General features: G+C 68.8%; 54 protein-coding genes and 1 tRNA gene (2 of these 55 only partly in view). 42 read left to right on the top strand and 13 right to left on the bottom strand.

The window, feature by feature from the left end:
* The 7 genes in view from FVQ89_RS01640 to FVQ89_RS01610 are tightly spaced (at most 12 nt apart) and all read left to right on the top strand, a layout consistent with a single transcriptional unit that may run on beyond the window.
* On the top strand, window positions 1–556 hold the 3' portion of the coding sequence (locus FVQ89_RS01640; RefSeq protein WP_255513352.1) for an allantoinase PuuE. The gene continues 392 nt to the left of window position 1, outside the view; the window shows 556 of its 948 coding nt (coding positions 393–948); its start codon lies off the left edge, out of view; its stop codon occupies window positions 554–556.
* Entirely contained in the window at window positions 556–1,350 is a 795-nt protein-coding gene (locus FVQ89_RS01635; protein ID WP_147900184.1) for an ABC transporter ATP-binding protein, read from the top strand. The genes FVQ89_RS01640 and FVQ89_RS01635 overlap by 1 nt, the downstream gene beginning before the upstream one ends.
* The gene (locus FVQ89_RS01630; protein WP_147900183.1) at window positions 1,347–2,186 is read left to right on the top strand and encodes an ABC transporter permease; all 840 of its coding nucleotides are present in this window, start codon (window positions 1,347–1,349) and stop codon (window positions 2,184–2,186) included. Before FVQ89_RS01635 ends, FVQ89_RS01630 begins: the two co-directional genes overlap by 4 nt.
* Window positions 2,183–3,262, top strand: a complete 1,080-nt coding sequence (locus FVQ89_RS01625) for an ABC transporter substrate-binding protein (RefSeq protein ID WP_147900182.1) — start codon at window positions 2,183–2,185, stop codon at window positions 3,260–3,262. The genes FVQ89_RS01630 and FVQ89_RS01625 overlap by 4 nt, the downstream gene beginning before the upstream one ends.
* On the top strand, window positions 3,259–4,041 hold the full coding sequence (locus tag FVQ89_RS01620; RefSeq protein ID WP_147900181.1) for an HpcH/HpaI aldolase/citrate lyase family protein: 783 nt from the start codon (window positions 3,259–3,261) through the stop codon (window positions 4,039–4,041). The genes FVQ89_RS01625 and FVQ89_RS01620 overlap by 4 nt, the downstream gene beginning before the upstream one ends.
* Complete coding sequence (locus FVQ89_RS01615) at window positions 4,038–4,700, top strand: SDR family NAD(P)-dependent oxidoreductase (protein ID WP_147900180.1); 663 nt, start codon at window positions 4,038–4,040, stop codon at window positions 4,698–4,700. The genes FVQ89_RS01620 and FVQ89_RS01615 overlap by 4 nt, the downstream gene beginning before the upstream one ends.
* Before the next feature lie 12 nt (window positions 4,701–4,712).
* Window positions 4,713–5,720 carry a LacI family DNA-binding transcriptional regulator gene (locus FVQ89_RS01610; protein WP_147900179.1) on the top strand — a complete coding sequence of 336 codons (1,008 nt, stop codon included), beginning with the start codon at window positions 4,713–4,715 and terminating at the stop codon, window positions 5,718–5,720.
* Between the two features lie 5 nt (window positions 5,721–5,725).
* Here FVQ89_RS01610 and FVQ89_RS01605 read toward each other — a convergent pair whose 3' ends face one another.
* Window positions 5,726–6,571, bottom strand: a complete 846-nt coding sequence (locus FVQ89_RS01605; protein ID WP_147900178.1) for a S41 family peptidase — start codon at window positions 6,569–6,571, stop codon at window positions 5,726–5,728.
* A gap of 57 nt (window positions 6,572–6,628) precedes the next feature.
* Between FVQ89_RS01605 and FVQ89_RS01600 the strand changes: the two genes are divergently transcribed.
* Both FVQ89_RS01600 and FVQ89_RS01595 read left to right on the top strand, forming a co-directional pair.
* The gene (locus FVQ89_RS01600; protein WP_147900177.1) at window positions 6,629–7,156 is read left to right on the top strand and encodes a helix-turn-helix domain-containing protein; all 528 of its coding nucleotides are present in this window, start codon (window positions 6,629–6,631) and stop codon (window positions 7,154–7,156) included.
* A gap of 103 nt (window positions 7,157–7,259) precedes the next feature.
* Window positions 7,260–8,783 (top strand): SulP family inorganic anion transporter, encoded by a 1,524-nt coding sequence (locus FVQ89_RS01595; RefSeq protein WP_147900176.1) that lies wholly within the window; start codon window positions 7,260–7,262, stop codon window positions 8,781–8,783.
* A 15-nt stretch (window positions 8,784–8,798) separates the two neighbouring features.
* Here FVQ89_RS01595 and FVQ89_RS01590 read toward each other — a convergent pair whose 3' ends face one another.
* Both FVQ89_RS01590 and FVQ89_RS01585 read right to left on the bottom strand, forming a co-directional pair.
* Window positions 8,799–10,043 (bottom strand): type II toxin-antitoxin system HipA family toxin, encoded by a 1,245-nt coding sequence (locus FVQ89_RS01590; protein WP_147900175.1) that lies wholly within the window; start codon window positions 10,041–10,043, stop codon window positions 8,799–8,801.
* On the bottom strand, window positions 10,030–10,368 hold the full coding sequence (locus FVQ89_RS01585) for a helix-turn-helix transcriptional regulator (protein WP_222706024.1): 339 nt from the start codon (window positions 10,366–10,368) through the stop codon (window positions 10,030–10,032). Before FVQ89_RS01585 ends, FVQ89_RS01590 begins: the two co-directional genes overlap by 14 nt.
* A gap of 78 nt (window positions 10,369–10,446) precedes the next feature.
* Between FVQ89_RS01585 and FVQ89_RS01580 the strand changes: the two genes are divergently transcribed.
* The 6 genes from FVQ89_RS01580 (at window position 10,447) to FVQ89_RS01555 (ending at window position 15,698) form a co-directional block, all read left to right on the top strand.
* Complete coding sequence (locus FVQ89_RS01580) at window positions 10,447–11,571, top strand: glycerate kinase (protein WP_147900174.1); 1,125 nt, start codon at window positions 10,447–10,449, stop codon at window positions 11,569–11,571.
* A 109-nt stretch (window positions 11,572–11,680) separates the two neighbouring features.
* On the top strand, window positions 11,681–13,366 hold the full coding sequence (locus tag FVQ89_RS01575; RefSeq protein ID WP_147900173.1) for an MDR family MFS transporter: 1,686 nt from the start codon (window positions 11,681–11,683) through the stop codon (window positions 13,364–13,366).
* A 12-nt stretch (window positions 13,367–13,378) separates the two neighbouring features.
* On the top strand, window positions 13,379–13,840 hold the full coding sequence (locus FVQ89_RS01570; protein WP_187264851.1) for a MarR family winged helix-turn-helix transcriptional regulator: 462 nt from the start codon (window positions 13,379–13,381) through the stop codon (window positions 13,838–13,840).
* Window positions 13,841–13,884: 44 nt separating this feature from the next.
* Window positions 13,885–14,802 (top strand): sugar kinase, encoded by a 918-nt coding sequence (locus FVQ89_RS01565; RefSeq protein WP_255513349.1) that lies wholly within the window; start codon window positions 13,885–13,887, stop codon window positions 14,800–14,802.
* A complete protein-coding gene (locus FVQ89_RS01560) occupies window positions 14,802–15,404 on the top strand; it encodes a bifunctional 4-hydroxy-2-oxoglutarate aldolase/2-dehydro-3-deoxy-phosphogluconate aldolase (protein ID WP_147900171.1) in 603 nt (200 codons plus the stop codon). Before FVQ89_RS01565 ends, FVQ89_RS01560 begins: the two co-directional genes overlap by 1 nt.
* A gap of 69 nt (window positions 15,405–15,473) precedes the next feature.
* Window positions 15,474–15,698 carry a PLDc N-terminal domain-containing protein gene (locus FVQ89_RS01555; RefSeq protein ID WP_147900170.1) on the top strand — a complete coding sequence of 75 codons (225 nt, stop codon included), beginning with the start codon at window positions 15,474–15,476 and terminating at the stop codon, window positions 15,696–15,698.
* 6 nt (window positions 15,699–15,704) lie between these two features.
* Here the strand turns inward: FVQ89_RS01555 and FVQ89_RS01550 are convergent, their stop codons facing one another.
* Window positions 15,705–18,626 (bottom strand): glycoside hydrolase family 38 C-terminal domain-containing protein, encoded by a 2,922-nt coding sequence (locus FVQ89_RS01550; protein ID WP_187264850.1) that lies wholly within the window; start codon window positions 18,624–18,626, stop codon window positions 15,705–15,707.
* 70 nt (window positions 18,627–18,696) lie between these two features.
* Between FVQ89_RS01550 and FVQ89_RS01545 the strand changes: the two genes are divergently transcribed.
* From FVQ89_RS01545 to FVQ89_RS01510, 8 genes are all read left to right on the top strand, one after another.
* Window positions 18,697–19,731 (top strand): LacI family DNA-binding transcriptional regulator, encoded by a 1,035-nt coding sequence (locus FVQ89_RS01545; RefSeq protein ID WP_255513348.1) that lies wholly within the window; start codon window positions 18,697–18,699, stop codon window positions 19,729–19,731.
* 105 nt (window positions 19,732–19,836) lie between these two features.
* On the top strand, window positions 19,837–21,159 hold the full coding sequence (locus FVQ89_RS01540) for an ABC transporter substrate-binding protein (protein ID WP_147900167.1): 1,323 nt from the start codon (window positions 19,837–19,839) through the stop codon (window positions 21,157–21,159).
* Window positions 21,159–22,106 (top strand): carbohydrate ABC transporter permease, encoded by a 948-nt coding sequence (locus FVQ89_RS01535; protein ID WP_147900166.1) that lies wholly within the window; start codon window positions 21,159–21,161, stop codon window positions 22,104–22,106. Before FVQ89_RS01540 ends, FVQ89_RS01535 begins: the two co-directional genes overlap by 1 nt.
* On the top strand, window positions 22,103–22,948 hold the full coding sequence (locus FVQ89_RS01530; protein ID WP_147900165.1) for a carbohydrate ABC transporter permease: 846 nt from the start codon (window positions 22,103–22,105) through the stop codon (window positions 22,946–22,948). Before FVQ89_RS01535 ends, FVQ89_RS01530 begins: the two co-directional genes overlap by 4 nt.
* Complete coding sequence (locus tag FVQ89_RS01525; protein ID WP_147900164.1) at window positions 22,945–25,398, top strand: glycoside hydrolase family 2 protein; 2,454 nt, start codon at window positions 22,945–22,947, stop codon at window positions 25,396–25,398. Before FVQ89_RS01530 ends, FVQ89_RS01525 begins: the two co-directional genes overlap by 4 nt.
* A 44-nt stretch (window positions 25,399–25,442) precedes the next feature.
* Window positions 25,443–26,366 (top strand): 1,4-beta-xylanase, encoded by a 924-nt coding sequence (locus tag FVQ89_RS01520; protein ID WP_147901438.1) that lies wholly within the window; start codon window positions 25,443–25,445, stop codon window positions 26,364–26,366.
* On the top strand, window positions 26,366–27,301 hold the full coding sequence (locus FVQ89_RS01515) for a BadF/BadG/BcrA/BcrD ATPase family protein (RefSeq protein WP_147900163.1): 936 nt from the start codon (window positions 26,366–26,368) through the stop codon (window positions 27,299–27,301). Before FVQ89_RS01520 ends, FVQ89_RS01515 begins: the two co-directional genes overlap by 1 nt.
* 10 nt (window positions 27,302–27,311) lie before the next feature.
* On the top strand, window positions 27,312–28,151 hold the full coding sequence (locus FVQ89_RS01510; RefSeq protein WP_147900162.1) for an NAD(P)-dependent oxidoreductase: 840 nt from the start codon (window positions 27,312–27,314) through the stop codon (window positions 28,149–28,151).
* Window positions 28,152–28,187: 36 nt separating this feature from the next.
* On the opposite strand, the gene FVQ89_RS01505 is transcribed toward FVQ89_RS01510, so the two are convergent.
* Complete coding sequence (locus tag FVQ89_RS01505; RefSeq protein WP_147900161.1) at window positions 28,188–28,694, bottom strand: hypothetical protein; 507 nt, start codon at window positions 28,692–28,694, stop codon at window positions 28,188–28,190.
* 96 nt (window positions 28,695–28,790) lie between these two features.
* Here FVQ89_RS01505 and FVQ89_RS14350 point away from each other — a divergent pair, with 96 nt between their 5' ends.
* The 5 genes from FVQ89_RS14350 (at window position 28,791) to FVQ89_RS01485 (ending at window position 33,494) form a co-directional block, all read left to right on the top strand.
* Window positions 28,791–28,931 (top strand): hypothetical protein, encoded by a 141-nt coding sequence (locus FVQ89_RS14350; protein ID WP_187264849.1) that lies wholly within the window; start codon window positions 28,791–28,793, stop codon window positions 28,929–28,931.
* An 88-nt stretch (window positions 28,932–29,019) separates the two neighbouring features.
* Window positions 29,020–29,092, top strand: a tRNA-Arg gene (locus tag FVQ89_RS01500).
* 792 nt (window positions 29,093–29,884) lie between these two features.
* A complete protein-coding gene (locus FVQ89_RS01495) occupies window positions 29,885–31,558 on the top strand; it encodes an AIPR family protein (RefSeq protein ID WP_147900160.1) in 1,674 nt (557 codons plus the stop codon).
* A gap of 698 nt (window positions 31,559–32,256) precedes the next feature.
* Window positions 32,257–32,916, top strand: a complete 660-nt coding sequence (locus FVQ89_RS01490; RefSeq protein ID WP_147900159.1) for a DUF5343 domain-containing protein — start codon at window positions 32,257–32,259, stop codon at window positions 32,914–32,916.
* Window positions 32,913–33,494 carry a Swt1 family HEPN domain-containing protein gene (locus tag FVQ89_RS01485; RefSeq protein ID WP_147900158.1) on the top strand — a complete coding sequence of 194 codons (582 nt, stop codon included), beginning with the start codon at window positions 32,913–32,915 and terminating at the stop codon, window positions 33,492–33,494. The genes FVQ89_RS01490 and FVQ89_RS01485 overlap by 4 nt, the downstream gene beginning before the upstream one ends.
* A 414-nt stretch (window positions 33,495–33,908) precedes the next feature.
* Here FVQ89_RS01485 and FVQ89_RS01480 read toward each other — a convergent pair whose 3' ends face one another.
* The gene (locus FVQ89_RS01480) at window positions 33,909–34,370 is read right to left on the bottom strand and encodes a MarR family winged helix-turn-helix transcriptional regulator (RefSeq protein ID WP_147900157.1); all 462 of its coding nucleotides are present in this window, start codon (window positions 34,368–34,370) and stop codon (window positions 33,909–33,911) included.
* A gap of 110 nt (window positions 34,371–34,480) precedes the next feature.
* On the opposite strand from FVQ89_RS01480, the gene FVQ89_RS01475 reads away from it, so the two are divergent.
* On the top strand, window positions 34,481–35,512 hold the full coding sequence (locus tag FVQ89_RS01475; protein ID WP_187264848.1) for an LLM class flavin-dependent oxidoreductase: 1,032 nt from the start codon (window positions 34,481–34,483) through the stop codon (window positions 35,510–35,512).
* A gap of 102 nt (window positions 35,513–35,614) precedes the next feature.
* Here the strand turns inward: FVQ89_RS01475 and FVQ89_RS01470 are convergent, their stop codons facing one another.
* A complete protein-coding gene (locus FVQ89_RS01470; RefSeq protein ID WP_147900155.1) occupies window positions 35,615–36,286 on the bottom strand; it encodes a DUF3800 domain-containing protein in 672 nt (223 codons plus the stop codon).
* Window positions 36,287–36,438: 152 nt separating this feature from the next.
* Window positions 36,439–36,792, bottom strand: a complete 354-nt coding sequence (locus FVQ89_RS01465) for a DUF1801 domain-containing protein (protein WP_222706023.1) — start codon at window positions 36,790–36,792, stop codon at window positions 36,439–36,441.
* A 46-nt stretch (window positions 36,793–36,838) separates the two neighbouring features.
* Here FVQ89_RS01465 and FVQ89_RS01460 point away from each other — a divergent pair, with 46 nt between their 5' ends.
* The 6 genes from FVQ89_RS01460 to FVQ89_RS01435 all read left to right on the top strand — a co-directional run bounded on the left by FVQ89_RS01460 (window position 36,839) and on the right by FVQ89_RS01435 (window position 43,388).
* On the top strand, window positions 36,839–37,357 hold the full coding sequence (locus FVQ89_RS01460) for a PadR family transcriptional regulator (RefSeq protein ID WP_147900153.1): 519 nt from the start codon (window positions 36,839–36,841) through the stop codon (window positions 37,355–37,357).
* Window positions 37,358–37,361: 4 nt separating this feature from the next.
* Complete coding sequence (locus FVQ89_RS01455; protein WP_147900152.1) at window positions 37,362–39,038, top strand: AarF/ABC1/UbiB kinase family protein; 1,677 nt, start codon at window positions 37,362–37,364, stop codon at window positions 39,036–39,038.
* A gap of 67 nt (window positions 39,039–39,105) precedes the next feature.
* On the top strand, window positions 39,106–40,293 hold the full coding sequence (locus tag FVQ89_RS01450) for a Gfo/Idh/MocA family protein (protein ID WP_147900151.1): 1,188 nt from the start codon (window positions 39,106–39,108) through the stop codon (window positions 40,291–40,293).
* A complete protein-coding gene (locus FVQ89_RS01445) occupies window positions 40,290–41,006 on the top strand; it encodes a ThuA domain-containing protein (RefSeq protein ID WP_147900150.1) in 717 nt (238 codons plus the stop codon). The genes FVQ89_RS01450 and FVQ89_RS01445 overlap by 4 nt, the downstream gene beginning before the upstream one ends.
* The gene (locus FVQ89_RS01440; RefSeq protein WP_147900149.1) at window positions 41,003–42,103 is read left to right on the top strand and encodes a Gfo/Idh/MocA family protein; all 1,101 of its coding nucleotides are present in this window, start codon (window positions 41,003–41,005) and stop codon (window positions 42,101–42,103) included. The genes FVQ89_RS01445 and FVQ89_RS01440 overlap by 4 nt, the downstream gene beginning before the upstream one ends.
* A 28-nt stretch (window positions 42,104–42,131) precedes the next feature.
* Window positions 42,132–43,388, top strand: coding sequence for a DUF2254 domain-containing protein (locus FVQ89_RS01435; RefSeq protein WP_147900148.1), 1,257 nt, complete (start codon window positions 42,132–42,134; stop codon window positions 43,386–43,388).
* A 3-nt stretch (window positions 43,389–43,391) separates the two neighbouring features.
* On the opposite strand, the gene FVQ89_RS01430 is transcribed toward FVQ89_RS01435, so the two are convergent.
* A complete protein-coding gene (locus FVQ89_RS01430; protein ID WP_147900147.1) occupies window positions 43,392–44,873 on the bottom strand; it encodes a DEAD/DEAH box helicase in 1,482 nt (493 codons plus the stop codon).
* A 299-nt stretch (window positions 44,874–45,172) separates the two neighbouring features.
* Here FVQ89_RS01430 and FVQ89_RS01425 point away from each other — a divergent pair, with 299 nt between their 5' ends.
* Window positions 45,173–46,279 (top strand): acyl-CoA desaturase, encoded by a 1,107-nt coding sequence (locus FVQ89_RS01425; protein WP_147900146.1) that lies wholly within the window; start codon window positions 45,173–45,175, stop codon window positions 46,277–46,279.
* Between the two features lie 36 nt (window positions 46,280–46,315).
* Here the strand turns inward: FVQ89_RS01425 and FVQ89_RS01420 are convergent, their stop codons facing one another.
* Both FVQ89_RS01420 and FVQ89_RS01415 read right to left on the bottom strand, forming a co-directional pair.
* On the bottom strand, window positions 46,316–46,543 hold the full coding sequence (locus FVQ89_RS01420; RefSeq protein WP_147900145.1) for a hypothetical protein: 228 nt from the start codon (window positions 46,541–46,543) through the stop codon (window positions 46,316–46,318).
* 17 nt (window positions 46,544–46,560) lie between these two features.
* Entirely contained in the window at window positions 46,561–47,328 is a 768-nt protein-coding gene (locus FVQ89_RS01415) for a sulfite exporter TauE/SafE family protein (RefSeq protein ID WP_255513346.1), read from the bottom strand.
* Between the two features lie 65 nt (window positions 47,329–47,393).
* Between FVQ89_RS01415 and FVQ89_RS01410 the strand changes: the two genes are divergently transcribed.
* The 6 genes from FVQ89_RS01410 to FVQ89_RS01385 all read left to right on the top strand — a co-directional run bounded on the left by FVQ89_RS01410 (window position 47,394) and on the right by FVQ89_RS01385 (window position 53,906).
* Window positions 47,394–48,599: an aminotransferase class V-fold PLP-dependent enzyme gene (locus tag FVQ89_RS01410; protein ID WP_147900144.1), complete on the top strand. Its 1,206-nt coding sequence runs from the start codon at window positions 47,394–47,396 to the stop codon at window positions 48,597–48,599.
* Between the two features lie 120 nt (window positions 48,600–48,719).
* A complete protein-coding gene (locus FVQ89_RS01405; RefSeq protein ID WP_147900143.1) occupies window positions 48,720–50,012 on the top strand; it encodes an ABC transporter substrate-binding protein in 1,293 nt (430 codons plus the stop codon).
* 25 nt (window positions 50,013–50,037) lie between these two features.
* Complete coding sequence (locus FVQ89_RS01400; RefSeq protein WP_147900142.1) at window positions 50,038–51,030, top strand: carbohydrate ABC transporter permease; 993 nt, start codon at window positions 50,038–50,040, stop codon at window positions 51,028–51,030.
* Window positions 51,020–51,904 carry a carbohydrate ABC transporter permease gene (locus FVQ89_RS01395; RefSeq protein ID WP_222706022.1) on the top strand — a complete coding sequence of 295 codons (885 nt, stop codon included), beginning with the start codon at window positions 51,020–51,022 and terminating at the stop codon, window positions 51,902–51,904. The genes FVQ89_RS01400 and FVQ89_RS01395 overlap by 11 nt, the downstream gene beginning before the upstream one ends.
* A gap of 9 nt (window positions 51,905–51,913) precedes the next feature.
* Window positions 51,914–53,026, top strand: a complete 1,113-nt coding sequence (locus FVQ89_RS01390) for a Gfo/Idh/MocA family protein (RefSeq protein ID WP_147900141.1) — start codon at window positions 51,914–51,916, stop codon at window positions 53,024–53,026.
* On the top strand, window positions 53,019–53,906 hold the full coding sequence (locus FVQ89_RS01385; RefSeq protein ID WP_147900140.1) for a PmoA family protein: 888 nt from the start codon (window positions 53,019–53,021) through the stop codon (window positions 53,904–53,906). Before FVQ89_RS01390 ends, FVQ89_RS01385 begins: the two co-directional genes overlap by 8 nt.
* A gap of 7 nt (window positions 53,907–53,913) precedes the next feature.
* Here the strand turns inward: FVQ89_RS01385 and FVQ89_RS01380 are convergent, their stop codons facing one another.
* Window positions 53,914–54,924, bottom strand: a complete 1,011-nt coding sequence (locus FVQ89_RS01380) for a LacI family DNA-binding transcriptional regulator (RefSeq protein WP_147900139.1) — start codon at window positions 54,922–54,924, stop codon at window positions 53,914–53,916.
* A gap of 20 nt (window positions 54,925–54,944) precedes the next feature.
* Window positions 54,945–56,281: the 3' portion of an FAD-dependent oxidoreductase gene (locus tag FVQ89_RS01375; protein ID WP_147900138.1), read on the bottom strand. Its footprint extends 46 nt past the window's final position; only the last 1,337 of its 1,383 coding nucleotides appear in the window; its start codon lies off the right edge, out of view; its stop codon occupies window positions 54,945–54,947.

Raw genomic sequence — 56,281 nt, 5'->3', positions numbered from 1 at the left:
CGGACTGCGCTGGATCGAGCCGACCTCGCTGACACGCGAGCAGGAGCGCGAGCAGATCGCGGAGGCCGTGCGCATCATCGAGGCCACGACCGGATCCCGGCCCGTCGGCTGGTACTCGCGCTACGCGCCGTCGGTCAACACGCGGGAACTCCTCGTCGAGCACGGCGGGTTCCTCTACGACTCGGACGCCTACAACGACGATCTGCCGTACTGGGTGGAGGTGACGGGCACCCGCCATCTCGTCGTCCCCTACACCCATACCTACAACGACGGACGGTTCGCCTTCACGCCGGGCTACAGCGAGCCCGGCGACTTCTTCGAGAACTGCCGTCGGGGCATCCAATACCTGATCGAGGAGGGTGAGACCCACCCGAAGATGATCTCGATCGGTCTCCACGCGCGCCTCGTCGGGCAGGCGGGCCGCGCGTCGGCGCTCGCCGATCTCATCGACTGGTGCAACTCGACCGGTGCCGTCTGGTTCGCCCGACGCAGTGACATCGCAGAGCACTGGTCGTCTCTCCATTCCGACGCCCCGACCCTGGGAGGTGGTTCCTGATGCGCGTCGATATCGACGGGATCAGCAAGTCGTACACGGATCCTGCGGGCAACCCGCTGCACGTCGTGGGCGGGCTCACCGCCTCGATCGAACAGGGGGAGTTCGTCTGCATCATCGGGCCGAGCGGCTGCGGGAAGTCGACGCTCCTCGGCATGCTCGGTGGCCTCCTGCCACCGGACGAGGGCGCGATCCGGTTCTCGGGCACCCGCACCGCGACCGGCGAGATGACCTCGATCGTGTGGCAGGACCACGCACTCATCCCCTGGCGCTCGATCATCGACAACGTCGCCTTCGGGCTCGAACTGCGCGGCATGGGCCGACGGGAGCGCAAGGAGATCGCACAGAGCCACCTCGAGACGATGGGCATCGGCGCGTTCGCGAACGCCCGACCCCAGCAGCTCTCGGGCGGCATGAGGCAGCGAGCGGGCATCGCCCGAGCGCTCGCGAGCGATCCCGAGGTGCTGCTCATGGACGAGCCGTTCGCGGCCGTCGACGCTCAGACGCGCACCCTCCTGCAGGAGGAGCTCCTCGCCGTGTGGGAGAGGCACCGCAAGACGGTCGTGTTCATCACGCACGGCATCGAGGAGGCGCTTCTGCTCGCGGATCGCGTGCTCGTCCTCAGCGGCCGCCCGACGCACGTCGTCGAGGACCTCCGGGTGCCGTTCCCCCGACCGCGCACGGCCGACATCGCCCAGACCCCGGAATTCGGCGAACTCAAGCAGCACCTCTGGGAGCGACTCCGCGACGCGACTCGTGCCGCGGAGTGGGCCGAGGTGGAAGGAGCAGGATCATGAGCGTCTCGACCTCCACGTCGACCGTCGTCGAATACACCCCCGATCGGCGAGCGCAGCGCGGTCCCGGCCGTGTGTTCCAGGCGCTGTCGAGCCCGTGGGGCAGCCTCGTGCCCGTCGTCGTCCTGCTCGCACTGTGGCAACTGGGGTCGGTGGTCGGCTGGATCGACAAGACCTTCTTCCCGCCGCCGGTCGACTGCTTCACAGCGCTCGTCAACCTGATCACCCACGGAGACCTGCTGGTCAACATCGGCATCACGATTCAGCGGGTGCTGTTCGGATTCGCGCTCGGCGTCGTCCCTGCGGTCGTCGTCGGCATCACGATGGGTCTGTTGCCGTGGGCGCGGGTCGTGGTCGACCCGATCATCTCGATCCTCTACCCCATCCCCGCTGTCGCCCTGCTGCCGCTCCTGCTCGTGATCTTCGGTACCGGCAGCACTCCGATCGTCGTGCTGGCAGGGATCATCTCGTTCTTCCCGACCGCCGTGAACTCCATGGCAGGCGTGCTGCAGAACGACCGGCGTCTCACGCAGATGGCGCGCAACCTCGGATCTTCTCGGGGGCAACTGCTCGGGAAGGTCGTTCTTCCCGGGGCGCTGCCCTCCATTTTTGCCGGCATCCGTCTCTCGGCCGGACTCGCCCTGCTCGGTGTCATCGCGGGCGAGTTCCTGGCCGGTTCCGACGGGATCGGCTCACTCACGTGGCAGTACTGGCAGGTGTATCAGATCACCAACATGTACGCGACGCTCGCCGTGATCGCGGCGATGGGCTTCACCTTGACCACCGTGACGCTGCGCATCCAGCGGCGTTACTTCAACTGGACGGAAGGAAATTCATGAGATTCACCAAAACGCTCGCTGCACTTACCGTCGCGGGAGTTCTTGTCACCACGGCGGCGTGTGCCTCAGACACATCGCCGAGCGCTGAGTCGGGCGGCGTCGACCAGGTGACTGTCAACGCCCTCAAGATCGTCGGCATGGGGCCGGTGTTCATCGCGGAGGACAAGGGCTTCTTCGCGGAACAGAACATCGAGAACACCTACACCGACGCCGACATCTACGCGCAGATGGCCGTGCAGAGCCAAGGCAACCTCGACGTCAACATCCCGGGTCTCGGCGGGGCGTTCTTCAACGCCATCAATCAGGACCTGAAGCTCGCCGCCGTCGCCGACCGCAATCAGTACACGTGTACGGCCGACAGCATGCTCGTCGTGCGTTCCGACCTCTACGACTCGGGCGTCGACTCGGTGGCCGACCTCAAGGGCAAGAACGTCGCGATCCTTGCGCGCGGCTCGTCGACCGAGTACTGGCTGAGCGTCGCACTCGCCAAGGAGGGCCTGACGATCGACGACCTCGGTGCGCTCACCACGCTCGGGTTCCCCGACATCGCCAACGCACTGAAGACCGGCGCGGTCGACGCGGGCTTCCTCGCGCAGCCCATCGGATACGGTGTGCTCGCCGACGGGACGGCCAAGCGCCTGCTCGCGACCTACGAGATCGTCCCCGACGAGGAGCAGGGTCTCGTGACCATGTCGACCTCGTTCATCGAGGACCGTCCGGACGTCGCCAAGCGCTGGATGATCGCCTGGCTCCAGGGTGTCCGGTACTACCTCGACCCGGCCAACCGCGACGAGGTGGTGGACATCATCGCCGAGCACACGGGTGTGGATGCGTCGACCATCGACGCCCTCTACGGCACCGACCAGTGGCCGTACATGAACCCGAACGGCGAGGTGGACACCGAGACGGCGATGAACGAGGACGGCGCGTGGCTCGTGGACAACGGCATCGTGGAGTCGCTGCCCGAGGTCGACGCGTGGTACGACGACTCGGTCGTCACGGCGGCGCTCGCCGAGATCGGCGAGGTCGACAACACCCGTGACTGCGCCGATGTGACCAAGCTGGACGTCGGATGATCGGAACGACCAACAAGGTCGTCACCGCTCTGAAGGGGGGTGAGGTTGCCCTGGGCAGCCTCACCCTCCTCCAGGAGCCCGCGGTGGGCGAGATCCTCGGGCGCTGCGGGTACGACTTCCTCATCATCGACACCGAGCACGCGGCTGCCGACGAGCAGACCGTGCTCGCCATGGTCCGGGCAGCTCAGGCGGCCTCGGTGACGCCGCTCGTGCGGCTGCGGAACGCGGACCACAAGCAGATCCTCTGGGCGCTCGACACGGGCGCCGGAGGCATCGTCATTCCGACCGTCGAATCGGGCGATGCAGCGCGGGCCTTGGTCGAGGCGTCGTTCTACCCGCCCCGAGGCAAGCGAACGGTGTGCTCGGCGACCCGTGCAGCGGGTCACGGCACGGCGCGTGGCGACTTCTCGGAGTACCTCGATTGGGCCGCGGAGAACGTGGTGACGATCGCTCTCGTCGAGACGGTGCGCGGCATGGAGGCGCTCGACGACATCCTCGCGTCGGGCATCGACGTCGTGATGCTCGGGCGGGCCGACCTGTCGCTCGACATGGGGTTGGGCTATGCGCCGTGGCACCCGGATGTGATGGCCGCATCCGAGAAGGTCGTCGAGCGGGCTCTCGCCGCCGGGGTCGTGCCGGGGGTCCTCGCCTATTCGCCCGAGGAGGCCCGTTCGTGGATCGCCAAGGGTGTGCGCTTCGTGGCGTACTCGCAGCCCGAGATGATCCTGAGCGATACCTATCGCAGTGCGATCGAGGCGATCCGGGGAGACCGCGGATGACGTTGCTCGTGACCGGTGGTGCGAACGGGATCGGGGCAGCTGTTCGGGAGCGCGCGGCGGCCCGGGGCGAGCGCGTGATCAGCCTCGATCTCGAGGACGGTGTCGACGCATCCGACCCCGCCTCGGTGAAGGCCTTCCTCGACACGATGCCCGTGCCGGACCGCGTGGCGCACATCGCGGGCGTCGTCGGTCGGGGAGGTGTCGACGAGATCGATCTCGACGAGTGGAACCGGGTCATCCGGCTCAATCTGACGAGTGCGTACGTGGTGATGCACGAGGTCCTCCCCAAAATGGCGGCCGCAGGAGGCGGGTCGATCGTCCTGATGAGCAGCCTCAACGCGCGAGATGGCGGGACGACCATGTCGGGTGCGGCCTACGCTGCGGCGAAGGCCGGCGTCCTCGGCCTCATGCGTCATATCGCGGTGCAGTGGGGGGCGCAGGGCATCCGGGCGAACGCGATCGCGCCGGGGCCCGTCCGCACGCGGGTCCATGATCGGTTGACGCCGGAGCAGCGGGACGGCATCCTCGCGAAGATGGCGTACCCACGGGTCGCCGAACCTGAGGAAATTGCCGATATGATCCTGTTCCTGCTCTCGGATGTGTGCGCAGCCGTGACGGGGACGACGTTCGACGTCAACGGAGGCAGCCATCTCAACTGACGGGGAGTCCGCATGGCTCGGGTGACGCTACGCGATGTCGCCGCCGCGAGCGGTGTGCATTTGTCGACCGTGTCGCGGGTGATCCGTGGCGACACCACTCGTATCCGACCCGAGACGGTCGCTCGCGTGTGGAAGCATGCGGGCTCGCTCGGGTATCGGACCGACCTCTGGGCGGCGAGCCTGCGGAGCGGCCGGACGAACATCATCGGGATGCTGGTTCCGCGCATCACCGATGTCGTGTTGGCCACCGTGTTCGAGTCGCTCGAAGAGGAAGCCGCTCGCAACGACTACCTCGTGCTCGTCGCGAGCACGTGGGATGCGAGCGACAAGCGCCGTGCCGCCCTCGAGCGCTTCGTCGCCCGTCGGGTCGACGGCGTCGTGATCGCAGATGCGCAGGTGTCCGACTCCGATGTGCAGGAGATCGCGGACCGCGGCCTCCCGGTGCTGCTCGTCAGCCGCCGCACGGGCGAGCTGCCCTTCGTCAACGGCGACGACCGCGGTGGTGGAGCTCAGGCCGGCGAGCATCTCGCTCAGCTCGGGGCGCGGGATGTCGTCGTGATCGGTGGACCCGATTACGCGAGCACGTCACGTGATCGGGCCGGCGGGTTCGTCGACGCGTTCCGTCGGGCCGCCCCGGACGGCGAGGTCCGGGTGATCCCTGCGGGCTTCGATGTGGAGAGCGGATCCCGTGTCATGCAGGGGCTGGTGGAGGACGGCCGCCCCGATGGTGTTTTCGTCGTCAACGACTTCGCCGCGATCGGCGCGATGTCGACGATGGTGAATGCCGGTATCCGGCCCGGGCGCGACATCGCGGTGGTCGGATACAACGACATCCCCATCAGTTCGCGCCTGGCCACCCCCCTCAGCTCGGTGCGCGCAGACCTGCCCGCAATGGGGCGGGCGGCGTTTCACGCCATCCGGCAGCTCATCGACGGGCAGGCCGTGGAGAGCACCTTCGTCGCGACAGAGCTCGTCGTCCGGGAATCCAGCGCGGCGTTCGTCGCCCCTGTTGCAGGCTGAGCCGGCTACCGCGCCCAGGCGTGCTCCAGCGCGTCCGCCGCGGCCACCTCGAGATCCGGGATCACGCCGACGCCCTCCCAGGAGCGTCCCGTTCGCGGGCTCACCGTGTGGGCGACGGGAACGTGCACGGCCCACTCGGCGTCGAGGCGGCGCGCCTCGCGGGGGTTCGCCCCGCCGCGCGTCCGCTCTCCGATGACGCGCGCCCGCCCGAGGTCCTGCAGCACGAAGGCGAGCTCCTCGCCGCCCGAGAAGGTCGTCGGCGAGACGAGCACCGCGATCGGGCAGGTCGGTGGCAGACGCCGCGGGTGCTCCCACGGGGTCGTCCACGACTGGACGGTGAAGGTGCGGCCGACGATGTCGACCAGATGCTCCGGTTCCTCGCCGAGGAGCCCACCGCAGAGCACGGCGACCGCTTCGGGCGCGCCGCCACGACATCCGCGGAGGTCGACCACGAGGCGGTCCGCTCCCGCGACCAGCGCGATCGCCGCACGCAGCTCGGCACCGGAGTCGGCGGGGTGGCACAGGATCTCGCCGATGCGCAGCACGGTGTCGGTCGTGCGCCGGTCGATCCCGGCGATGCCGCCCGCCGTGGCGAGAGAGAGCCGTCGCCATGTCGCGCGCTCCGCCTCCGGGTCGTCGGACGCCACGGGCTCGTGGACGAGCCGCAGGTGCAGATCGCCGGTGCGCTCGTGCAGCCACGAGGTCACGGCGGCCGCGAGGTCGTCGCCCTGCTCGCTGAACGGCGTCGACCCGAGATCGGCGATCAGCGGGGCGATGCGCTCCGGCTCGAAGGTCAGCTCGAGGATGGCGAGGCGGGCGGTCTCGAGGAGCTCGCGGGTCGATGTCGTCATAGGGCCGAACGTAGAAGGGGGCTTGACCAAGCGTCAAAATCCCTTGACGCTTAGATCATGGACGCGCCCCCGATCGATGTCGACTCACCCCGGCAGGCCAAGGCGCTCGCGCATCCGATGCGCATGCAACTGCTTATGGAGCTTCCTGACGAGGGCGCCACGATCAGCGGTCTCGCCCAGTCGATGCAGACCAACAAGGGCAACGTCGCCCACCACCTCCGGGTGCTGCAGGAGGCCGGGCTGGTGCGCGTCGGGCGCACTCGCACGGTGCGCGGTGGCACCGAGCGTTACTTCGTCCGCACGATCCGGCGGATGCGGACGTCCGGCGGCGAGCAGGGGCAGCAGATCATCGCCACCCTGAGCGTGGCTGCCGCCGAGATGGCGGCCGACCGCCGCGATCCGCTTGTGCACCTCCGGCAGCTCCGCCTGAGTGCGTCGCAGGCCGAGGCTCTCTCGGCTCACCTGGAGCACATGGTCGACGGCCTGGAGCCTGCGCCGGCCGGGGCTCCGGATCACGGGGTGCTCGTCGCCGTGTACCGCCGCCCGCCGACCGTGGGGCCTGCCGTCGGCGGAGGCGCCCCGTAGGGTGGAGCGGGGCCGCAGCGCCCCGAAGGCCTCTCCGGCGCTCCGCCGCGCCGGATCCGCACCTCCGGTCCGCACCAGGGCCCGACTCCCGAGGAGGCGACCCGTGGCGGTCACCACACCCGCACGCCCGCGCGACGACGGCTACCGCGCCGACCCGTCGGTGCTCACCGCTCTGCGCTCGCCGCGCCTGCTCACCCGCGAGGTGCTCGCCGGCCTCGTGGTGGCGCTCGCGCTCATCCCGGAGGCGATCTCGTTCTCGATCATCGCCGGGGTCGACCCGCGCGTCGGCCTGTTCTCGTCGTTCGTGATGGCGGTCGCCATCGCGTTCGTCGGCGGCCGGCCCGCGATGATCAGCGCGGCGACCGGGGCGATCGCGCTCGTCGTCGCACCGATCGCCCGCGAGTACGGCCTCGACTACCTGATCGCGACGGTGATCCTCGCGGGTCTCATCCAGGTGCTGCTCGGGGTGCTGGGCGTCGCCCGCCTCATGCGGTTCATCCCGCGCAGCGTCATGGTCGGCTTCGTGAACTCGCTCGCGATCCTGATCTTCTCGGCGCAGCTGCCGCACCTCATCGGGGTGCCGTGGCTCGTGTACCCGCTCGTGGCCGTCGGCATCGTCATCCTGGTGCTGATGCCGCGGATCACGAAGGCGATCCCCGCGCCGCTCGTGGCGATCGTGCTGCTCACCGGCGCGGTCGTCGTGTTCTCGGTCAGCGTGCCGACGGTCGGCGACCAGGGTGAGCTGCCTCGGAGCCTGCCCGAGCTGTTCATCCCGAACGTGCCGATCACCTGGGAGACGCTGACGATCATCGGGCCGTTCGCGCTCGCGATGGCGGTCGTGGGGCTCCTCGAGTCGCTCATGACCGCGAAGCTCGTCGACGACATCACCGACACCCGCTCGCGCAAGTCGCGCGAAGCGTGGGGGCAGGGCGTCGCCAACGTGCTCTCGGGTCTGTTCGGCGGCATGGGCGGATGCGCCATGATCGGCCAGACGATGATCAACGTGAAGGCTTCCGGCGCCCGCACGCGCATCTCGACGTTCCTCGCGGGGGTGTTCCTGCTCATCCTCGTGGTGGTGCTCGGCGACGTGGTCGCGATCATCCCGATGGCGGCACTCGTGGCGGTCATGGTCATGGTGTCGGTGGCGACATTCGACTGGCACAGCATCCGCCCGTCGACGCTCCGCCGGATGCCGAAGAGCGAGACGATCGTGATGGTCGCCACCGTCGCCGTCGTGGTCGCCACCCACAACCTCGCGATCGGCGTGATCGTGGGTGTGATCGTGGCGATGGTGCTGTTCGCCCGACGTGTCGCCCACTTCGCCACGGTGACCCGCGAGGATGCCCCCGACGACCAGGTGCCGACCGCGCACTACCGGGTCGACGGCGAGCTCTTCTTCGCATCGAGCAACGACCTCACCACGCAGTTCGACTACGCGGGCGACCCGGAGCGGGTGGTGATCGACATGTCGCGCTCGCACATCTGGGACGCCTCGACCGTCGCCGCCCTCGACGCGATCGTCACCAAGTACGAGAAGCACGGCACACGGGTCGTGCTCGAGGGGATGAACGAGGCGACCACCGAGTTCCACACCCGGCTGAGCGGACGACTCGGCGACGGGGTTTGAGCCGCTGCGCCCGACTCAGAACCCGTAGAACGCGAAGGGGTTCAGGATCTGGCGCCCCCAGAGGTGGTCGCGGTCGATCCGGCTCATCTCCGCGAAATCGACTGCCGAATCCCAGCTTGTCCGGATCGCATCGACGATGCGCTCCACACGAGCGCGGGCATCGCGTGCCTCCAGGCCGTAGACCCGGGCGCACCCGACGAGCGCGGCGAACTGCGACACCTTGACGACGCCGTCGTGGTCGAATGCCATCGCCTGCGTTGCCATCTCCCCGCTCCGGTTGCCGGGCGCGAGGTCGTATGCGGGGGTGAGGGCGAGTGCGCCGCCGTCCCAGAAGGCGGCGTGGTTGCGCGCGTGATCGTCGCTGTTTCCGATCGCGATGTTGAAGGCGATCCTCTCGAACACCTCGGGTCCCGGGTCGATGAAACCGCTGCCGCCGAGCGTGCGGAAGCGGTCGAGGATGCCCGGATATGTGGCGTAGCGTGCGAGGTTCTCGTCCAGTTCGACCATGGTCAGTCCCGACACGACATGACGTCGGCCGCCGTCGCCCGTGCGGTCGAATCGTCGCACGAGGAGCGCGTCGCGGCCCGCGATGCGCTCCACGCGGATCTCCGGCACGCGGATGCCCGCGGACCCCGCCAGGTGCATGCACGCGGCTTCTGCGCGCACCACGGAGAAGACGGTGTCGCTCTGTGCCGACAGCTTGACGATCCACTCGAAGCCATCGTCATCCCGGGCGAGCACCTTCGGGCGGGCGCCTCCGATCGTCGTGCCGTGTTCGAGCGCGGCGGCGGCAGCCGAGTCGATAGGGAGCCCGTCCGCGAGGCGCGACGCGGCGTCGACGAGTTCGGGGAGCGCAGCAGTGTCGGCGCGGGGCACGTACTCGCGGGGGCTGGCCTGGAAGTCGAGCGCGCCGAACCGGTTGCTGCCCGAGAGCAGCAGGTACCCCAGTTCGTCGATGTCCCCGTCCGAGATGCGGTGGGTGTAGTGGATCACATTGCGTCCCCAGGCGTCGGGGCTCGCGTCGCGGAGTGCGCCCGGCAGCGTCAGCCCGTCGATCGGCTCGATGGTTCCGGCACCCAGCGGAAGCTCGGGCGCGTAGAGGCTGATCGCGTTGGAGCGCTCGCGGTAGCTCTCGGCATACGCGAAAGCGATGCGGCCATCGTCCATGGTGCGTGCGATGCCGGCGACGACCGGGCTGGTGTCGCCGGGGAGCCAGGTCCAGACGTACACCTCACCTGGGCGCAGTTCAGAAACGGTCATCGAGTTGCTCGTCTCGGTGCCGCACGCGCTCGGGGAGGAGGGCCAACGTGGAGGCCCCTTCGCGTCGCAGTCGCGCGAGTTCGGCGCGACTCTCGGTGTTGAAGAGGGGGACGCCTACGAGGAATGCCACCTGGAACACGGTTCCGATCGACGTGCCCGGCGCACCTGTCTCGATCGCGCGGATGGTCGGCGGGGACGACAGTGCCCGGTCGGCGAGCTCCCCGACCGTCCAGCTTCGTTCGATGCGGGCGACACGGATCTGCTGGCCGAGCACGACGAGCGCATCGCGTGCGACCGGGGACATCACGATCTCTCTCTTGGGCACAGTGCATTATATACTTTCTATTATTCAATTTACCAGATGCTTTGTTTTCCCCTTCTCCAGCCGGATAGCATCGTGCGCATGCCCGACCGCTCCGTTGCGCGCATCGTGATCGCCCCCGACGGATTCAAGGGCACCGCCACCGCAGCCGACGCGGCCGAGGCCCTCGCCGCCGGCTGGCGCGAGAGGCGCCCCGGCGACGAGATCGTGCTGCGCCCGATGGCCGACGGCGGCGAGGGGACGGTGGCGGCGTTCGCGGCGGCCGTGCCCGGATCGACGCGGATGCCGGTGCAGGTGACGGGACCCGACGGTGCGGTCGTCGAGGCGTCCTGGCTGCTGCTGCCCCCGAGCGGCGGCGCACCGGGAGGCACTGGTGTGGTCGAGCTCGCGTCGACGTCGGGCATCGAACTGCTCGGCGACCGGCGGCTGCCGTGGGATGCCCACACGCGCGGATTCGGGGCGACGATCGCGGCGGCGCTCGATCACGGTGTGGACGCGCTCGTACTCGGCATCGGGTCGAGCGCGTCGACCGATGGGGGTGCGGGGATGCTCGCCGAGCTCGGGGCCGTCATCGCCGGCGCATCCGGCGCTCCCGTCGCGGATGGCGCGCGGGGCCTCGCCGACATCCGCGAGGTGCGGCTCGAGGGGCTCCGCCCGGTGCCGCGCGGGGGCGTGACAGTGCTCACGGATGTGCGCAATCCGCTCGTCGGCGCCACCGGAGCCGCCGCGGTCTACGGCCCTCAGAAGGGCCTCGGCCCCGACGAGATCGCGGAGGTCGATGCGGCGCTCGCCGCCTATGCGGGTCTGTTGCCTGCCGACCCCGAGACTCCTGGAGCGGGCGCAGCCGGGGGTGTGGGCTTCGCGCTCCTCGCGTGGGGTGCGCGGCTCGTCCCGGGGGCCGACGCGGTCGCCGATCTTGTGGGGCTCGTCGGGGCGCTCGCCGACGCGGATGCGGTGATCACCGGCGAGGGTTCCTTCGACGCGCAGACCGCGTCGGGCAAGGTGCCGTCGCTCGTGGCGACCGCCGCGCACGCTGCGGGCGCCCGGGCGATCCTCGTCGCGGGGCGGATCGCGGGCGGCGCCGATGCCTCAGGGTTCGTTCGGGCCGTGTCGCTCGCCGAGCTCGCGGGGAGTCCGGAAGCCGCGATGGGCGACCCGCTGCGCTGGCTGCGGGAAGCAGGACGGTCGCTCGCGGCCGATAGTTGACATTCGTCAACGACCGGCATATGGTTGACATCTATCAACCATTGACGTGAGTCAATCATCTGCGCGGACGCCGCACCGCGCCGCACGCTCCAGAAAGAACGTCATCCGTATGTCCGCATCCGCCCCCGCGCCCGCAATGAGCCGTCGCCGTGTGCTCGAGTCCCTCTCCGGGCTTTTGCTCGGCATGTTCGTCTCGATGCTCGCCAGCACGGTCGTCTCGACCTCGCTGCCGACGATCATCCACGACCTCGACGGCGACCAGACCGCCTTCACCTGGGTGGTCACGGCCACGCTCCTCACCACGGCGATCTCGACGCCCGTCTGGGGCAAGCTCGCCGACCTCATGAACCGCAAGCTGCTGTTCCAGATCGCCGTCGCGATCTTCGTGCTCGCGACAGCCGCCGCGGGGTTCTCGCAGAACACCGACACGCTCATCGCCTTCCGCGCGGTGCAGGGACTCGGCGCCGGCGGCCTGGCCGCACTCAGCCAGGTCATCATGGCCGACATCATCAGCCCGCGTGAACGCGGTCGCTACATGGGTCTCTTCGGTGCCGTCATGGCGGTCGCCACCGTCGGCGGTCCGCTGCTCGGCGGCGTCATCACCGACGCCTGGGGATGGCGCTGGAACTTCTACGTCGCGCTCCCCTTCGCGATCGCCGCGCTCGTCCTCGTGCAGCGCACCCTGCACCTCCCCGCGCGCCCGAAGGGCACCGCGACGATCGACTATCTCGGCATCGTGCTGCTCTCCACCGCCGTCTCGCTGCTGCTGATCTGGGTGACCCTCGCGGGCAGCTCCTTCGACTGGTGGAGCATCACGACCCTGCTCATGGTGGGCGGCGCGGTCGTCGCCACGGTGGCGTTCATCGTCGTCGAGCTGCGCACGCGCGAGCCGCTCATCCCGCTGTCGCTGTTCCGTGACCGCACCTTCACGCTCGCCGTGATCGCATCGATCGCGACCGGCATCGCGATGTTCGGGGCATCCGTGTTCCTCAGCCAGTACATGCAGCTCGCACGCGGTGCCACGCCCACCGAGGCCGGCATCATGACGATCCCCATGATCGCGGGGCTCCTCATCGCCTCCGTCGGTGGTGGTGCGCTCATCACCCGCACCGGACGATGGAAGCCGTTCGTCGTGCTGGGCGGCGCCCTGTTGATCGCGGGCTCGTACCTGTTGTCGACGATCCACTACGACACCGACTTCTCGCTGGTCTCGCTGTACATGGTGCTATTGGGTGCCGGCGTCGGTCTGACCATGCAGAACCTCGTGCTCGTCGTGCAGAACTCCACCGACCCGAGCCGCATCGGTGTCGCGAGCTCCGGAGTCACCTTCTTCCGCAGCCTCGGCGGCACCATCGGTGTCTCGGTGATGGGGGCGGCGCTCGCTGCGCGCGTGACGGATCTTGTGACCGAGCGCACCGACGACATCACGGCGGCGCTCCAGAGCCTCGGCGCCGACGCCCCGACGTGGGCCGCGCAGCTGCAGTCCGGAGCGCTTCCGAAGGTGTCGGAGATGCCCGAGGCGCTGCGGGTGGTCTTCGAGGACATCTACGCCAACGGCATCTCGCACTCCTTCCTCTTCGCGGTGCCGTTCGCAGTGCTGAGTCTCATCGCGATCGTGTTCCTGCCCAACAAGCCCCTCACCCGCATGACCACCTCCGAGCGGATCAGTGCCTCGGAGGCGGACCTCGCGACGGTGTCGGTTCCCGAGGGCATGGAGGTGCTCACGGCGACGGGCAGCATCCGTGTCGTCGAGGGTACGAAGAGCGCCGACGGCGATGCGGGGCAGAGCCGCTAGGTTCGGATCGCCATGACCGACGAGACAGCAGGATCCCGCGAAGCCGCGATGCGGAACCTCGAGGGTGCGTTCGGCGAGCTGATGACCGAGTTCCGTCGGGCGTACGCCCAGGCCGCCGAGCGCGTGAGCCCCGGGATGCTGCCCGGCACCTTCCGGGTGCTCGCGACGATCCATCGGCACGGCTCGGTCACCGTGTCAGGGCTCGCGGAGCGCCTCATCTCCGACAAGGGTCAGGTGAGCCGCACGGTGTCGGAACTCGAAGACCTCGGCCTCGTGATCCGCACGCCCGACCCGAACGACGGACGCATCAAGCTCATCGAGATCACTGACGAGGGGGCGGCTCGACTCGAGAGCGCCCGGATTCCGCACAACGGTCGGCTCGCTGAGGTGCTCGACGACTGGCCCGTGGAGACCATCGAGCGTCTGGCGGGGCTGCTGCATGCGCTCGCGGTGGGGGAGACGCCGGCGAGCTGACGTGCCCGCGCGACGTGGTCGCCGCGACCGGCATACTCGACTGCGTGAGCGGCGATGGTGTGGCGGCGGAGTCGGCAGCGCCCGAGTTGCTGGCGGTCGGCGAGACGATGGCGATGGTCGCTCCCCTCACGGGTGATCGTCTGGCGGATGCGGCTGCGTTCCGTCTCGACGTCGGCGGGGCCGAATCGAACGTGGCCGCCCACGTCGCCCGCCTCGGCCATCGCGCGGCCTGGTTCAGTCGGCTCGGCACCGATCCGCTCGGCGATCGCGTCCTCGCGCAGCTCGCCTCGCGCGGGGTCGACGTGTCGTCCGTGGAACGCGACCCGCACCACCCCACGGGGCTCTACCTGAAGGATCCGGGCCACGGGGTGCACTACTACCGGGCCGGGTCCGCCGCGTCGCACCTCGGCGCGGCCGATGCCGACCGGGTGAGCCTCGGCGGCATCCGCGTGCTGCACGTGAGCGGTATCACGGCGGCGATCTCGCCGAGCGCATCCGCGTTCCTTGATCGGCTGATCGACCGCGCGGGCGAGCTGGGCGTCGAGGTGAGCCTCGACGTGAACTACCGGCCCGCACTGTGGGACGTGGCGACCGCCGCACCGCGGCTGCGCGAGCTCGCGGCCCGCGCGACGATCGCGTTCGTCGGGCGCGACGAAGCCGAGACCCTGTGGGGCACGGCGACCGCCGACGACGTGCGCGGACTGCTCCCGGAGCCCCCCGAGCTTGTCGTGAAGGACGGCGATGTGGGCGCCACGCTCTTCGGGGCAGGCGGTTCGGTGTTCGTGCCGAGCGCCCGGATCGACGTGCTCGAGGCGGTGGGAGCGGGAGACGCCTTCGCCGGCGGGTACCTCGCGGCCCACCTCGACGGCGCGGATGCGGAGGCCCGGCTGAGTACCGGGCACGCGAGCGCCGCGCTCGTACTGACGACCACGGGCGACCTGCCCGACGAGGGGAACGACTGATGGACTTCGAGACGCTCTTTCAGCGTTCGCCCGTGATGGCGATTCTGCGCGGTATGGGGCCCGAGCGCTCGGCGGCGCTCGCCTCCACCGCCTGGGATCTCGGCATCGACTCGGTCGAGGTGCCGCTCCAGACCTCCGACGACGAGCGCTCGCTCGCCGAGGTGTGCCGCCTCGGCGCCCAACGCGGCACGAGCGTCGGCGCGGGCACGATCATCACGCCCGAGCAGGTGAAGCTCGCGAAGAGCCTCGGAGCGCAGTACCTCGTGTCTCCCGGTCTCGATCCGCGCGTGGTCGAGGCCGCTCACGCCGAAGGCCTGCCGATCCTGCCCGGCGTCGCCACCCCGAGCGACGTGCAACTGGCCGTGGCGCTGGGGCTCTCCTGGCTGAAGGCCTTCCCGGCGGCGTGGCTCGGCACCGAATGGTTCCGCCACATCCGCGGGCCGTTCCCGCAGGTGCGGTTCGTCGCGACGGGCGGGATCGACGCCTCCAACGCGATCGACTACCTGGATGCGGGCGCGCGCGTCGTCGCCGTCGGCTCCGCCCTGGAGGACCCGGCGCAGCTCGAAGCCCTCGCGACGGTGATCGGGTCGCGCGCTCGCTGACGGGCGCTAGGGTCGGGTGGAGGTCCTCCGAGGCGGGGATTGCTCGAACGTTCCCGGGATGGAGAAGTGATGAATCCGCTGATTCCCGGACCCGGGGACGTCGTCATGACGGTGCTGGCGATCGCCGCGTTCGTGGTGAGCTGTGTCGCGATAGTGTCGCTCAGTCGGACTCGGCAGCTGCCCGCCCGGCGGGTGCTGCTCTGGGCGCTCGTCATCCTCCTGCTGCCGGTGCTGGGCGCGGTCGCGTGGCTGGTGTCGAACGACCGGACGTCGCGGCAACACGGCGCCACCTGAGGCGCGTCAGGGTTCGAGCAGGATCGTCAGGATCTCGAAGGGGCTGAGGGTAAGGGCGGTCAGGTCCGCGGGGCCGGATGGGCGCTCCAGCAGATCGGTGAGCCGGGCGGTGGTGTGCGGGATGCGGGTCGTGAGGGCCGCGGTGGTCTTCCGGCCGAGCGACTCGTAGAGCCGCACCACGACGCCGTCTCCCGACTCCGCGCGCTTGACCGTCTCGATCACGACGCCCGGGTCGGAGGTCGACGCGAGGCTGTCGAAGCGCGCCCCGCCTCCGCCGCGCAGCGGGTTGTTGAGCCGGTACCCGTCGCGGATGACGGCGCCGAGGTCGCCGGGTTCGAAGGGCCGGAACGCGTAGGTGAACGCGTGGCTGCCGCGATCCGCGGTCGGATCGGGGAACCGGGGCGAGCGCAGCAGCGCGAGCGACACGAGTCCGTTCTTCGCGCGGTGGCCGTACTTGCTGTCGTTGAGCACGGCGAACCCCGCCTCGGCATCCGACACCGCGATCCACTTGTGCGCCGCGATCTCGAACTGCGCCCGCTCGGTGTCGTCCCGCTCGGTCGTCGGCCGGGCGATGTGGCCGAACTGGATGTCGCACAGCGCCTCATCGCCCATGTGCGCGGGCCGGAAGTGGGCGCGCAGCATCCGGTGGCGGGTGCGCCACTCGACCCGCGTCTCGAAGCGCACGAGCGGCGAGCCCGCTTCGAGCACGATCCGCTGCTCCACCTCCACGCCGGGTGCGGTGAGACGATGGGTGCGGACGGCGAGCGGGCCGTCGAGCTGCACCTCCGTGTGCACGAGACGCAGCTGGCGGCCGCGGCGCCGGGTGTAGCGCGCGTCGATGTCCCACGCGTCGAACGGCCACTGCCGCGGATCCCGGTGCAGCACGAGGCGGTTGAGGCCCGCCCCCGCGTGCTCGCGTCCTTCGGCGTCGACGCACGAGACGATCACGCCGTCGTCGTCGAACCGCAGCGTGAGGATGCCGTTCGAGAGGGTCGACGGGGTGTGCGCCAGCCCGAACGGCCCCGACGCCTCGCTGAGTTCGCCCGCTGAGTAGGGGGCGAGCGTCGCCCGATGCCAGCGGTCGCCCACCCGCACGTGCTCGTCGCGGGGGAACGAGGTGAGATTCATCGCGGTGGGACGGGTGCCGTGGGGGAGCGCGCCGGTGAGGTCTGCCGAGACCTCGCCGAGCCGTGCCTGGATGCGGGCGTGCGCCTCACGGGCCTCGCGGCTCACGCGCTCGGTGGACGAGCCGGGCAGAATGTCGTGGAACTGGTTCAGCAGCAGCTCCCGCCATACGGGTTCCAGCTCGGCGCGGGTGTCGCGTCCCGCAGCGACCGACAGCGCCTCGGCGTCGTGCAGCATCCGCTCCGACACCCGGTTGCCGCGCTTGATCGCGGCCTGGGTCGTGTAGGTGCCCTGGTGGGTCTCGAGGTACAGCTCACCCTCATGGGTGTGGCGGATGTCCCGCGTCTCCAGCTCGCGGAAGAACGAGGCCGCCGTGCTGTACTCCACCCGCGGCAGCCCGCGCAGATTCCGCTCGCGGCGCGTGACCTCGTGGTGGATCTCGCCGGGCCCGCCGCCGCCGTCGCCCGATCCGTAGACGAGCAGGGCGGTTCCGAGCTCGCGCTCCGGATACAGCGCGAGCCCCCGCAGCAGGCCGTCGGCCGCGCCGCGCGAGTTGTACTCGCCCTCCGGCGGCATGTGCACGAGCACCTCGGATCCGTCGATCCCGCGCCAGCGGAAGCTGCGGTGCGGGAACACGGTGACCTTGTTCCACGAGAGCTTGATGGTCATGAAGCGGTCCATGCCGCAGCCCCGGAGGATCTGCGGCAGGTTGCCGCTGTAGCCGAAGGTGTCGGGCAGCCAGCACATCCGCAGCTGCTCGTCGTCGAGGCCGAACTCCTCGCGAAGGAACCGCCTGCCCACGACCGCCTGGCGCACGAGCGATTCGCCGCCCGGCAGGTTGGTGTCGGGTTCCACCCAGAACGTCCCCTGCAGCTCGAGGCGGCCCTCGGCAACCGCGCGCCGCATCCGGTCGAAGAGCGCGGGCTGCTGCTCCTTCATCCAGGCGAGCTGCTGCACCTGGCTCGTGCCGTAAACGTATCCGGGGCGACGATCGATCGCGTTGAGCTGCCGCGTGTAGGTGCGGGCGGCCTTGCGGCGGGTCTCGCGAAGCGGCCACAGCCACGCCATGTCGAGGTGGCCGTGGCCCACGGCCCGGTAGACGAAGTCGGATGCGCTGGGCTCGGCGAGCGGCCCCGCGAGCGCCGCGCGGGCGGCGGCCGTGTCGCCCGAGCGGAATGCCCGCCAGGCCGCGTCGAGCGCCCCGGTGAGTTCGCGGGCGAGGGCGTCATCGTCAGTTGAACCCGCGAGCACCGCGAGGGTGAGGTAGTCGTAGTAGAGGGCGTGGTGCTCGGCGTCGCGGATCGCCAGGTGTGCTCCGTGGAACACGCCCCGGCCGACCGGAAGGATGATGAATCCGTTGTAGGCGACGTCGGCGTAGAGCTCGATCCGCGTGCCGGCGGCCAGCGGATCGCCGACCTCGCGGAAGCGTCCGCCCGCGTGCGGCAGGTCCGCCTGTTGGAACACGGTGCTCACCGCATCCACCGGCTCGCCGCCCGGATCGACCACGAGCCCCTCCCCGCGGATGCCGAGCATCACGACCGCTCCGTCGGCGCCCGCGGGCACCTCTCCCGTGATCCGCAGCCACGCGGATTCGAGGGTGCGTCCGAAGGTCGCGCCCCGGCGGATGGGCGTGAACGCGGTTCGGTCGAGCTCGGCGAACGGGATGGGCTCGGCGGAACGCACGACCTCCGCCTCGAGCTGCGCGACCGCGCCGTAGACATGTCTGCGGATGGCGCGCAGTCGACGGTAGTGGGTCGGCTGATCCACGCGGATGCCGAGCAGGAAACTCGCGAAGCCGGGCACGGTTCCCCCTTCCGAGCGCGCCCCGAGTCTAGCCAGGCGCGCTGCCCTCGACCGCGGATATGGTTCCCTCGTGAGCAGTTCGCGGCGGGGGTCGACGGGTCGGGTGACGATCAACGACATCGCCGAGCGCGCGGGCGTCTCGATCGGCGCCGTGTCGTTTGCTCTCAATGGGCGCAAGGGAGTCTCCGAGTCGACCCGTGCCCGCATCCTGATGGTCGCCGACGAACTCGGATGGGCGCCCTCGAACGCGGCTCGCTCGCTCGCCGAGGCGAGAACCGAGACCTTCGGGCTGGTGCTGGCGCGCGACCCGCGCAACCTCGGCGTCGAGTCGTTCTACATGGAGTTCTTCGCGGGCCTCGAGGTCGAGCTCTCGCGCAGGGGCTACAGCCTGCTGCTGCAGGTGGTCGCATCGCCCGCCGACGCGCTCGCAACGCTCCACAAGTGGCATCGCACGCGCCGCGTGGATGGCGTCATCCTCACCGACCTCACGGTCGGCGACGCCTGTGCGGCGTTCGTGCGCGAGTCGGGGATGCCCGCGGTCGTCGTCGGCGACCCGAGCGTCGCGCAGGGCCTCACGTGCGTGTGGACCGACGACGACTCCTCGATGAGGGAGGCCGTGCGTCATCTCGCCGAGCTGGGGCATCGCCGGATCGCGCGTGTGTCGGGTCTCGGCGGGCTGGCGCACACCAGCATCCGCGACAACGCCTTCGCCGACGAGACCCAGGCGCTCGGCATCTCGGGCGTCATGTTGCGCACCGACTACACGCCTATCGAGGGGGAGCGCGCGACGCGTGCCGCGCTCGGAGCGCCCGAGCCGCCGACGGCGATCATCTACGACAACGACGTCATGGCCGTCGCCGGCCTCACCGTGGCGATGGAGCTCGGGGTCGATGTGCCCTCGGATGTATCGATCATCGCGTGGGATGACTCGGTGCTGTGCGAGCATACGTTTCCGAAGCTGACGGCTCTCAGTCACGACGTCGTGGAGTTCGGCTCGCACGCGGCGCGACGCCTCTTCGACGTCGTGGAAGGCGGCTCTCCGGGATCCTTCCTGGATTCGACGCCGCGGCTCGTGGTGCGAGGTTCGACAAAATCTCCAAGATAAAGCGCTTTACTTAAAGCGCTTTAGTTCGTACGGTGTTCCCAACCCCATCGGAGTGGTACATAGCTGCGCCGGGCACCAGGGGTCCCAATACAAAGGAGTATTCGCATGTCACGACGCACAGCCTTCGGGCTCGTCGCGGGCGCGGCGACGGCGGCAATTCTGCTGACGTCCTGCGCCAGCGGTGGAGGAACCGATTCGAGCAGCAACTCGATCGACGGCGACGTCACCGGCGAGGTCACGTTCGTCACCTGGCGAACCGACCTCATCCAGGACGGCACCTTCGATGAGTACGCGGCCGCGTTCCACGAGAAGTACCCGGATGCCACGGTGAAGTTCGAAGGCATCACCGACTACGAGGGAGAGCTGAAGACCCGGCTCTCGACCACCAACTACGGCGACGTGCTCGGACTGCCCAACAGCGTTCAGCCCGACCAGTTCGCCGACTTCTTCGAGCCGCTCGGCCAGACCGACGACCTCGCCGACACCTACCGGTTCCTCTCGGCGAAGAGCTACGAGGGCGTCCAGTACGGACTCGCGCTCGGCGGCAACGCCAACGGTCTCGTCTACAACACCCAGGTGTTCGCGGACGCCGGGGTGACCGAGGTTCCGGCCACCGAGGATGCCTTCCTCGACGCGCTCGCTGCCATCAAGGCCAACACCGACGCGATCCCGCTGTACACGAACTACAAGGACGGCTGGCCGCTCAGCCAGTGGTCGGGCAACATCGGCGCGATCACGGGCGACGCGGACGCGCAGAACGCCATGACCGGCAACGACGCTCCGTGGACCGAGGGCACCGACATCTACGCGATCGACTCGCTGATCTATGACGCGGTGCACGACGGCTACACCGAAGAGGACCCGCTCACCACGAACTGGGAGCAGTCGAAGGTCGACTTCGCCACCGGCAAGATCGGCGTGATGGCACTCGGATCGTGGGCCATCTCGCAGATGCAGGGAGCCGCCACCGACAACGGGGTCGACCCGAGCGTCGTCGGCTACATGACCTTCCCCGCCACCACCTCGGACGGCACGCAGTACGCGGTCGTCGGCGGTGACTACAACCTGGCCATCAACAAGCACTCGAAGGTGAAGGCGGCCGCCAAGGCGTGGATCGACTTCCTCCTCGAGGACTCCGGGTTCACCGCCACGCAGGGCATGGTCTCGGCGCTGCTCGCCGACCCGCTCCCCGACAACCTGGCAGGGCTCACCGACAACGGCGTTGAGCTGCTCGAACTGAACCCCGCGCCTTCCGGCGAGGAGTCGTTGTTCGGCAACATCGCCGACACGGCCCAGATCGACATCTGGGGCAACATCTACCGGCAGAAGCTTGTCGACATCGCCCGCGGCGCAGCCGACGGCGACAAGGACTCGTACTTCGCCGAGCTCAACTCGCGCTGGGCCGACGCCCGCGCACAGCAGGGCTGATGGTCGCCATCACCCAGAGCACCCCGCGCGCGCCTCGGCGCCGCGGCCGGCGGGGATCCCACTCCGGGGTCCCCGCCGGGCGGGGGGTCTTCGCTCGACTGACTCCCTACCTGTTCCTCCTCGTGGCCGTCGGTCTGCTCCTGTTGCTGACCTACCTCCCGGCCGCGAACATGCTGTGGTACTCCCTCACCGACTGGGACGGTCTCGATCTCGAGAAGAACTTCGTCGGGATCGACAACTACGTGCAGGTGTTCACCAACCCGCAGATCTTCGGGGTCTTCGGGGTGAGCCTGTACTACTTCGCGGGCTCCTTCGTGCAGATGGCGATCGCCCTGTACTTCGCGGCTCTGCTCAGCTACCGCACCCGGTTCTCGAACTTCTTCCGCGGGGTCCTGTTCTTCCCGTACCTCATCAACGGTGTGGCGATCGGGTTCGTCTTCCTCTACCTCTTCCAGCCGGGCGGCACTCTCGACACGGTGCTCGCGTGGGTCGGGCTCTCGGACCCGCCGCAGTGGCTCGGCGACCCCGACATCGCGAACTACTCCCTCGCGGCGACGAGCGTCTGGCGCTACACCGGTCTCAACTTCGTACTGTTCCTCGGGGCGATCCAGTCGATCCCGGGTGAGCTCTACGAGGCGGCCGAGATCGACGGAGCCAACCGCTGGCAGCAGTTCTGGGCGCTCACGTTCCCGGGCATCCGCCGGATCATCGGGCTCTCGTTCATCCTCGCGATCGCCGGAAGCCTCTCGGTCTTCGAGATCCCGTTCATCATGACGGGCGGTGCGAACGGCACCTCGACCTTCGTGATCCAGACACTGCAGACCGCCTTCAGCTTCCGTCAGGTCGGGCTCGCCTCGGCGATGGCCATCGTGCTGCTGGCGATCGTGCTCGTCGTCACCTTCATCCAACGCAAGATCTTCCCCGACGAGAAAGTCGAGCTGTCATGAGCACCGCGCTCTCGCGTAGTCGGGTCGGCTCGGCCGCCTCGACCACGGTCAAGTACGTGTCGCTCGTCGTGGCGGTCGTGATCACCCTCGTGCCGCTCTCGGTGCTGGTGCTCGCGAGCTTCAAGACCTCGACCGAGTTCGGCCAGACGGGTCCCTTCGACCTGCCCGCCAGCTGGTTCAACTTCGACAACTACGTCGAGGCGTTCCAGAAGGGCGGGATGGTCGAGGGCTTCATCAACACGAGCATCATCCTGTTGTTCTCGCTCGCCGGCACGATCGTGATCGGAACGATGGCCGCGTACGCCATCGACCGCTTCAACTTCCGCGGGAAGCCGCTCATCGTCGGTCTGTTCCTCGTGGCGACGCTCATCCCCGGCGTCACGAGCCAGGTGGCCACGTTCCAGATCATCAACGGACTCGGCCTCTACAACTCGATGGCGGCGCTCATCCTCCTGTTCATGGGCACCGACATCATCTCGATCTACATCTTCATCCAGTTCATGCAGTCGATCCCGACCTCGCTCGACGAGGCCGCGATGATCGACGGCGCCAACCGCTGGACCATCTACTGGCGGGTGATCCTGCCGCTGCTGCGGCCGGCGATCGCCACCGTCGTCATCGTGAAGGGAATCGCGATCTACAACGAGTTCTACCTGCCGTTCCTGTATTGGCCGTCGCAGGGCACCATCTCGACCTCGCTGTTCCGCTTCAAGGGTCCGTTCGGCGCGCACTGGGAGATCATCGCCGCGGGCACCGTGCTCGTGATCATCCCGACGCTCATCGCGTTCGTGTTCCTCCAGCGCTTCATCTACCGTGGCCTCGTTCAGGGGGCCGTGAAGTGATCGCACGTGACTTGCACGAGGGGTGGACTGTGCGTGCCGCATCCGGGCCCGCGCCTGCCTCCGTCGCGGATCGGGAGATCCCGGCCGTCGTGCCCGGGGTCGTGCACCAGGCGCTCCTCGATGCCGAGCTGATCCCCGACCCCTATCTCGACGACAACGAGTCGGCGCTCGCCTGGATCGGGCTCGTCGACTGGAGCTACCGGGTGCGGGTGGTGCCGACGGCGGAGGAGCTCGCGGCCGAACGGCTCGAGCTGGCCTTCGACGGCCTCGACACCGTCGCCGAGGTGCGCCTCGACGGGCGGGTCGTGGCGGCGGTCGCCAACCAGCATCGCCGTCACCGGGTTGACGTGACCGGACTGATCGGTGCGGATGGCGCCGAGCTCGAGGTCGCGTTCCGCAGCCCCGTCCGCTACGCCGACGCGCAGAGCATGACGCTCGGACCGCGGCCGAGGCCCTACCCCGTTCCCTTCGAGGCGATCCGCAAGTCGGCGTGCTCCTTCGGCTGGGACTGGGGGATCGCCACCGCGACCAGCGGAGTGTGGCGGTCGGTGCGGCTCGAGGCGTGGTCGACGGCGCGTCTTGCCGAGACCCGCGTTGCCGCGATCGCGGAGGGTGCCGGCGGATCCGTCGAGGTCGCCGCGGTGCTCGATGTCGCCGCTCCGCACGAGCTGTCGCTCGAGCTCGAGGTCGGCGGCACGACGCACGAGGTGATCATCCCGGCGGGTGCCGACCGCGCGACCGTGCGGGTCGAGCTCGACGAGGTCGAGCGTTGGTGGCCCGTGGGCTACGGAGAGCAGCCTCTGTCGGACGTCCTGGTGAGACTTCGCGACGGCGACACGGTGCTCGACGAGACGCAGCGCCGGGTCGGGTTCCGCACGGTCCGGTGGGACACCGAGCCGGATGCTGACGGCTCGCCGTTCCAGCTCATCGTGAACGACCAGCCGGTGTGGGTGAAGGGCGTCAACTGGATCCCCGACGACGCGCTGTTCCCCCGGGTCGACCGCGTGCGGTACGCGCGACGGCTGACGCAGGCGCGCGACGCGGGCGTCAACCTCGTGCGGGTGTGGGGCGGCGGCATCTTCGAGGACGACACGTTCTACGACCTCGCGGACGAGCTCGGGCTGCTCACCTGGCAGGACTTCCTGATGGCGTGCGCCGCCTACCCGGAGGAGGAGCCGATCCGATCCGAGATCGTGGCGGAGGCGCGCGACAACGTGGTGCGCCTCGCGCATCACGCCTCCCTCGTGCTCCTCACCGGCAACAACGAGAACCTCTGGGGCTACGAGGACTGGGGCTGGAAGACCCGCCTCGACGGGGCCACCTGGGGCGCCTACTACTACTACGAGGCGTTCCCCGAGATCATCGCGGAGCTCGCCTCGCACGTGCCGTATTCGCCGGGAAGCCCGTTCAGCCCCGATGAGGGTCTGCACCCCAACGACGAGACGAGCGGCACGACTCACCTCTGGGAGCAGTGGAACCGCGAACCGTGGACGAACTACCTCGAGCACGCGCCGCGGTTCGTCGCCGAGTTCGGATGGCAGGGGCCGCCGGCGTGGTCCACGCTCACGCGCTCGCTCTCCGACGATCCGCTCACGCCGGAATCCCCGGGGATGCTCGTGCACCAGAAGGCGATCGACGGCAACCAGAAGCTCGTCGACGGTCTCCTGCCGCACTACCGCGTGCCGCGTACCACCGAGGACTGGCACTGGGCGATGCAGCTCAACCAGGCGAACGCGGTCGGCTTTGCGCTCGACCACTTCCGCTCGCATGCGCCCCGCACCTCCGGTGCGATCGTCTGGCAGTTGAACGACTGCTGGCCGGTGACCTCGTGGGCGGCGATCGACGGTGACGGTCGGGCGAAGCCGTTGCGGCACGCGCTCGCGGCGGCCTTCGCACCGCGAGTGCTCTCGATCCAGCCGCGCGAATCCGGTCTCGTCGCGGTGATCGGCAACGACACCGCCGAGGCGTGGACGGGTGAGCTGATCCTCGCCCGCCGCGGCTTCGACGGCGCGGTTCTCGCGGAGGTACACGAGGCGGTGGAGGTCCCGCCGCGTGCGAGCCTCTCCGTGTCGGTGCCGCCCGCGGTGGCGGATCCCGAGGACCCGACGGCCGAGCTGCTGACCGCGACGCTGGGGGGTGTGCGCGGGGTGCGCTTCCTGCTGCCCGCCCGAGCCACCGCGCTCCCCGAGCCCGTTGCGCGGGTGAGCGTCGCCGCCGACGGCGACTCCCTCGCGGTGACCGTCGTCGCCGAGACGCTGCTGCGCGACCTCACGTTGCTCGTCGACCGGGTGAGCCCGGACGCCGAGGTCGATGCCGGGCTCGTGACCCTGCTGCCCGGCGAGAGCGCGACGTTCCACGTGCGGGGTGCCGCGGGTGCCGACGCGGAGGCGTTCGCCGACCCGCGCGTGCTGCGCACCGCGAACCAGCTCGTCGCGGGCGTCGCCCCGTGACCGCGTTCGACGCGCAGCGCTTCCGGGGTGACCCCGTCTGCGGGATGACGTGGGGCTGGGTCGGCACGCGAGGAACGTGGGCCACGCCGGAGGCCGAGGAGTCGATGCGCCTGATGGCAGACCACGGCGTCACGTGGACGGCCCTCGCCTACGCCGCCTTGCAGGAGCACATCATCTCGACCGAGATCCGCTCCGACCTCGCCCCGACAGTCGGTGACGACGAGATCGTGGGCGCCATCCGACGCGCGCACGACCTCGGGCTTACCGTCTGCCTGAAGCCCGTGGTGAACGTGGCCGACGGCACGTGGCGTGCGCACATCGGATTCTTCGACGAGGACGTTCCGGGCGAGCCGAGCTGGGGCGAGTGGTTCGCCTCGTACCGCCGGTTCATCCTGCATGCGGCGCAGATCGCCGAGCAGGAGGGCTGCGCGATGCTCTGCGTCGGATGCGAGATGGTGCGTGCCGACGCGCAGGAGGACCACTGGCGTGCCCTGATCGCGGATGTTCGCGAGATCTACACGGGGCTCGTCACCTACAACTGCGACAAGTACCAGGAGGATCGCGTCCGCTGGTGGGACGCGGTGGACGTCATCAGCTCGAGCGGCTACTACCCGATCGATTCGTGGGAGCGCGAGCTCGATCGCATCGAGCGGGTCGTCGCGACGTCGGGCAAGCCCTTCTTCTTCATGGAGGCGGGGTGCCCCTCGCGTGACGGCTCGCCCGCGCGGCCCAACGACTGGTCGCTCCCCGGCGGCCCCTCGGTGACCGAGCAGCTGCGGTACTTCGAGGAGATGTTCCGCGCCGTGCGTGCCCGGCCGTGGGTGCGCGGGCTCATGCTCTGGGACTGGCCGGCCCACCTGTACCCTGAGCAGGCTGCCGCTCAGAACGACGACTATTGTCCCTACGGGAAACCGGCCGGCACGTTCATGGCCGAGCAGTATCGCGAATGGAGCAGGGAGAGCCATTGATGACCACCGCCGCATCCGTCGTCCTCGCGCTGGATGCGGGCCAGACCGGCATCAAGGCACGTCTCGTCTCGCCGGGCGGCACGGAGGAGCGCCTGTTCCCCGGCGTGCGCACCGATGAGCTGCTGCTGCCGCAGCTCGCCGCCGCCGCACGCGACGTTGCCGCGGGGCGCGCGATCGGCACTCTCGCCGTCGGCACCTCCGGCCTCACGAGCGCCGAGTTCGATGCGACCGCGCTGCGGCACCTGCTCGCGGCGGAGGCGCCGCAACGTGTGCTGCTCGCGCACGACTCCATCACCTCCTACCTCGGCACCCTCGGCGACGCCCACGGCGTCGTGGTCGCGGCCGGCACGGGCGTGGTGACCCTCGCGGTGGGCCCTGCCGGAAGCGCGCGCGTCGACGGCTGGGGCTACATCATGGGCGACGCGGGGAGCGGCTACTGGATCGGTCGCGAGGCGCTCGACGCGGTGATGCGCGCACATGACGGGCGCGGGCCCGAGACCTCGCTCACCTCCGTGGTGCGCGACCGCTGGCCCGACCTCGAAGACGCCTACGTGCAGCTGCAGAGCGACCCCGCGAAGGTGAGCATCGTCGCCTGGTTCGCGGAGGCGGTGGCCGCGCACGCCGAGCACGACGAGGTCGCCGCGGGCATCTGCCGGGCAGCCGCCCAGGAGCTCGGCCTCGCGGCCATCACGGCGTTGCGTCGGGCGATGGGCGGGCAGCCGGTGGCCGAGCCGCTCGTGAGCGCGATCGGGGGCGTATTCCGTGGGCAACATGTACGGGAGGCCTTCGAGGAGACCGTGCGTGCGGTGCACCCCGGGCTCCGGATGGAGGCTCCGCACGGCACCGGCCTCGATGGCGCGGTCGCGCTCGCCGGGCTCCCCGCCGAACACCCTCTCGCGGCGCTCGCGTCGGTGTCGATCGCCCCCGAGGTGTGACACTGGTCGGATGCGCATCGCACTGACCGGAGCAAACGGCAAGCTGGGCAGCGTCGTCGAGGAGGAGCTGACCGCGGCCGGCCACGACGTCATCGCCCTCGACATCGTGGGGGCCCGACGCGAGGGCTTCACCCGCATCGACCTCACCGACTACGGCTCGGTGGCGGATGCGCTCGCCGGGATCGACGAGCGGCACCGCGGTCTCGACGGGGTCGTGCATCTCGGGGCGGTGCCGGCGCCGGGTCTCGAGACCGACGTCGCCACCTTCCACAACAACATGCTCGGCACCTTCCACGTGATGCAGGCGGCCCGCCGCGCCGGCATCCGGCGGATCGTCACCGCGTCGAGCGAGACGGTGCTCGGGCTGCCGTTCGATGTGCCGCCGCCGTACGCGCCGGTCGACGAGGAATACGACACGCGCCCCGAGAGCATGTATTCGCTCACGAAGCACCTCGAAGAGGAGCTGGGGCGCAAGCTCGTGCGGTGGGATCCGCAGCTCTCGATCACCGCGCTGCGGTTCTCGAACGTGATGGTGCCGGATGACTACGCCGGGTTCGAGGCGTTCCAGAGCGACCCGGCGTCGCGCAAGTGGAACCTGTGGGGCTACATCGACGCCCGCGACGGCGCCCAGGCGATCGACCTCGCGCTGCGGGGTGCGGCGCCCGGGTTCGACCGGTTCATCATCGCGGCGGCCGACACCGTGATGGAGCGTTCGAGCGCGTCGCTCATGCAGGAGTTCTTCCCCGAGGTCGCGGTGCGGCGCTCGCTCGGCGAGCACGAGACGCTGCTGTCGATCGACCGTGCCCGGGCCGTGCTCGGCTACGACCCGAAGCACAGCTGGCGCGACTGAGCGGGCGGGAGCTGCGCCTCCGGGCTGGCGCGCCGCTCAGCCGCCGTGGGCGGTGAGCTGCAGCCCGATCACGGCGAGGCCGAGCAGGGCTTCGCCTCCGAGAGCCACGAGACGCTGCCACCAGGTGAGGGGCAGGTGCCGCACGGCCACCCATCCGCTGAGCACGAGGGATGCGATGAGCGCGATCATCGCGGCGGTCAGCGCGGTCTCGACCGGCCAGAGTCCGATCGCCGAGACGCCGAGGAACACGAACGTGAGGAAGACGCTCGTGATCGCGCCGAAGCTCGACACGAGGACGACCCGCACCTCGTGTGCCGTCGGGCCGCGCTCGTGCACGACGATGTGCGAGGTGAGGTCGGCGACGAAGACCGCGAGCACGGTGCCGAGCACCGTCACCGCGAGGGTCACGAAAGCTTCCTGCACTTCGGAGCCGTGGGCGCGGAGCGAGAGCACCACCGCGAGCGCCACGAACGTCACGTAGATGCGCTCCTTGAGTCGCGCCGCCCGGATCTCGCGGGTGTCGAGGGAGTTCTCATCCGTCATGCCGCCACCTCCGAAGCGGACGCTGCCTCATCTTCGGGGTCCGTGTCAATCCCCTCGCGAGACATTGTGGTCGTCGCCAGGATCAATGGTGTGGAGGTGGCGATGCACACGGATGAGGGGTCCGGTTTCGAGGGGGCGCGAAGTGCCGATATCTTCGGCGACTTCGGCATGCGGTGGTCGGAGTTCGGCGAGTACGAGGTGCCGTTCGATCCGTTCGCGGCGCTGGACGGCGACTGAGCTCAGGGAGGACGACCTCCGGATTTCGGGTGTCCGGAGGTCGTCTGTCGCCCTGATATAGTCGTCAGGTTGACTTCTTGTCGACCGCGCGCCCGTAGCTCAACGGATAGAGCATCTGACTACGGATCAGAAGGTTGGGGGTTCGAATCCCTCCGGGCGCACACTGCGATGAATCGGGACATAAGTCTCGGCTGGGCCGCGAGATGTCTCTTCTTCGAGAAGCCGCAGGCCATCGGTCGGCGGCTTTCTTTTGCTGTGTTGCGATGCCGCAGCTCTATGGCGCCGGTTCCACCGGTCGAGCCCGCCGTCACGGTAGCGGCGACGAGCCGATGAACCTGACGCGTGGGGAGTCACAGCTACTTCGCCGCTTCCGCCGTGGACGGCTACCCCGAGACGACCTTCAATACGATCACATCATGCTTCGACACCCGGCCGAGTGTGATCCATGTCCCGACTCATGAGCGGCGCATCACTCGCGACCTGGGTCCCGCGCCCAGACGCCTCCGGGCGCACTATGTGGGCCCTGATCGGGCGACTGGTTGGTCAGGCCTCTTAGGTCCCGAGGCGCTCATGTTCAATCCCGGACTTCTGGCGTCCCGGGTTGTCGGCACCCGCGCCGGGGCTAATCGTGCGAGGTGAGGATGCGTCTGCGCGGGGCCGTCAGGTACGGACCAACGAGGCTCTGGACCGCCGATTCGAGACCCGCTCGAGAGTTGGACGCGAACGATGCGCACCATCGCCTTGACGAAAGCCTCGGGTCTTTCTCATCTACCGGATGAATAGATCTGGCCAGGTGGGGGCCGAGTTTCAGTACCGCGGCCGAGCGGCTGCCCCCAACTTCTCCCAACGGCGCAAGTCTCGAATAAGCCAAAGCGGCCTGGCGGAAGTGCCGACTTTGAGCGGGTCGAGTTTCCGGATACCGGGAAATGTGAGACGCCGGTAACGTGCTCTTCATGGAAGCAAGCGATCTTGAGTACGCCGCCCTCAAAGTGCTCCTGAAACCAATCGAGGAGCGAACAGGACTCGGAGAGTCCGCAGCATTTCTCAACTGGTTCCTCCGGAATGTCTACCGGCTCGAAGACACCGAGGCCCGCGACGCCATTTGCGATCACGGGAACGATAAGGGCATCGACGGGATCTTCATTGACCACAATAACGAGGAAATTCACTTCTTCCAGTCGAAGATCAAGCAGGCCCCCAACGGCAAAGTGGGGGATGTCGGACCCAAAAACTTCATAGCGTCCGTTCAGCAGTTCGATCAGGTCGACAAGGTAGCTTCCCTGCTCGCAGGCAACGCCGATGTCGACCTCAAGCGACTCGTTGTTCGCACCGGTGTGGCTGAGATGGTCAGCAACGGTTACGCGTTGGTTGGCATCTACGTGACGAATGAATCCAACAACGCAGACTCAATCGAGTACGCCAACATCACCCCCGCCCTGCGCATCTTTGATCGAGCCGAGATCGCTTCCAAAGTGATCGACATCGACGCGACCGAGGGTCAGAAGCAGTCGTTCACCTTCGACACCTCGTACGTCGCACCGATGGCAATGCAATCCGGCGCCGGTAAAAGTGCGACCTCAATGTATGTGTTCCCTGCCCGCGCCCTTCAGCTGGTCCACATGGACGGCATCTCGGACGGCACGCTGTTCCGCGCCAACGTGCGATACACGCTTGGGAACACAGCCGTGAACAAGTCGATCAGGCAGTCGATCGCGGAGAAGTCCTCGCACGGCGACTTTGTGCTCTTCCACAACGGAATCATCATCCTTTGCGCCGAGGTTGACGACTCCGTTGTCGGCGAACTGACCATCAAAAACTACTCGGTTGTCAACGGCGCTCAAAGCCTCACGAGCTTCTACGCAACCAAGGCCAAACTGACGGATGACCTTCGAGTGATAGTTCGAGTCATCATGGTGCAGGACGAAGAGCTCGCGAAGACCATCACGCACAACAGCAACAACCAGAACGCGATCAGACCGCGTGACCTCCGCTCCAACCACGCGATCATGCTTCGACTTCAGAAGGAAATGGACTCGGCACCGGGAAGCCACTTCTTCGAGATCAAGCGAGGCGAGGTAGCGCCTCCAGGCACCACGGTGATCACCAACGATGAGGTCGGAAGGGCGCTTCTTGCCTTTGATCTGAAGGAACCTTGGCTCGCCCACCAGGTCTACAAAGTCTTCGACGAGAAGTATGCGGACATCTTCGGCCGTCCGGAAGTTACGGCCAGTCGGGTCGTTTTCGTCCATCGACTGGTCCAGACTGTCGATGCTGCCCTCCCGGGCCTCAAAAACAAGCCCATGGGCTCCTATACGCTGACGCGATACTTCGTCCTCTACGTCTTGGCGCGAATCCTCCGCGCGAACGAGGCGACCAAACAGTACGTTGCTGCCCCCTCGCTCCTCACGGAGGCGCAAATGGCCGACTTCCTGACGAAGTGTGGGGAGATCCTGAAAACCGTCGTTGTCGATCTCAGTTACGAAGCGTCTGAAGGGGAGTTCGATTACAAGTCGATCTTGAAGAGCCCCAACCAATCGACTGACCTTGCCGGGCGGGTCCTCGCGAGCTACGAGAAAGACGTCGCGCGTGGTAAGGCCGAATCGTTCAACGGATGGGACCCGTCGTAGAGCGGACCTGCCGAGACGACGCGGCGACACTTCAAGCTTGAGCAGGCTGGCCACCTGCATGGATGTTGGGAGGTCTCGCCTAGTCGGCGCCCGGCCGGGGCTTGGCGCTGGAGGAAGTCGGAGATCGCTATGCGCGCATGTTGACGTCTGCGAGTACTTCCGAGAACGGAGGGGCAATATTCAGACTCCCTTGATCCGCAGACTCGTCGATCGCAGCCGCGATCTCCTTGGCTGGCGAGCCCGGGGTCTCCGAACTGGAGTTGAGTGTCGACCGAGCCTGGCGATGTGGATCTACGCAGCGCCCGAGATGGCAGTGCGCTTGAAGAAGGCGTCCAACCGATCGGTCAAGGGCATTCGTCCGTCCAAAAAAGTCATCCGCATGCGTCGCGCAACATTCACCAACACGACGAGGGCGCCCAGTCTTGCGGTCGCCGCTATCACCGCCGTCAACAACGGCGGGATCTTGTTGACACTCAAATGTCTCCTGCTGTCGTTGCCCGGATACGACGCCTGGTTTCGCGCGCAGGGTCATACGGCTGGATCGCAGCCAATCTCGATGGGGTCTGCCGACGGCGAACGGCCGCCGGTTCCACGGCATAGGGGCCAACTACGCGGTGAACCGGCATCCGGGAGCGCACTGTGAGATGACTAGCCGCCCACTAGACCGGGTGGTCGCTCGCTGCCATGATGACTGCACCGTGTCCGAGGGACGATCAGGAGCAGAGTTGCCCGCAGAAATGCCCTACATGCCCTCTGTCGTAAACGTGGGCAGCATTCTCGAGAAGATCAAGGGGGCCGGTACCCCTCCGAAGTTCACGCACGACTTCTTGAAGAGCACGCTCGGCTTCAGCTCCTCAAACGATCGCGCCATGATCAAAGTACTGCGAACCCTCGGGTTTATCTCGGCAGACTCCACTCCGACGCAGCGCTATAACGACTTCAAGGGAGAGCACGGAGGCCAAGTGCTTGCTGTGGGACTCCGCGAGGGTTGGGCCGACCTGTTCATGGCTGACCAGAAGGTCAACGAGAAGTCAGTATCTCAGGTCGGAGCAATCGTCAAGAGCGTCACTGGAGCGGGTGACGCGGTAGCAAAGAAGACAGCCTCAACGTTTAAGGCGTTAAGCGACAAAGCAGACTGGACCGCGGCCGCCGACGCGGCGGCCTCCGCTGAGAATTCGATTGACCCACTGGGGGACCAGCGACGAGGGGATGGCCCTGGCGCTGAATTCCGCGCGGACGACGTGGCGGGTTCCGGCCTCCTGCGACTTCATCACGACATCCATATTCACCTCCCGCCGAGCTCAGACGTTGCGGTGTATCGCGCGATCTTCCAGGCGCTCAAAGCGGAGTTGATGTGAGCGACGTCTCGTCCCTTCGCGAGTGGCTCTTCAAGGGGCTAACGGTCGAGGCAGCGCTCAACGACCTTGAATCGGACGGGATTGCCGTTAGGGCTTCGACCGATCCGCACGCCCTTCAGCGTGTCATGCCGTTGGAGGACTTTTCTGCTGACCTTCGCGCGTCAGCCATGAAGGCTCTTCCTGCGTATCTTGCCTTCCACGTTTTCGAGAACTCGGCTCGCGAGGTGGTGAGCGAACGCCTCGCCGAAAAGCTGGGACCCGAGTGGTGGGATCAAGCAGCGAGCATCAAGTTGAAGGGTAAAGTCGAAGGGCGCCAAAAGAGTGAAGGACGCGACAGGTGGCATATGCGAAGAGGTGCCACCGAGATCTATTACACAGACTTCGGAGACTTGGCCTCGCTGATTCAGAACAACTGGGAGCACTTCGAGGACCTGTTTCCAGACATCAACTGGGTTGTAAGCCGGTTTGACGAGTTGGAGAAGAGCCGAAACATCGTCGCTCACAACAATCTGCTTGAAGCGCACGAGGTCGGTCGCATCACCCTGTACTTGCGCGACTGGGTTCGCCAGGTCGGCTAGACATATTCCGCAGTCACACGCGCGCGAGCGCTGAAACGGGCACGGTACGCGGTTAACTGGATGCGCTCAGGCCAACAGAAGTTCGCGCCCATCATTGCTGGCCAGAGTTGCTGGTACGCCGCCGCGGCCGCGTCGCTAGCCCATACGTGCATTGCGTTGCTACGCCGATTCCAAGTTGGCCGACGGATGAGCGGATGCCCGCTCTTCCGCCGGACTACCCAGTCCACAGCGCATACCAAACGTCGCCGTCCGGTGCGGTGACACGCTCGATGGGTAGCTACAGCAGGGCGGTCTACTATCAACTTGGCCTTGGCGCGATGGCTGTCCCAGGACATCAGAGAGCTTGCGCTCGATCGGATGATGCCCTTCGGATTAGTTGCTCGGTAGGGCGAAATCAACGCGACTCGCATTTGCTCACGTGCGAGGCGCGATCTCCCGCAGGTGGTCGACAACCGGCGTGAGCAGCTCCGCGAGGCGTGCTGAGCCTCCGTCGGGGAGGTGGTCGAGCACGAGCCGGCGGATCTCGGCAAGGTGCCCGGGGACTGCGGCCGCGAATGCGGCGCGGCCCTCGGACGTGAGGGCGACGTAGCGGTTGCTGCCGTTGCGGGTGCGGGTCACGAGGCCACGATTCTCCAGTCGGGTGACGGTGTGCGAGAGCCGCGAGAGGGATCCGAACGTGACGGCGCTGAGCTCGAGCATCGTGCGGGTGCGGTCGGGGGCGCGCGTGAGCATGAGCAGCACGGCGTACTCGAATCGGCCCAGGTTGGCGTCGCGCTTGAGCTGCTGGTCCAGGAGGCCGGGGAGGTACTCCACGAGCGCGAGCAGGTTCATCCATGCGTCGTTCTCGTCGGGGTCCAGCCGGGCGTGAGTGGTCATGGGATAGATCGTCCCATCTCCAACTTGACGGTTCAAGTAGATGAGGCGTATGGTCAACTTGAATGATCAAGTAGATCGCTCGGGGATCGAGCGGAGAAGAAGGTGTCATCGTGAAGAAGCTGGGCTTCCTGTCGTTCGGGTATTGGAGCTCCGGAGCGGGCTCGCAGGTGCGTTCCGCGAAGGATTCGCTCGTCCAGTCGGTCGAGCTCGCGGTCGCCGCTGAAGAGATCGGGATCGACGGGGCGTACTTCCGAATCCACCACTACGCCGACCAGCAGATGTCGCCGTTCCCGCTGCTGTCGACGATCGCCGCGAAGACGACGCGTCTCGAGTTCGGGACCGGCGTCATCGACATGCGCTACGAGAACCCGCTCTACCTCGCGGAGGAGGCGGCCGAGCTCGACCTGCTCTCCGGAGAACGACTGCAGTTGGGGGTGAGCCGCGGTTCACCCGAGCACGCCGACCGCGGCTACCGCTACTTCGGGCATGTTCCCCGAGAGGACCAGACCGACGCCGAGATGGCCCGCGAGCACACCGACCTGTTCCTGCGCGCGATCGAGGGTGAACCCATCGCCGACCCGAACCCGATGTTCGGCCGATCCGGGAAGCTTCCCATCACCCCGCAGTCCGCAACCCTCCGCGAGCGGGTGTGGTGGGGAGCCGGCAACCTCGACACCGCCGTGTGGGCCGCGAGCCAGGGTCTGCAGCTGATGAGCTCCACCCTGATCATGGACGAGAAGGGCCTGCCGTTCGACGAGCTGCAGCTCGAGCAGATCGAGGGCTTCCGGGCCGCATGGCGGGATGCCGGATGGTCGTGGGCGCCGCAGGTGTCGGTGTCGCGGAGCATCACCCCGATCGTCGACGACCTCTCGGCGGCCGTGTTCGGTCACAACCGCGGACGCGAGGGCGTCGGCCAGATCGAGGGCATCACGTCGCGATTCGGACCGCAGTTCGCCGGACCGCCCGAGCAACTCGTCGACCAGCTGCGCGCCGATGTCGCGCTCCAGGCGGCCGACATGGTGCTGCTGACCGTCCCCAACCAGCTCGGTGTGGAGTTCAACGCCCGCCAGCTGGAGGCGGTTCGCGCGATCGGCGACGAGCTCGGGTGGAGCGCCCCCGCGGTCGCGTCCGGCAGCGTCTGAGCAGACTGCGGGCCGCGTCTCCCCTGTTGCGCAACTGAGTGCCGGGTTGGGCTGCCGTCGCCTGCTGGATGAGCTCGTCGCGGGGTAGCGGGTACGAACTGCTTATGCGAGGCGCTTCGAGTCGAAGGGCTTGACGTAGTCCTTGCGCAGCTTTCTGGCCGATTCGAAAAAGAAGAGATCGGACCTTGTGAGCACCCCGTCTTCGTCTTTGGCTCGGAGCAACTCGAGCGTGCACGCAAGGTCGGCGGCTTGAAATAGTCGGTAGTCGGCCGGCTGCATCCGCCTGAACTCAACCTGTAGGAAGTAGGCGTTCATCACCGTATTCAGGATCCGCGTTATCTCGGCCTGGCCGTTGTCGTAGTACACGACGACTTCGTCGAACGCGCGAAAGTACTCGGTTCGGTCCTGCAGGAAAGTACCTATGCCCCGGGCGATCGCGCCCTCGAGCGAGAACCGCTGCGGATGGTCACGCCGTTTGAGAGTAAGTGAGTAGTAGAGGATCGGCGCGCGTCGAACGAAGGCGTGCATTCGCGTGAAGGCGCCCTTGCGTTGCTCCCACGCCATGTAGCGGTACTCGGCTTCACCTCGGATTGCCGCGCCGCTGTGGACTGCGTGCCCCTCAAGTCCGATCTCGCGTAGTTGCCGGTCGAGGGTTTGGAGGTGGGGGTCGAGCGGGTGGTGCTGTTCGTGGACGACGAATGCAAGAACGTAGTAGCCGTCAGCGGAATCACCGAAGTCCCCGGACTCATCCACGAAGATGCTGAGAGTCGACACGCGTTCCTCTGCCGAAAAACAAGATGGCGGGGGACTTCCCCCGCCATGATGTGGGCCCGGGTCATGAAGACCAGCCGAATTTCATGTTACTCCACCACGGCCTCCGACGCCCGGGTCGGTCGCTTCGCGATCCCTCGGGTGGGAGCGGGCCCTCAGAACGCGGTGCGCTTCTGCAGCACGCCGCGCGCCTGGCGGATGTGCTCGTAGTCCCACTGGATTTCGCGGGACTTCGCGATCCAGCGGCGCAGCGCCTCCACGTCGACCTCCGACACGTCGGTGTAGCGCGCCTCGGCCGCCTGGAACGAGCCCTCCGCCCGGAGCCCGGGCTCATCGAACGACTGCCCACTCCAGAACATGAGGCGCATCGCATCCTTCAGGCGGTGGTAGCCGACGATCGGGTTCCCGTCGAGAAACCAGACCGGATGCCCGTGCCACACCCTGTTGGCCGCCTCCGGAAGCCCGCGGTCGATCTCGGCGGAGAGCAGTTCGGCGATCTCGACCGACACCCAGGCGCGCGGCGTATGGTGACTGCATCGTCGAGAGGATTCCGACATGCGTGCGTCAGCTTCGAACGGGTTCGACATCTGGGAGACCCTGGACGGCCTCCGCGAGACCGTCGCGTCGGCGGTCGGGCGTCGCGGCGGGCCGGGCGATATCCGCTCCGCGATCCTCGTGGAGCTGCTTGCGGGGCCGCTGAGCGGTTACGAGGTGATCCGGGCCATCGAGGCCCGCACCTCGGGGGTGTTGTCGCCCGGCGCCGGCACCGTGTACCCGACGCTGCAACTGCTGGTCGACGAGGGGCTCGTCGAGGCGACGCAAGCCGGCGAGCGCAAGGTGTACTCGCTCACGGACGCCGGGCGTGAGGCGGCGGAGGCCGTCGACGCGCCTGACGAGGCCGAGTCTGGGCGGGCGCGTGCCGAGCGCGGACTGGCTCTGCCGAAGGCGGGGATGAAGCTCGCCCAGGCCGCGTCGCAGGTGGCGCAGCACGGCACCGCCGAGCAGAACGAGCGCGCCGTCGCGATCGTCGACGAGGCGCGCCGCAAGCTCTACGCCATCCTCGCCGAGGACTGACCGCATGCCGCAGCCCGGCGTATCCGCGCCGCTGCGCGCCCGCTACCGCCGCATCATGCGGTTCGCCGCGCGCGCGTTCGTGCAGGCGTGGTGGTTCGAGTTCGTGCTGCCGCGCATCGGCCTCCGCCGGTTCGCGGCGCGCGGCCAGACCGCCCGACTCCAGCGGCTGGCGCGACGCTTTCACGACCTCGCCGTCGACCTCGGCGGGCTCATGATCAAGATGGGCCAGTTCATGTCGTCCCGCCTCGACGTGCTCCCGCCCGAGATCACGAGCGAACTCGAAGGGCTGCAAGACGAGGTCGCCGCGGAGCCGTTCGACCGCATCCGTGCGCAAGCGGAGGCCGAGCTCGGCATCCCGCTCGATCTCGCGTTCGCGGTGTTCGATCCGGAGCCCATCGCCGCCGCCTCGCTCGGTCAAGCGCACCGGGCTCGCCTGTCGCCGGCGATCGCCGGTGAGGTCGGGTTCGCGGATGTGGTGGTCAAGGTGCAGAGGCCCGGCATCGAGGAGATCGTCGCCGTCGACCTCGCGGCGCTGCGCCGAGTGGGGCGCTGGCTCACCCGTGTGCGGCTCGTCTCCTCTCGGGTGGATGCGCCCGCGCTCGTCGAGGAGTTCGCCGCCACGAGCCTCGCCGAGATCGACTACCTCCACGAGGCGGGCAACGCCGAGCGCTTCGCCGCGGACTTCGCGGGCGATTCCCGCATCCGCATCCCGGTCGTGGTGTGGGAGCGCACCTCGTTGCGGGTGCTCACGCTCTCGGACGTCACCGCGATCAAGATCACGGACGTCCCCGCGCTGGAGGCTGCGGGCATCGACCCGGCCGCCGTCGCCCAGGAACTCGCCCGCGCGACGTTCCAGCAGATCTTCGTGACGGGGTTCTTCCACGCCGACCCGCACCCGGGCAATATCTTCGTCACGCCCGGGAAGGCGGCGGGCGACCCGTGGCGCCTCACCTACGTCGACTTCGGGATGATGGGCGAGATCTCGGACTCGCTGCGCGCGGGCTTGCGCGACTTCATCCTCGCCGTCGTCGCCCGCGACGGGCGTGCCCTCATCGCCGCGCTGGAGCGGCTCGGCGTGCTGCTGCCGGGAGCCGACACCGAAGAGCTCGAGCGCGCCATGACGGCCTCGTTCGACCGCTTCGGCGGAATGGGTGTCGCCGAGCTGCGCGACCTCGACCCGCGCGAGCTGGAGGCCTTCGCGCGCCAGTTCGGCGACACCATCCGCTCGCTGCCGTTCCAGCTGCCCGAGAACTTCCTGTTGCTGATCCGCACCATCTCGCTTATCTCGGGCGTGACGAGCGCGCTCAACCGCGAGTTCAACATGTGGGATGCGGTCGACCCGTTCGCGCGATCCGTGCTGAGCAACTCGACCCGCGACGTGCGCGAGCTCGGCCGCCGTGCCGTCGGCTACGCCACCACTATGGCGCGCCTGCCGCAGCGGTTCGACGAGCTCGTCACCCGTATCGACCGCGGGCAGCTCGCCGTCCGAGCGCCGGGGGTGGAGCGGCGCCTGTCGTCGCTTGAGCGCCTGCTCGGCCGCCTCGTCTCGGCGGTCGTCTTCGCGGCGATGCTCTTCAGCGGAGTGCTGCTGGTGCGCTCGGATGAGGTGTGGGGCTGGACCCTCATGGCGGCCTCCGTCGTGCCGCTGATCCACGTCGCGCTCACGATGCGCCGCCGCTAGCATTTGTTGTCGTCTCGAACGAACTAGGCTGGTGCGGTCAACCGCTCTCTCGACGAGGAGAAGACCCATGTCGACACCCGCACCGCTTCGCGTCGCCCTCATCGGCACCGCATTCATGGGCCGCGCGCACTCACAGGCCTGGCGGGTGGCCCCGCGCATGTTCGAGCTGCCGCGTGAGCCCGAGATGGCGGTCATCGTCGGCCGCGACCCGGAGCGCACCGAAGCCACAGCCCGACAGCAGGGATGGCGGGAGGCGGTGACGGATTGGCGTGATGTCGTCGAGCGCGACGACATCGACGTGATCGACATCTGCACCCCTGGCGACAGCCACGCCGAGATCGCCCTCGCCGCGCTCGCCGCGGGCAAGCACGTGCTCTGCGAGAAGCCGCTCGCCAACACGGTCGCCGAAGCGGAGCTGATGGCCGCGGCGGCACGTGACGCGGCGGAACTCGGCGTGCTCGCGATGTGCGGATTCAGCTACCGACGCACCCCCGCGATCGCGCTCATGCAGCGGATCGTCGCCGAGGGTCGGCTGGGCGAGATCCGCCACGTGCGAGCTCAGTACCTGCAGGACTGGATCAGCGATCCGGACGCCCCGCTCACCTGGCGGCTCGACAAGGAGAAGGCGGGATCGGGCGCGCTCGGCGACATCGGCGCCCACATCATCGACACCTCGCAGTGGGTGAGCGCGTCGGTCATCACGGCGGTCTCGGCGCAGCTGCGCACCTTCGTCCCCACGCGTCCCGTGCTCGGCGAGAGCTCAGGACTCGGCGGGCGAGGCGTGGAGGATCAGCCGCGCGGTCCGGTCACCGTCGACGACGCCGCGGCCTGGACCGCCACCTTCGACAACGGCGCCCTCGGCGTCTTCGAGGCGACCCGCATGGCGCTCGGCCGCCTGAACGCGAACCGCGTCGAGATCAACGGATCCACCGGGTCGATCGCGTTCGACTTCGAGCGCATGAACGAGCTGGAGTTCTACGACGCCGCCGACGAGGCGGGTCTGCAGGGGTTCCGCCGCATCCAGGTGACCGAGCCCGAGCATCCCTATCTCGATGCATGGTGGCCGGCGGGGCACGGCCTCGGCTACGAGCACACCTTCGTGCACGAGGTGGTGGACCTCGTGCGGGGGATCGCCGCGGGAGGCGGAACGCATCCGACGTTCGACGACGCCGCGCAGGTGCAGCGCGTGCTCGCCGCGGTCGAGGCGAGCGCCGGCGACGAGAGCCGTCTCACCCAGGTGGAGGCCGCCCGATGAGCGAGCGGAAGGCGCTCGTCGTCCGCGGGGGATGGGACGGCCACCAGCCCGTCGAGGCGACCGAGCTGTTCATCCCCTTCCTCGAGGAGAACGGCTTCGCGGTGCGGGTCGAGGAGTCCAACGAGATCTACGCCGATGAGGCGGTCATGGACGAGACGGACCTCGTGCTCCAGCTCGTGACGATGTCGACCATCTCGCCGGAGGCGCTCGCGGGACTCCGCCGCGCCATCGAGCAGGGCGGCACCGGCATGGCCGGATGGCACGGCGGCATCGCCGACTCGTACCGCAACAGCGAGGCGTACTTGCAGCTGATCGGGGGCCAGTTCGCAGTGCATCCCTCGAAGGCGCCCGACCAGCTGCACGGCGAGCAGGCCGACAACTACCTGCCGTACACGGTCGAGCTCACCGAGCTCGGTCGCAGCCACGAGATCATGGCGGGTATCGACGACTTCGATCTCGTGACCGAGCAGTACTGGGTGCTGCACGACGACCTCAACGACGTGCTCGCGACGACCACCCACCCCGTGCAGCCGTACCATCCGTGGCACCGGCCGATCACTTCGCCCGCGATCTGGACCCGGATGTGGGGCGCGGGCCGCGTCTTCGTCTCGACGCCGGGGCACCGGGTCGAGATCCTCGAGGATCCGAACGTGAACTCGATCATCCGCCGGGGGCTGCTGTGGGCCGCGCGCGACGGGAGGGATGCCGCGTGAGTGGCTCGGGTCGCGTCGGCGTCGGCATCATCGGCGCGGGCGTCATCAGCGAGCAGTACCTGACCTGGATGACGACCTTCCCCGACCTCGACGTGCGCTTCGTCGCCGACCTCGCGCTCGATCGCGCGCGGGCGCAGGCCGAGAAGTGGGGCGTCGCCGGATTCGGCACGGTGGAGCAGCTGCTCGCCGACGACGCGATCGAGATCGTCGTGAACCTCACGGTGCCCGCCGCGCATGTGCCGGTCGGGCTGCAGATCCTCGACGCGGGCAAGCATGTCTGGGCCGAGAAGCCGTTCGCGCTCGATCGCGAAGGTGGCAGGAGGCTGCTCGACCGGGCCGCGGAGCTCGAACTGCGGATCGCGAGCGCACCGGACACCGTGCTCGGCCGCGGCATCCAGACCGCACTCCGCGCGATCGATGCGGGCCGGATCGGAAGGCCCGTCTCGGCGCGCGCGGTGTTCCGCAGCCCCGGTCACGAGACGTGGCATCCGAACCCGGACTTCTACTACCAGCCGGGCGGCGGCCCGCTGCTCGACATGGGTCCGTACTTCCTCACGGCCCTCGTGCAGGCGCTCGGGGCGGTGACCCGCGTGCAGGCCACGGCGACGCGCGCTCGTGCTGAGCGCGTCATCGGGTCGGGGCCGCGCCAGGGCACCGTGCTGACGGTCGAGGTCGACACCCAGATCTCGGGCCTGCTCGAGTTCGCCGGAGGGGCGACCGCGACGGTCGAGTTCAGCTTCGACAGCGCCCTGCCGTACGCACCGGTGCTCGAGGTGCTCGGCGACGCGGGTGCGATGCTCCTCCCCGACCCGAACGGCTTCGACGGCGACACCGAGGTGTTCCCGTGGGGCGGCGAGCCCGTCACACTGCCGGTGGCGGCGAATCCGGGGCGTGGCACCGGCGTGCTCGAGCTGGCGCGGGCGATCCGCGCGGATCGGCCCGAGCGGGCGTCCGGCGCCCTCGCCTTCCATGTGCAGGACGTCATGCTCTCGCTCGGCGAGGCCGCCGCGTCCCGCACGGCGGTCGAGGTGCAGAGCACGATCGAGCAGGCGCCGCTCATGTCCGAGGACTGGGACCCCACCGCCGCCACTCTGTAGCCTCGAACGCACGACGAAGGGGGCGAGCATGAGCGGATGGCGGGTGTTCCTGGCCAGGCTGGTGCGCAGGATCTGGTTCCGCGCATCCGTCTTCACCGTGGCGGCGGTCGCGCTCGCACTGGTCGCCGGGTTCCTCGGCCCGTGGCTGCCCGACGCCCTCGCGTTCGACATCGGGCAGGACTCGGTCGCCTCGATCCTGCAGATCCTCGCCAGCTCCATGCTCGCGGTCACGACGTTCTCGCTGACCGCGATGGTCGCGGCGTACTCCTCCGCGGCGACCATTGCGACCCCGCGTGCGACCCAGCTGCTCGTCGAGGACCGCACCTCGCAGAACGCCCTTTCGAGCTTCCTCGGCTCGTTCGTGTTCGCGATCGTCGCGATCGTCGCGCTCTCCACCGACTACTACGGCGAGCGCGGTCGCACGGTGCTCTACCTCGGCACGCTCGCGGTCATCGCCGCGGTCGTGGTCACGCTGCTGCGCTGGATCTCGCACCTCGGCTCGTTCGGACGGATGGCCGATGTCATCGAGCGCGTGGAGGAGGCGGCGACGACGGCGATCCGCGACCACGCCGCACATCCGCACCTCGGGGCGTCGCCGCCGGTGCCCGTGCCGAGTTCCGCGCGACCGGTGGTCTCCACGGCGACCGGCTACGTCACGCACGTCGAGATCTCGGACCTCATCCACCTGTGCGAGACGAAGGATCTCGTGGTCCACGTGCAGGTGCTCCCGGGTTCGGGAGCCGACCGCGACACGGTACTCGCGCACGTCGAGGGGGATGCCGACGACTCCGTGCTCGACGCGGTCCGCGGGACCTTCCGCATCGAGGCGACTCGCACCTACGAGCAAGACCCGAGGCTCGGGCTGATCGCGCTGTCCGAGATCGGCAGCCGCGCGCTGTCTCCCGCCGTGAACGATCCGGGCACCGCGATTCAGATCCTCGCGGCACTCGACCGTGTGCTCACCGCGATGCTCACGGCCGGCGGGCCAGAGGAGCCGCGGACCGAACGGGTTCGTGCTCCCGCGCCCGAGTTCTCCGACCTCATCGAGGATGCCTTCCGGCCGATCTCGCGCGACGGGGCCCGCCTCGTGGAGGTCGGACTGCGGCTGCAGCGGACTCTCGGGGCGCTCGTGGCGGTCGCCGATCCGGCGCGGTCGCGCACGTTGCGCGCGGCCTCGGCCTCGGCACTCTCCCGCGCCGAGCGTGCGCTCGACGACCCGGAGGACCTCCGTCAGCTGCGGCGGGCCGCGAAGCGCGCCGCAGAACGACGCCTGCCGCGGGGCTGAGTCTCAGCCCTGGGCGCGGCGGGGCCCGGAGCGGCGGCGCGAACGCTGGCTGGAGCTTGCGCCCGCGCCGGCGGTGGAACGCTCCTGTGTCGTCCGAGTCTGCGAATCGGAGCGCGGGGCGCCCGAGCGGGTTGCAGACGAGTACTGCCCGCCGGAGCGCTGACCGGAAGAACGCTGGCCGGACGAACGCTGCCCCCCGGAACGCTGCCCGGCGCTTGCGCCCTGACCGGAGCGCGCACGCTGGCCGCCCTGGCGCGGCTGACCGCCTCCCGAACGCCCGGCGCTCGTGGCGCGAGGTGCCGGTGCGACGCGGGGTGCGACCTCGCCGACGAGCGCCGTGAGCGCGGGGGCGCCGACCGCGGTGGGCGTGGGAACCGCCGAGATGTTGGCCTTCCGCAGCAGGGCCGCGACGTCCGAGCGCTGCTCGGGCAGGCTGAGCGTCACGACGGCGCCGGTGCTGCCGCCGCGCGCGGTGCGACCCGAGCGGTGCAGGTACGCCTTGTGCTCGGCCGGCGGGTCGACGTGCACCACGAGCTCGACCTCGTCGACGTGCACGCCGCGCGCCGCGATGTCGGTCGCGACGAGCACCCGGATCTCGCCGCTCGCGAAGCGGGCGAGGTTGCGCTCGCGCTGACCCTGGCTGAGGTTGCCGTGCAGGTCGGCGGCGGGGATCCCCGCCTCCGTCAGGGTGCGGGCCCAGCGCTTGGCGACGTGCTTGGTGCGCGTGAAGAGGATGCGTCGGCCGCTTCCCGAGGCGAGCGCCTCGACGACGGCACGCTTCGCGGTCGCATCGGCGACCTCGAACACGTGGTGCTCCATCGCCTCGACGGGGATGTCGGGCGCCTCGGCGCCGTGGTGCACCGGCTGGTGGAGGAAGCGCTTCGCGAGGCGGTCGACCCCGCTGTCGAGCGTGGCGCTGAACAGCATCCGCTGACCGCGGTCGGGGGTCGCCGCGAGGATGCGCGTGACACCCGGAAGGAACCCGAGGTCGGCCATGTGGTCGGCCTCGTCGAGCACGGTGATCTCCACATCGTCGAGGCGGATGTGGCCCTGGCCCATCAGGTCTTTGAGGCGGCCGGGGCAGGCGACGACGATGTCGACGCCCGCGCGCAGCGCCTGAACCTGCTTCTGCATGGAGACCCCGCCGAACACGGTCGTGGTCGTGAGCCCGTAGGCGGCCGCGAGTGGCTTCAGGGTCGCGTCGATCTGCGACGCGAGCTCGCGCGTCGGTGCGAGCACGAGTCCCAGAGGACGCGCGCTCCGACGCGGGGAGGAGGAGGTGCGGCTGCCGAGGCGCGCCACGAGCGGGAGCCCGAACGCGAGGGTCTTGCCGGATCCGGTGCGCCCGCGTCCGAGGACGTCGCGCCCCGCGAGGGTATCGGGCAGGGTTTCGGCCTGAATCGGGAAGGGAGAAGTGATCCCCTGGCGCCCGAGCACGTCGAGGAGGGGGAAGGGCACGCCGAGCGTGCCGAAATCGGTGGTCATGATGCTGCTTTCTGCGGCCGTGCGTGCACAGCCGTATGTACGTGGGCGAATCGTGCCGAGTGGCACGTCCGTTCGCCGGAGAGAGTCTCAACCACCGTCGGGGACGGGGGAGAAGAAGCGTTCTACGACGCGGGCGACGCGAGCAATGCGTACGCCGGTGACGAGGTTAGCACGGGCGACTGATCAGAGGTCGACTCACAGGTTCACCGGGGGCGCGACGACTACTCTTGCCGGAAGCGATCGGCAGTTGCCTTTGGCTTCACGCCCGGCTTTCCCGCCGCCGATCGATCGGACTGATCATGTCGTCCATCCCCGCGTTGCCCGTATCCGGGCGCATCCGCACCACACGGCCCCGCGCCGCCGGTGCCGGCGATTCCACCAGCACCTTCACCGCGCTGTCGCGCACCGTCCGCGAGGCGGGCCTGCTGCGCCGCGCGCGGTGGTTCTACGCACTGCTCGGGGGCGGCCTGCTGCTCGCACTCGGGGGTGCGATCGCGGGCTTCGTGCTGCTCGGCGAGAGCTGGTTCCAGCTGCTCATCGCGGCCGCCCTCGGCATCATCTTCACGCAGGCCGCCTTCATCTCGCACGAGGCCTCGCACCGTCAGGTTCTCGCCTCGGGTCCTGCCAACGACCGCCTCGGCCGACTGGTCGGCGTGCTCGGCGTCGGTATGAGCTACCAGTGGTGGATGACGAAGCACACCCGCCACCACGCGAACCCGAACCAGGTGGGTCGCGACCCCGACATCGAGGTCGACGTCGTCGCGTTCACCCCGGAGTCGGCGGCCGAGCAGCGCGGTCTGCTGGCGTCCATCACGCGCCGCCAGGGCTGGCTGTTCTACCCGCTGCTCCTGCTCGAAGGCCTGAACCTGCACATGCACTCGGTGCGGTCGCTGCTCGAGCGCCGCAAGGTCGACGGCCGGTGGACCGAACTCGGACTGCTCGCGCTGCGCTTCGGCGTGCTCTACGGGGCCGTCTTCTGGCTGCTGCCGCTCGGCATGGCGTTCGCCTTCGTGGGCGTGCAGCTCGCGGTGTTCGGCGTGTACATGGGCACCTCGTTCGCGGTGAACCACACCGGGATGCCGATCATCGGCCGCGACGAGCGCCTCGACTTCTTCGCCAAGCAGGTGCGCACGTCGCGCAACATCGGCGGCGGATTCTGGGCGAGCGCGCTGCTCGGCGGCCTCAACTACCAGGTGGAGCACCACCTCTTCCCCAACATGGCGCGGCCGTTCCTCGCATCGGCCCGCACCCTCGTGCGCGAGCACAGCCGCGTGCACGATGTGCCCTACACCGAGACCTCGCTCGTGCGAGCCCACATCGCGGTCGTGCGCCATATGCACACGGTCGGTCTCGCCGCGCGCGATCCGTTCGTCTGCCCGGTCATCGCGGGCTACCGCCGAGGCTGAGCGGCCGGTCCCACGGCCGAACTGTGGGGCGCTCGGTCAGGCCCCGTCGCCCCAGCGCTCCGGGGGCACGACGTACCAGTTGGCGCCGTCGTCGGTCGAGCGGACGACTCGGGAGGTCTCTTCCGGGTCGAGCATGACGAATCCGATCGCCAGTGACTTCGCCATGCGCTGCACCTTGTCGCCGGGCACATGGAGGCCCCAGAGCACCCCTGAGTCCTCGGGCGGTACCTCGCCGCGGGCCTTCGCCCCGAACCATCCGCCCATGCTGCCGAGGGTACCCGTTACTCCCCGCGGCGGCGGATGGCGCGCACCATGAGCTGAACGGCAGAGGCGAGGACGAGCACCCCGAACAGGATGGTCGCCGGTCGCGGCGGCAGCCAGAAGGCGATGGCGACACCGGCGAGGCTCGCGAGAGTCGCCGAGACCCCGACGATGATGCCGTCGAGGGGGCGCACGAGCCGTGCCCGCGTGTTCCTGATCGACCCCGAGAGAGCGGCGGGGATCACGGCCACCAGCGACGTGCCCTTCGCGGCGAGGTCGCTCATCCCGAAGACCGCGATGAGCGCGGGAACCACGATGACGCCGCCGCCGATGCCGAACAGCCCGGAGGCGATCCCCATCGCGATCCCGAGCAGCACCAGCCCGACACCGGACCCGACGGTCAGTTCGAAGCCGTTCGTGCGGTGAGGTTCGGGTCCGACGAGCAGGTACAGCGCGACGAGCACGAGGAACACGGCGAACATCCAGCGCAGCCAGCCGATCGGCAGGGTCCGGAGCAGGCGTGTGCCGATGAGCGATCCGCCGACGCCCCCGACGGCCACGAGCAGGGCGGGGATCAGTGCGATCTGGCCATGAACGAGGTAGCCGATGGATCCCGCGATCGCGGTCGGAACGATCGCGACGAGCGAGGTGGCGGCCGCGTGACGCTGATCGAGTCCGACGAGCCAGATGAGCAGCGGGACCATGACGACCCCGCCCCCGACACCGAACGAACCGGAGAGCAACCCGCCCACGAGGCCCACGACGACGAGGGCGAGGGCGCGAGGCACTTCACGACCCTACTCGCCTCACGCGGCTCTCCCGCGGCGAGTCGGGGTGACCCTAGGCTGTTCGCGTGAGCGCCGTCGCCACCGCCCCTTTGGTCACGCGTCGAGGGGAGCCCGTCGCATCGCTCTGGCCGCTCGATCCCACGGTCGTGCACCTGAATCACGGATCCTTCGGGGCCGCCCCTCGGGAGACGGTCGCGTCGCGGGCGCGACTTCTCGACGAAGTCGAGGCGAATCCGCTGCGGTGGCATCTCGGAGTCGGGCCGCGGCGCGAGGCCGCACGCCGCACGGTCGCCTCCTTCGTGGGGGCCCCGGCCGAACGGCTGGCGTTCGTGCCGACGGCGAGCGCCGGAACGACCGCGGTGCTCAGGGAGCTCGTCGTCGGCGAGGTGGTCGTGACCGATCACGCCTACGGCGCGCTCGCGAAGCATGTCGTGCTGCAGGCCCGACGCGCCGGTGCGCAGGTCACGACGGTACACGTGCCGCTCGCGGCAGACGCGTCGATCACATCCGCCGCGATCCTCGAGGCGGTGGGGCCGCGCACACGTCTCGTGGTGCTCGATCAGGTGACGTCGGCGACGGCTCGCGCGATGCCGGTGGAGGAGGTCGTGGCCGGCGCGCACGCGCACGGCGCCGCCGTCCTGGTGGACGCGGCCCACGCGCCGGGGATGCTCGTCGAGCCGGCGGCCACTCAGGCGGATGCCTGGATCGGCAACCTCCACAAGTGGGCATGCGGGGTGCGGGGAGCCGCGGTCGCCGTGCTCGGAGACGAGGCCGCGGGTCGGGTGCGCCCGCCGATCGAGTCATGGGCGGGTGACGAGCCGTATCCGGCGTCGTTCGAGGAACAGGGCACCGCGGACGCGACCGCCTATCTCGCCTCCGCTGCGGGCATCGAGTGGATCGAGGAGCGGATCGGGTGGGATCGCATCCGTGCCCACCAGGCCGCCCTCGTCGACTACGGCCGCGAGCTCGTGGCCGAGGCGTTCGGCGCTCTGACCGGGGAGGATCACGCGGTGCGGGTCGGGATGCCCTCTCCGGCGATGGCGCTCGTCGCACTCCCTCGGGGGCTCGCGCGGCGTCCCGAGAACGCCGCGCGGCTTCGTCAGCGCATCGCCGATGAGCTCGGCTTCGAGACGCAGATCGCCTCGTGGGGCGGCGAGGCGCGGCTGCGACTGTCGGCGCACGCGTACACCGTGGCCGCCGATCTGGAGCGCTTCGCGGAGAGTGCCGTTCCCGAGCTCGTGCGATGGGGGCGCTCGATGGCGGATGTTTGACGCCTCCTCGCGCTCAACGTATAGTCATCGCACGAGCAGTTGCGAAATCGATTGTTCACATTTCGAACCCTGCACATCACAGGCCCGCACAGGGCGTCTCAATGAGGAGATGGGAAGTACGTGTTCACACAACGCAATCGGAATGGCCTGAAGGTCGCCGCGATCCTGGCCGGCTCCGCCGCGGCGCTCTCCCTCGCGGGATGCGCATCCGGTGACACCGGAGACAGCGACGAACCGATCGAGCTCCGCATGACCTGGTGGGGCGACGACAGCCGCCACGAGGTCACCAACGCGGCACTCGACCGCTTCGAGGAACTGAACCCCGGGATCACCGTCGTCCGCGACTTCAGCGGCTTCGACGGCTACCTCGACAAGATCACCACCCAGTACACCGGCGGCAACTCGCCGGACGTCATCCAGCTCTACAACGAGGTGCTCGTCGAGTTCGCCTCGCGCGGCCAGCTCGTCGACCTCGGCGAGCAGGTCGACGCCGGCAACCTCTCGCTCGACGGATGGCCCGAGGACCTGCTCGAGGTCAGCACGATCGACGGTGCGCTGAGCGCCCTGCCGTTCGGGCTCTCGACGCACGGCTTCATCTTCGACAACACCGCGCTCGAAGATCTCGGCGTCGAGCCGCTCACCGAGGGATACACCTGGGATGACCTGGCCGACTTCGCCGCCGACGTGAGCGAGGCGTCCGACGGCTCGCTCGCCGGGGTCACCGATCTCTCCGGCGGCTACCAGGTCTTCGAGGTCTGGGCGAAGCAGCACGGCGAGGAGTTCCTCGACGCGGACGGCATCGGCTTCAGCGCGAGCACTCTCGAGAGCTTCTGGGATTACTGGGCCGAGCTGCGCGAGAGCGGCGGCGCGACCGCGCCGGACGTGACCTCGGAGTACCAGGCCACGCCGTACGACGCGGTCATCGCCGGTGTCGCAGCCTCGACGTTCCTCTTCACCAACCAGTACGACGGAGTGCAGGAGCGCACTCCCAACGTGCTCTCGCTCGAGCGGATGCCCGGCGAGGCGGGGCAGCCCGGACAGTACCTGCGCACCGCGATGAACCTCACGGTCTCGGCCCAGTCCGAGCACCCGGAGGCGGCAGCCAAGCTCGTCGACTTCCTCGTGAACAACGAGGAGGCGAACAGCATCCTCGGCCTCAACCGCGGATTCCCGGCCAACGCGAACGTCATCGATGCGGCGTCTGAGGGCGCGAACGAGAACGTCCAGCGCGCGATCGCGATCTTCGAGTCGGTGCGCGAGCACGGCTCGCCCGCCCCGGTCCCGGCGCCCGCCGGCTCGGGAACGGTGAACGCGCTCTTCCAGGAGGTGGCGCAGCAGGTGCAGTTCGGCCAGCTGTCGGTGGCCGACGCGGTCGAGCAGTTCATGTCGCAGGCCGCCTCCGAGCTCGGCTGAGACCGGACGGGATGATCACACGCTCATGACTGCGCTCACCGATTCGATCGACGCGGAGACGTCGTCGCCGGAGCGCGCGGACGAGCGCCGCGGGCGGGGGCCCGACCCCCGCCCGCGGAAGCCCGCGTCGCTGCGCCGGGCGATCCTCGCCGAGAAGATCGCGCCCTACACCTTCCTGGCGCCGTGGCTGATCGGCTTCTTCGTCATCACGCTCGGGCCGATGCTGGTCTCGCTGTACCTGTCGTTCACCGACTTCAGCATGCTGGCGCCGCCCGAGTGGGTCGGGGTCGACAACTACGTGAAGCTCTTCACGAACGACCCGAAGTACCTCGACTCGGTGCGCGTCACGCTCATCTACGTCCTGGTCTCGGTGCCGCTGCAGCTGGCGTTCGCGCTGCTCGTGGCGCTCGTGCTCAACCGCGGGCTCCGGGGCCTCTCGCTCTACCGCTCCATCTACTACCTGCCCTCGCTCATCGGGGCGAGCGTCGCGATCGCGGTGCTGTGGCGCCAGATGTTCGGCTCGAACGGCCTCATCAATCAGGTGCTCGACTTCTTCGGCATCCAGGGCATGAGCTGGATCGGCAACCCCGAGACCGCGCTCGGCACGCTCATCATCCTGAACGTGTGGACGTTCGGCTCGCCGATGGTGATCTTCCTCGCGGCGCTCCGGCAGATCCCCGAGTACCTCTACGAGGCGGCGGCGGTCGACGGCATCTCCCGCGTCGGCGCGTTCCGGCACATCACGTTGCCGATGCTGAGCCCCGTGGTGCTGTTCAACCTCATCCTGCAGATGATCGGCGCCTTCCAGGCGTTCACCCCCGCCTTCGTCGTCTCCGGCGGCACGGGCGGGCCGGTCAACTCGACTCTCTTCTACACGCTGTACCTCTACCAGCGCGGCTTCACGGGATTCCAGATGGGCTACGCGAGCGCGATGGCCTGGATCCTGTTCCTCGGCATCGCGCTGGTCACGGCGTTCAACTTCTGGTTCTCGAAGTACTGGGTGCACTATGACGACTGAGACATTCGACCAGAAGACCGTCGCGATGAGCGTCGGTCGAAAGAAGAGCCGCGTGCGCGACGGCTTCTCGCACGCCCTGCTCATCGCGTTCGGGTTCGTGATGCTCTACCCGGTGATCTGGATGCTGGGCGCCTCGTTCAAGGACAGCGCGCACATCTTCTCCGAGGTGTCGCCCATCCCGAACCCCGTGATCCTCGACAACTACGCCCGCGGATGGGAGGGTGCGGGAGTCGGCTTCGGCACCTTCATCCTCAACTCGACGATCGTCGCCGGGCTCTCGGTGATCGGCAATCTCGTCGCGTGCGTGCTCGCCGGGTACGCGTTCGCCCGCCTTCGCTTCCGCGGGCGCAAGCTGTTCTTCGCCTGCATGATGGCCACGCTCATGCTGCCGCACCACGTGCTGCTGATCCCCCAGTACATGCTCTTCGCGGGGCTCGACTGGGTGAACACCTTCCTGCCGCTCGTGGTGCCGAAGTTCCTCGCGGTCGACGCCTTCTTCGTGTTCCTGATGGTCCAGTTCCTGCGGGGCATTCCCACGGAGCTCGATCAGGCGGCGAAGATCGACGGCGCCGGGCCGTGGAAGACGTTCTGGTTCGTGATCCTGCCGCTCTTGAAGCCGGCGCTCGCCACGACGGCGATCTTCACGTTCATCTGGACCTGGAACGACTTCCTGAGCCCGATGATCTACCTGCAGGATCCGCGCAGCTACACGGTCCCGCTCGGGCTCAACTCGTTCCTCGACGCGAGCGGCGACAGCGCCTGGGGCGCGATGTTCGCGATGGCCGTCATCTCGCTGGGCCCGCTGTTCGGCTTCTTCCTCGTCGGGCAGAAGTACCTCACCACTGGCATCGCCACGACCGGATTGAAAGGCTGATCCCCCTCCATGTCGAAACGAGCACGCATCGCCGTCATCGGCGCGGGCGGCATCGGCGCCGCTGCTCACCTCCCCGCCATCGAGGCGCTGCACGACGAGGTGGAGCTCGTCGCGATCGTCGACCCGGATGAGGGCCGTCGCACGGCGGCAGGGGAGCGGTTCGGATGCGAGGCGCTGTACGCCGACGCGACGACGATGCTCGCCGAGGTCTCACCCGACATCGCCGTCGTCGCGACCCCGCCGCACCTGCACGAGCCGCTCGCGATCGAGGCGATGCGGGCGGGTGCGTGGGTGTATTGCGAGAAGCCGCTCACCGGATCGCTCGCATCCGCCGATCGCATCGCCGCAGCGGAGGCCGAGACCGGGCGCTGGTGCGTGACGGTGTCGCAGTTCCGATACTCCGGTGGCTCGCGCCAGGTCGAGCGGGGGCTTCGCGACGGGCGATGGGGCCGTCCCCTGCTCGGCATCTCGCACACCAACTGGTTCCGCGGACCCGAGTACTGGGATGCCCCCTGGCGCGGCAAGTTCGCGACCGAGTTCGGCGGGTCCACGACAACGCAGGCGTACCACGCGGTCGACCTGCTGCTGTGGCTCATGGGTGGCGACTGGGCGAGCGTCGGCGGGGTCGCGGAGACGATCTCGCGCCCTATCGAGGTGGAGGACGCGAGTGTCGCGAGCGTGCGGTTCGCAAGCGGAGCGATCGCGAGCGTCGTGTCGACCGTGCTGAGTCACGATCCCGTGACGCGTCTCGAGGTCGTCGCCGAGAAGGCGTCCGTGAGGCTCGAGACGCTGTATCTGCCGCTGCTGGCCGAGTGGACGGTCCGCACGATCGGCGAGGGTGACGCGGCGGTCGTCGTGGACGACTGGGCCGAGGACGAGCCTGAGATGCTCGTGAACGCGCACCGAGCGCAATTGGCCGAGCTGGTCGCCGCGTGGCGGGCTGACGTGCGGCCGCAGCTGACCACGGAGGAGTCGCGGGCGACACTCGAGTTCCTCACCGCGCTCTACAAGTCGTCGGCCGAGGGCCGGGTCATCGCCCGGGGCGAGATCGGACCGGGCGACCCGTTCTACGAGGCGCTCGACGCCGCGGGTCCGACACGGGCGGAGGCGCGACGTGGCTGAGCTGCGCATCGTCGACGCCGGCGGTGAGGAACGTGAGCTGCGGATCGACGGGCGGCCTCTCGCCCGGCTCGCGATCGGTACCGGGATCGGCCCGGTCGATACCCCGAAGCCGCACATCCATCCGCTTCGCACTCCGGGCGGCGTGGTCGTCACCGGTTTCGCCCCCGAGGATCACACCTGGCATCACGGGCTTCAGTTCGCAATGCCACGAGTGGATGCCGACAACCTGTGGGGCGGCGGCACCTACTTCAGCCCCGAGGAGGGCTACCGGGTCGTCGATGATCAGGGCGAGATCCGGCACATCGGCTGGGTGGACGAATCGTCGGACGGCCCCGAGGCGCGGATCGCGGAGTCGCTGCGATGGCGCGGGCACGACGGGCAGGCGCTGCTCGACGAGCATCGCCGCTGGCGGTTCCGCACCGTCGTCGTCGACCGGACGGATGTGCTGGTGATCGATTTCGCCACGACGCTCCGCAGCGCCACGGGTGCCGAGGTGGCGCTCGCGACGCCTGCGCAGCGCGGACGCCCGGACGGTGGATACGGTGGCCTGTTCCTCCGGCTCGGCGAGGGGTTCGCCGCTGAGGCGCTCGACGGCGACGGTGTGGACCTCACGGAGTCGGGCGGCGGATCGCGCACGATGATCGTTCACGGGGTCACGGGTGACGGCGAGGCGGTCACGCTCGGTCTCGCGTTCGGCGACGAGCCGGCCGCGGGCGATCACCGCTGGCTGCATCGCTTCGACCCCTTCTCCGCGATCGGCTGGGCGGTGGCCTACGAGCACGGGCTGACCGTTCCGGCGACCGGCGGGCTGGAATTCGAGCACCGACTGGTCGTGGCCGACGGCCACCTCGACCCGGCGGCGGTGCGCGCCCTGCTGTAGCGGATGGCTAGCGGTGGGTGGGCGCTGCGCTCGAACCGCGGGCCAAGAGCTCCGGTTTCGGTTCGTGCAGAACGACGTCCTCGAGCTCGGCGCCGTCGAGGTGGTCGAGGAGCATCGTCGCGGCACGTTCGCCCGCCTCGACCATCGGCATGCGCACCGTGGTGAGCTCGGGCGCCGTGTATGAGGCGATCCAGGCGTCGTGGATCGACACGATCGAGAGGTCGTCGGGAACACGGACCCCGGCGGCCGCGCAGGCGTGGAGTGCACCGACCGCGGCGTTGAGGCTCGCGACGACGATCGCGGTCGGCCGCTCGTCGAGCCCCAGGATGCGCGACATGGCGAGGTGACCCGCGGGCGCCTCCCAGCCTCCCGACTGGGTCCACTCGGGATGCGACGGCTCGCCCGCCATGAGCTCGGTGAACGCCTCGAGACGTCGCGCGGCGGCGTCGTGGTGGGCGGCACCCGCGATGAAGCCGATGCCGGTGTGGCCGAGCTCCCGCAGGTGCTCGACGGCGATCCTCACGGCCGCGGGATCGTCGAGCACGACGGACCCCGGCCGCCCCGAGAGGCGCGAGTTGAACAGCACGGTGGGGACGGGGATGTCGAGCGCCGCCTGGAGGGAGGCGTCGTCGTAGTCCTCCGCACGCTGAAGGATGACCCCGTCGACGCGTCCGTTGCCGATCAGTCGTGAGAGCGCCTGGGCGGAGCGGTCGGAGGCGTTCAGCTGGCCGAGCAGCACGGCGGTGTGCCGCTGCTGGCAGGCCTCCTGGATGCCGGAGTGGAGCCCGCCGAAGATCGCGTTGTTGACTTCGGGCACGACGAGCGCGATCGCACCCGATCGCGACAGGCGCAGCGCCCGCGCGCGGTGATCGGGCTGGTAGCCGAGCTCGGTCGCGGCGGCGACGATACGCGCCCGGGTGTCGGCGCTGATGCGCGCGTGGGCGTCGTCGGTGAGGGCACGCGACGCGACCGACACCGAGACTCCGGCTCGTGCCGCGACATCCTTCAACCTCACCATCTCGACCACACGACCTCCGACTACAGCGAGCTCCCGGCGAGACGCATCGAACGACGGAGTTCGGCGACATCGATGTCGCGCAGGTCACGATCCGAGGTGAGCGACAGGATAGCGGCGCGGGCGGCCGCGTGGCCATATTCGAAGCACTGTGCGGTCACGCGCGCGGAGGCGAGCGCCTCGTGCTCCGCACCGAGGCATCGGCCTGCGACGATCACGTCGTCGAGGGTGTCGGGCACGAGGCTGCCGTAGGGCACCTCGTACCAGTCGTCGAGCAGCCAGTGCAGTTTGGGGCGCTCGCCGTCGTGCAGCTCGATCGGCCACGGCGAGCGCACGATCGCATCGTCCCGCTTGCGGCAGGCGACCACGTCGTCGTTCGTGAGGGGCACCTCGGCCACGATACTGCGGGTTTGGCGGATGCCCGCCTCCACGCCCGTGTCGACGACGTAGGCGTCCGCGCATCCGGGGAGCGTCTCGGCCAGAAAGCGGGCGTAGGAACGTACCTGACGGCGCCCGTCGATCTCGGCGATCGTGAAGTCCTCCGGGTCGATCACGTTGAGCACGCGGCCGTCGGCGGCGGCGAGTCGCGTGGCATTGACGAGCAGCTCGGCGGGGCGGGTGGTGCGGAAGATCCACACCTTCTCGCGGGGCAGGTCCGCGCCGCTGCCCCGCGCCTCGTGGATCGCGTCGGTGACCCACGGCGGGCAGATCGTGTCGTCGCCGTAGGAGTCCCAGAACGCGTCCGTGTCGACCCCGCCGAGGCGGAAGAACATCGTGGGGTTCTGGATGCGGCCCCCATCGCCGAAGAAGTAGTCGCCTCCCGCCCGTGCGACCACCGCAGCATCGCCGGATGCGTCGATCGTTCGGCGTGCATGCACGGCCACCCGGCCAGCGTTCGACTCGAGGATCACCCCGCGTACTCGTGATCCGTCCATCACCGTGGTGCTCACAACGGCGTGGTACATCACCCGGACCCCCGCGGAAGTCAGGAGCGCGTCGGCGGTCTCGCGCCACATGAGCGGATCGTGGGCGACCGTCCAGGTCTTGCCGTAGCGCTGCGGAGTCGTGAGTCCGCCGCGGGCATCGAGGGCGCTCCGGAATCGCTCGGTGAACCCTGCGACCACCTGGGTGGGCCCGTCGCCCGCGTCGTCGGTGGCGAGGTAGAGCCCGCAGATCGTGCCGGACATGCCCGCCACGGCGGCACCCCCGGCGAAGCCGTAGCGCTCGACGGCGAGAACGCTCAGACCCTCCTCCGCGGCGACGGTGGCGGCCGCGACTCCGGCCGCGCCGAGACCGACCACCAGCACATCGACCTCTGCCAGCACGGGAACGCCGTGGTCAGGCGGCACGGATGCCTCCA

The organism is Homoserinibacter sp. GY 40078, assembly GCF_008017545.1.
In the GTDB taxonomy this organism is placed as follows: Bacteria; Actinomycetota; Actinomycetes; order Actinomycetales; family Microbacteriaceae; genus Homoserinibacter.
Note: the sequence above shows the minus strand (reverse complement) of the source record. Positions and strands in the feature narration are given on the sequence as shown.

What these genes read in the sequence shown, in the direction of transcription:
- FVQ89_RS01390 (WP_147900141.1), top strand. Translation starts at nt 51,914, where the DNA reads ATGTCGAAACGAGCACGCATCGCCGTCATCGGCGCGGGCGGCATCGGC.
- FVQ89_RS01605 (WP_147900178.1), bottom strand. Translation starts at nt 6,571, where the DNA reads ATGACGACATCGACCCGCGAGCTCCTCGAGACCGCCCGCCTCGCCATC.
- FVQ89_RS01590 (WP_147900175.1), bottom strand. Translation starts at nt 10,043, where the DNA reads ATGACCGTTTCTGAACTGCGCCCAGGTGAGGTGTACGTCTGGACCTGG.
- FVQ89_RS01625 (WP_147900182.1), top strand. Translation starts at nt 2,183, where the DNA reads ATGAGATTCACCAAAACGCTCGCTGCACTTACCGTCGCGGGAGTTCTT.
- FVQ89_RS01630 (WP_147900183.1), top strand. Translation starts at nt 1,347, where the DNA reads ATGAGCGTCTCGACCTCCACGTCGACCGTCGTCGAATACACCCCCGAT.
- FVQ89_RS01560 (WP_147900171.1), top strand. Translation starts at nt 14,802, where the DNA reads ATGGACTTCGAGACGCTCTTTCAGCGTTCGCCCGTGATGGCGATTCTG.
- FVQ89_RS01420 (WP_147900145.1), bottom strand. Translation starts at nt 46,543, where the DNA reads ATGGGCGGATGGTTCGGGGCGAAGGCCCGCGGCGAGGTACCGCCCGAG.
- FVQ89_RS01610 (WP_147900179.1), top strand. Translation starts at nt 4,713, where the DNA reads ATGGCTCGGGTGACGCTACGCGATGTCGCCGCCGCGAGCGGTGTGCAT.
- FVQ89_RS01395 (WP_222706022.1), top strand. Translation starts at nt 51,020, where the DNA reads ATGACGACTGAGACATTCGACCAGAAGACCGTCGCGATGAGCGTCGGT.
- FVQ89_RS01540 (WP_147900167.1), top strand. Translation starts at nt 19,837, where the DNA reads ATGTCACGACGCACAGCCTTCGGGCTCGTCGCGGGCGCGGCGACGGCG.
- FVQ89_RS01450 (WP_147900151.1), top strand. Translation starts at nt 39,106, where the DNA reads ATGTCGACACCCGCACCGCTTCGCGTCGCCCTCATCGGCACCGCATTC.
- FVQ89_RS01615 (WP_147900180.1), top strand. Translation starts at nt 4,038, where the DNA reads ATGACGTTGCTCGTGACCGGTGGTGCGAACGGGATCGGGGCAGCTGTT.
- FVQ89_RS01505 (WP_147900161.1), bottom strand. Translation starts at nt 28,694, where the DNA reads ATGACGGATGAGAACTCCCTCGACACCCGCGAGATCCGGGCGGCGCGA.
- FVQ89_RS01445 (WP_147900150.1), top strand. Translation starts at nt 40,290, where the DNA reads ATGAGCGAGCGGAAGGCGCTCGTCGTCCGCGGGGGATGGGACGGCCAC.
- FVQ89_RS01455 (WP_147900152.1), top strand. Translation starts at nt 37,362, where the DNA reads ATGCCGCAGCCCGGCGTATCCGCGCCGCTGCGCGCCCGCTACCGCCGC.
- FVQ89_RS01430 (WP_147900147.1), bottom strand. Translation starts at nt 44,873, where the DNA reads ATGACCACCGATTTCGGCACGCTCGGCGTGCCCTTCCCCCTCCTCGAC.
- FVQ89_RS01520 (WP_147901438.1), top strand. Translation starts at nt 25,443, where the DNA reads ATGACGTGGGGCTGGGTCGGCACGCGAGGAACGTGGGCCACGCCGGAG.
- FVQ89_RS01530 (WP_147900165.1), top strand. Translation starts at nt 22,103, where the DNA reads ATGAGCACCGCGCTCTCGCGTAGTCGGGTCGGCTCGGCCGCCTCGACC.
- FVQ89_RS01515 (WP_147900163.1), top strand. Translation starts at nt 26,366, where the DNA reads ATGACCACCGCCGCATCCGTCGTCCTCGCGCTGGATGCGGGCCAGACC.
- FVQ89_RS01495 (WP_147900160.1), top strand. Translation starts at nt 29,885, where the DNA reads ATGGAAGCAAGCGATCTTGAGTACGCCGCCCTCAAAGTGCTCCTGAAA.
- FVQ89_RS01460 (WP_147900153.1), top strand. Translation starts at nt 36,839, where the DNA reads ATGCGTGCGTCAGCTTCGAACGGGTTCGACATCTGGGAGACCCTGGAC.
- FVQ89_RS01535 (WP_147900166.1), top strand. Translation starts at nt 21,159, where the DNA reads ATGGTCGCCATCACCCAGAGCACCCCGCGCGCGCCTCGGCGCCGCGGC.
- FVQ89_RS01620 (WP_147900181.1), top strand. Translation starts at nt 3,259, where the DNA reads ATGATCGGAACGACCAACAAGGTCGTCACCGCTCTGAAGGGGGGTGAG.
- FVQ89_RS01555 (WP_147900170.1), top strand. Translation starts at nt 15,474, where the DNA reads ATGAATCCGCTGATTCCCGGACCCGGGGACGTCGTCATGACGGTGCTG.
- FVQ89_RS01425 (WP_147900146.1), top strand. Translation starts at nt 45,173, where the DNA reads ATGTCGTCCATCCCCGCGTTGCCCGTATCCGGGCGCATCCGCACCACA.
- FVQ89_RS01570 (WP_187264851.1), top strand. Translation starts at nt 13,379, where the DNA reads ATGACCGACGAGACAGCAGGATCCCGCGAAGCCGCGATGCGGAACCTC.
- FVQ89_RS01435 (WP_147900148.1), top strand. Translation starts at nt 42,132, where the DNA reads ATGAGCGGATGGCGGGTGTTCCTGGCCAGGCTGGTGCGCAGGATCTGG.
- FVQ89_RS01580 (WP_147900174.1), top strand. Translation starts at nt 10,447, where the DNA reads ATGCCCGACCGCTCCGTTGCGCGCATCGTGATCGCCCCCGACGGATTC.
- FVQ89_RS01380 (WP_147900139.1), bottom strand. Translation starts at nt 54,924, where the DNA reads ATGGTGAGGTTGAAGGATGTCGCGGCACGAGCCGGAGTCTCGGTGTCG.
- FVQ89_RS01400 (WP_147900142.1), top strand. Translation starts at nt 50,038, where the DNA reads ATGACTGCGCTCACCGATTCGATCGACGCGGAGACGTCGTCGCCGGAG.
- FVQ89_RS01600 (WP_147900177.1), top strand. Translation starts at nt 6,629, where the DNA reads ATGGACGCGCCCCCGATCGATGTCGACTCACCCCGGCAGGCCAAGGCG.
- FVQ89_RS01635 (WP_147900184.1), top strand. Translation starts at nt 556, where the DNA reads ATGCGCGTCGATATCGACGGGATCAGCAAGTCGTACACGGATCCTGCG.
- FVQ89_RS01480 (WP_147900157.1), bottom strand. Translation starts at nt 34,370, where the DNA reads ATGACCACTCACGCCCGGCTGGACCCCGACGAGAACGACGCATGGATG.
- FVQ89_RS01510 (WP_147900162.1), top strand. Translation starts at nt 27,312, where the DNA reads ATGCGCATCGCACTGACCGGAGCAAACGGCAAGCTGGGCAGCGTCGTC.
- FVQ89_RS01575 (WP_147900173.1), top strand. Translation starts at nt 11,681, where the DNA reads ATGTCCGCATCCGCCCCCGCGCCCGCAATGAGCCGTCGCCGTGTGCTC.